The following is a 56,283-nucleotide window of genomic DNA, read 5'->3' as shown; positions in this document are numbered from 1 at the left end:
ACGAGATGGGGCCGCTTATCAGCAAGGAGCATCTGGCCAAGGTGCGCGGTTATGTGGATCAGGGGGTGGCCGAAGGGGCCGCGCTGCGAGTCGATGGTCGCACGCTGAGCCACGACGAGGGTTACTTTATCGGTGGCTGCCTGTTTGACGAGGTGACCCCCGAGATGCGCATCTATCGCGAGGAGATCTTCGGCCCCGTGCTCTCCATCGTGCGGGTGCCGGACTACGAGACGGCGCTGCGACTCATCAATGAACATGAGTACGGCAATGGCACCGCCATCTTTACCTGCGACGGCGACACCGCGCGGGACTTCACGGCGCGGGTACAGGTCGGTATGGTAGGGGTGAACGTTCCCATTCCGGTGCCGATGGCGTTTCACAGCTTTGGCGGCTGGAAGCGCTCCATCTTCGGGCCGCTCAACATGCACGGGCCGGATGGGGTTCGCTTTTATACCCGGATGAAGACGGTGACGGCGCGCTGGCCCCAGAGCCTGCGCAGTGGTGCCGAATTCTCCATGCCAACCATGAAGTGATGAGCCCAGGGCTCACCACCATGATTTGATTCTCTTGCCCCCGCAGATCGCTGGTCTGCGGGGGCACTTCTGTAAAGGAGCAACAGATGCGATTGGGAATTCTCGATTGTGACCGGCTGGATCCCGATCTGGCGGATCGTTTTGGCCCCGTCTACTCCGAGATGTTTATCAGGGGGTTTCAGCCGCTGGCACCCGAGCTGGAGTTTCGGGTCTGGTCAGCCATCGATGGGGAGCTGCCGGAGGATCTGCACGAGTGCGATGCCTGGCTCATCACCGGCTCGCGCCACGATGCCTATAGCGATATCCCTTGGATCCAGGCGTTGCGTGGCTGGATCCGTCGGGCCCATGATGCCGACGTCAAGCTGGCCGGGATTTGTTTTGGTCATCAGGTGATCGCCCAGGCGCTGGGGGGCGAGGTGGTGAAGTCTACCAAGGGGTGGGGGCTGGGAGTGTCGGTGCACCCCATGTTGGCTGATGAGCCCTGGATGGCGCCGTCTCGTGATCAGATCCGTATTCTGGCCAGTCATCAGGATCAGGTGGCCCTGCTGCCCCCCGGAGCGACCCGGCTGGCGGGCAACGATTTTTGTCCCAACTTCATGTTCCTGCAGGGGGACAACATAGTGGCCATTCAGGGGCACCCCGAGTTCTCGGTGGAGTACAACCGGGCGCTGATCGAGCGACGCCGTGGCCTGCTGCCCGACGAGCGTTACCAGAGCAGCCTCTCCTCGCTGGAGGGGGAGGTGGATTCGACCACCATGATGCAGTGGTTGCTGCAGTTTTTGGGGATCCTGCCGCTGCAGGCCGGCGCGGCCTGAGCCCGGTTTGTCAGCGACCCCCTTCGGGTGCTAGATTTTGTAGCAAAATGAAGGATCAAGCGCTGCGATGTCGGGATCGGATGATACACTGGCCGCCCTTTGTGGCGGCCTGTTTGTCTGGCGTGATCGCCGCACCAGCTTGAGAGGGTGAAGCCTTGAAACTACAGCAATTGAAGTACTTGATCGCGATCCGGGACCACAACCTCAACGTCTCGGTGGCGTCCGATGCGCTCTATACCAGCCAGCCCGGGGTCAGCAAGCAGATCGGCCTGCTGGAGAGCGAGCTGGGAGTGCGGATCTTCGAGCGCCGTGGCAAGCATCTGCATCGTATCACCCCGGTGGGCGAGGAGATCATCAAGTGTGCCGAGGCGATGCTCAACATCGAGAGCAAGATCAAGGCGATCTCCCGCGAGTATCTGGATCCGACCGTGGGCACCCTCAACATCCACACTACCCACACCATCGCCCGCTATCTGCTGCCCAAATCGGTTACCTACTTCACCAAGAAGTACCCCAAGATCTCGTTCCACCTCCATCCGGTGATGTCGGCGAGCAAGGAGCAGATCAGCAAGGGGTACTCCGATTTCTCCATCGTTGCCCACGAAATTGGCTTCGACAAGGAGCTGATCGCGCTGCCTGCCTACCTCTGGACCCTCTCGCTGGTGGTGCCGCAGGATCACCCGCTGGCCAAGGTGAAGAAGCCGACCCTAGAGCAGCTCTGCCACTACCCGATCCTCAGTTACGAGAGCGGTGCCACCGGTCGGCAGGTGCAGGACGAGGTGTTTCAGGCGGCGGGCCTGACCCCGAGCTACTACATGACGGTAATGGATGCCGGAGTGATCAAGCGCTACGTGGAGCTGGGCTTTGGCATAGGCATCATCTCCTCGCTGGTGGCCAACGACAATGACAGCCCCGGGCTGGTCTCCATCAATCTGGAGCACCTGTTCAAGCCCTGCCCGGCCCAGATCTGCTTCAGCAAGAGTATTCTGCTGCAGAACTACATGTATGACTTCATCAGCTCCTTCTCGCCCCACCTCACCAAGGAGGTGATCCAGAGCGTGATGCAGCAGCCGACCCAGGCGCGCATCGACGAGCTGCTGGCCGGGGTAGAGCTGCCCATCTATTGATCCCGATCGGATTCCCGATCGCTGCCGGTTGTCTCTTCTGTCAGGCTGGGCTCTACTCGGGGTTAGCCTGTCTCTTTTGGGCTATCTCCATCGTCCGAGGTCTCTATGTCCCGCATTCTGCTGCTTGCCAATCTCAACTGTGATCATGTGCTCTCCCTCTCCGAACCGCTGGTGGCGGGGGCCCGGCTGCAATATGTGGATCAGGGGCGCAGGCTCGGCGGTGGCGCCGCCAATACCGGCATCGGGCTGGTGTGGGCAGGTCACGAGGTGACCATTGCCTCCCGCATCGGGCTGGACGAGACCGGCGACTGGCTGCTGGAGCAGGCGGCCGGTTACGGGCTGGATTGCAGCCATGTGGAGCGCTTTGGCGGCGAGACCGGCGAGCTGCTGATCCTGGTGGACTCCACCGGCGAGCGCACCATACTGCGCCGCCCGCGGCGTCCCGACCTGCCCGGCGATCTGCCGCTGGATGGGGTGGATTGCCTCTATGTGAACTATCCCGGCACCGCCATCATCAGTTACATGCGCCAGATGCTCGGCAAGAGCTTTGTGTTGGCCCAGTATCCCAAGGGCGGCCAAGCGCGCCGCCCCTGTCATGTACTGGTGGCCTCCCGCTCCGATCTCGGCGAGGTGAGCGACCCTTGGCAACACGCCCGACAGCTGGCGGGGGAGCAGCTCGAATGGCTGGTGCTGACCGAAGGAAAGGCGGGGGCGGTGGCCATCCACGGCGATGAGCAGATCCGGGTTGCCGCCCGGCCAGTATCTGTGGTTGATACCACGGGGGCGGGGGATGCTTTCGCCGGTGGCCTGATCCATGGTCTGGCGCGGGGCATGGCGATCAAGGATGCGCTACAGTGCGCGGTGGACTGGGGCGCATTTGCTGTCGCCTCCGAGAGCTCCATCCCCTCGGTCGCACTGAAAAATTGGCTGAAACAACCCCACTGAACCACCTCTTTGACGGTCGATTGAGGGTCGGTTTGCGGGCCATATGGCTGCTGGTCGAAGGGGCTTGGCGAGGGGGACTATTCGGGAGATTTACCCGCCATAAAGCGGGCAAACGCCGGGCTAACCCAGCAAGTTTGCGATCAATCAAAGAAAGTGTCGATTTATGTGCATCTTCATCGACACCCGGTTGTGCTGCTCTTAACCTGTCACTCCGCAACTCAGATTAAGAGACAGGCCCCCTCTGGCGAACCAATTGGCAAACAGAGGCAAACCGGTTGTCTCCTGCCTCTTAGCTCAATGTTGTCGTCCTGATTCCTGGCTTGTAGTAAGAGGCAAGTGCGACCATGCAACTGACACGATTTACCGACTACGCCCTGCGTACCCTGACCTTCCTGGCGGTTCAGCCGGGGGATCGCCTGTCGACCATTACCGAAGTGGCCGATACCTTCGGCATCTCTCGCAACCACGTGGTCAAGATAGTGCACCAGCTCGGCATCAAGGGGTATATCGAGACGGTGCGTGGCAAGCATGGCGGTATCCGCCTCGGTCGCTCCGCGGTCTCCATCAACCTGCGCGATGTGGTGATGGACATGGAGCACGTGCTCTGTCCGGTCGACTGCAAGCGCGAGAACTGCCGTCTCTCCGGTGGCTGCCGCATTCAGGGCATTCTGCGCCGCGCCATGAACGCCTTCCTCGAAGTGCTGGGTGAGTACACCCTGGCCGATGCGGTGCGCGATCCGAACCGTCTCTGCCATCTGCTGGGCATTGAGCAGGAGTCCATTCTGGCAATGGCCTGATGGGCAGGAAGCAAGAACAGATAGGAAAGGGGCCTGATGGCCCCTTTTGTTTGTCAGCGATTGCCCGGCTGGCGGATCAGGGTAATGGCGCCGTGCAGACAGGCGAGGCCGCAGGCACCGCAGCCATTGCAGGCATCCATGTTGACGTTGATGCCATCGGCAGTGGCCTTGATTGCCTGCTGGGGGCAAGCATCTTCACAGAGCAGGCAGTAGAAGCCCTGACGGGCCTGACAACTCTCTTCAATCTGGACCCGGGTCTGCACCTGACGGCCCAGTTGCAAGTCGAGCGCACCGGTCGGACAGGCTCTGGCGCAGCTGCCGCAATAGCTGCACTGGCCGCAGGCGAGATCGAGCACCGGGGTGCCGGCAATCGGGCTCCCCTCGTACTCCTCCTGGGTGGCCGGTTTGAGCAGGCCGCGCGGGCAGGCCTTGAAACACTCGCCACAGCGGGTGCAGAGGGTGAGGTACTGGGACTCCTCGATCGCCCACGGCGGGCGCGCTTCATGGCAAACCACTGCGGGTTTGCGCGAAGCTTGCCAACCTTGTGTCAGCCAACGGAGGAAATAATGAGTCATGCTCGCCCCTGATACCTATTAGGGGTTAATTTTATCGAAGTTTGCGAGGGCAGGCCAGAGAATAGCAGCCGTCAGGATCGCAAGGGCTGTTGCCCTTGTGTAAGCTAGGCGGGTCTCTTTTCCGTGGTTGAATGAAAACATATGTGGTTATTTCTCTGGCGTTCGTCCCTGCTCTATGTCTTTCCCCTGCTGATGTGGGGCTACTGTCGCATCAAGGGCATCGAGTTCGTCGAGCTCGATACCGGGGTTAACAGCCACAAGTGGGTGGTGCTCGCCGCCTACCTCATCTACGTGCTGCTCTGGCTGCTGGCCAACCGCTATCTCGAACTCTTCCTGCGTCAGCGGAGCCGCAAATGATTGACCCCGGACTCTGGGGGATCTTGCTGCCCGCCGCCGTGCTGGCCCTCGGGCTTGGCTGGCTGATCGGGCGGCGGGCAGCCACGGCGCAGGCTCAGGAGCTGCTGCTGGCACAGGAGCGTTATCAGGCGCTGCAGGAGCGTTTTGACGAGTTGCAGGATGAGCGTCAACAGGGGCAGCAGAAGCTGGATCAGCAGCAGACCCTGCTGATCAAACTCACCGCCCGTCTCAAGGATGCGGAAGCAACTTTGCGCAGCGAACGGCTGGCTGCCGCCGAGAAGCTGCAACTGCAACAGGAGGCGGAGCAGCGCCTCAGCCAGCAGTTCGAGAACCTTGCCAACCGAATCTTCGAGCAAAACTCCGGCAACTTCCGCGAATTGAACCAGAACAGCCTCGATCTGCTGCTCACTCCGCTGAAAGAGCAGCTGGAGGGCTTCCGCCGTCAGGTAGGGGAGACTCATGCACAGGAGACGGCCCAGCGCCACAGTCTCAAGTTCGAGCTGGAGCGCCTCGCCGAGCTCAATGCCCGCATGACCGAAGAGGCCGCGGCCCTGACCCGTGCCCTTAAGGGGGACAGCAAGCAGCAAGGCAACTGGGGTGAAGTGGTGCTGGCGCGGATCCTCAGCGAGTGCGGTCTGCGCGAGGGTCACGAGTACCACACCCAGGTCAATATCGAGGTGGAGAAGGGCAAGCGCTACCAGCCCGACGTGATCGTCCACCTGCCACAAGAGAAAGACATCATCATCGACGCCAAGGTGTCGCTGACCGCCTACGAGCGCTGGTACAACGCTGATGAAGAGCTGGAGAAGGCGGTGGCGCTCAAGGAGCACGTCGCCTCGGTGCGCAACCATATCCGCGAGCTGGGTCGCAAGGATTACCAGCAGTTGCCCGGGGTGCGTACTCTCGACTATGTGCTGATGTTCGTGGCGGTGGAGCCCGCCTTCCTCACCGCGATGGAGGCCGATCCCTCGCTGGTGCGTTACGGTCTCGACAACAATATCCTGCTGGTGAGCCCCACCAATCTCATGGTGGCGCTGCGCACCATCGAGAATCTGTGGCGCTACGAACGGCAGCACCAGAATGCCCGCCAGATCGCCGAGCGGGCCGGTCGCCTCTACGAAAAGCTGCGGCTGTTCGTCGAGGAGATGCAGCAGATGGGTGGCAGCCTGCACAAGGCGCAGGAGAGCTACGACAAGGCGATGGGACGGCTGGTCAACGGCCGTGGCAACCTGATTGCGCAGGTCGAGCGTTTCCGCGAGCTGGGGGTTGAGGTGACCAAGAGCCTGCCCGAGCCGCTGGTTGAGCGGGCGCTGGAGCGTGACAAGGAGCGGGAGTAGTTTTTCCCCTTACAGCTATCAGCAAAAGGCCCAAACCCGGTTTGGGCCTTTTGCTGATTTGGGCTCTTTTTTTAAGAAGAGAACGATAAGTAGGACTATTTCTTTAACACCGCCAGATAATTCCCATCAGTTTCCATATCGATTATTTCAGTAGAAAAATCATATTTAGCCGCCTCCCTGCTCAGCTGATCCTGAGCGATATCCAGCCAACTGATGGGCGCCTCGGTTTCTCCTTTATAGGTAAAAGAGAGCTCTCGTATAACGGTCTGGTTAGTACTCCCGTTCGTTGAGTTCAAAATGATTTGACCTTTCGGCGAAATATATTGATGAGCAAGTTCGAAAAATTTCCCCAACATTTCAATGTTGCCCACGGCTCCGATACTGCGACCGAGTAGCAACCAGGTATCAAACGGGGCGTCAAAACTAGCCGAAAAGATATCGGCATTGATGACTCTGCTGACGCCTCTGGCTTGCATCACCTCACAGGCCAATGGCGAGATATCGAGGGCGGTCACATCAAAAAGCTGCTGTTGCAAAAAGAGCGAGTGTTCACCCGTTCCAGCTCCTATATCCAGCGTCTTTCCCCTGCACAAAGATAACGCCCGGCGATCAATCTGGTAGTAGTCGGCTGGTCGAAAAAAGATAGCGAGCGGGAGACAATATGGTTCTTGCCCGCTGATATTGATCTGCAAGGTTTCATCACCCCTGTTCTGATAGTGCTCTTTCAGCGCCTTGCCAAATAGATCCAGACTTTTCAACATGACCAGCTCCCCATAATGCTGTAATCGGCAGGAATATTTTCATGTATACGATATGACATCTGTTAATCGAACCGCGGGCTTGAAGTTGCGGGATCTCCGCCACAAATAAAAACGGCCCACCGAAGTGGGCCGTTTCTATTTGCAGTGCCGGTGTGGATCAGCGGCTGGCTGCGCGGGCGCTCAGTTCGGCTTTCTCGCTATCGCTCAGGAAGGCCAGGGTCAGGCCGTTCTGCTGGGCAGTGCGGATTTCGCTGGCGGTCATGCCAGCGGCCGGAGCGGCCACCTCATATTCGTGGGGCAGGTCGATGCCCTCTACTGCCGGGTCGTCGGTGTTGAGGCAGGCCAGTACACCGGCAGCCAGGAACTGGCGGATCGGGTGCTCGGTCAGGCTCGCTACCGTGGTGGTCTGGACGTTGGAGGTGAGGCAGGACTCGATGCCGATGCGGTGCTCGGCCAGATAGGCCATCAGGGCCGGGTCCTGAATCGCTTTGACGCCGTGGCCGATACGCTCGGCGCCCAGCTCGCGAATGGCCTGCCACATGCTCTCGGGGCCAGCGGCTTCACCGGCGTGTACGGTGACGCGCATGCCTGCATCGCGCACCTTGCGGAAGTGGTCGACAAAGAGTTCCCCCGGGAAACCCAGCTCGTCACCGGCCAGATCGATGGCGACCAGCTTGTCGCGGTGGGCCAAGCAGGCGGCCAGCTCCTGATTGCACTGCTCGGTACCGAAGGTGCGGCTCATGATGCCGATCAGGTTGGTCTTGATACCGAAATCGCGGCTGCCAGCGGCCACGCCGTCGATGATGGCTTCCACCACGCCCTGCGGGTGCAGCTTGTGGGCCATCGCCATATAGGCCGGGCTGAAGCGCAGTTCGGCATAGTCGATACCGGCGCGCAGCAGATCTTCCACGTTCTCGTAGGCGACCCGGCGGCAGGCGTCATAGTCAGCCAGCACGGCCACACCCCAGTCCAGTTTCTTCAGGAAGGTAACCAGACTCGGCTCGTTTTCGATGATCTGTACGTGGGGGCGCAGCGCTTCCAGCTCGAATGCGGGCAGCTGGATATTGTGTTGGCGACCCAGCTCGAGGATGGTTTGCGGGCGGATGTTGCCGTCCAGATGGCGGTGCAGGTCGGTCAGGGGGAGAGATCTGTCAATCATGGGGGCGCCCTCGTCGAGTCAGGTTTGAAAGCCTGCCATTCTAGGCGGGGCTTTCAAAAAAGATACCCCGTTTATGGTTAAACGGGGCTCTGGCAGGCGGTGATTTGTCAGGGCGTGATGGGAATCGTTTTTTCCCGGGACTCAGGAGAGATCGAGTTCCTTCAGCTTGCGGGTGAGGGTGTTGCGACCCCAGCCAAGCAGGCGCGCCGCCTCCTGCTTGTGGCCGTGGGTGTGTTCCAGTGCCGTCTCCAGCATGATCCGCTCGAACTGAGGCATGGCATCGGCCAGGATGTCTGTCTCTCCCAGCGCCAGCTTGCTGGCCACCCACTCTTGCAACTGTTGCTGCCAGCAACCGGGCAGCGCCGGTTGGCCCGGTTCGGCGTTGTGGGTGATGGGGGTGAGCAGCTCGGCAGGCAGGTCGCCGACCAGCACTTCTTGCCCCGAGGCCATCACGGTAAGCCAGCGGCAGACGTTCTCCAGCTGGCGCACGTTGCCCGGCCAGGGCAGGCGGCTGATATAGGCCTGGGTATCGGGGTGCAGGCTCTTGGCCTCGACGTTCAGCTCCTTGGCGGCGCGCAGCAGGAAGTGGCGGGCCAGCTGGGGGATATCCTCACGGCGCTCCTTGAGGGCGGGGATGTGGATGCGGATGACGTTGAGGCGGTGGAACAGATCCTCGCGAAACTCGCCATCGGCGACCCGCTTCTCCAGATTTTGGTGGGTGGCGGCGATGATCCGTACATCCACCTGCACCGGCTGGTGGCCACCGACCCGGTAGAACTGGCCGTCGGCCAATACCCGCAGCAGCCGGGTCTGCACATCCATCGGCATGTCGCCGATCTCGTCGAGAAACAGGGTGCCGCCGTCGGCCTGCTCAAAGCGGCCGTGGCGGATGTTGTTGGCGCCGGTAAAGGCCCCCTTCTCGTGACCGAACAGTTCCGATTCGATGAGGTCTTTCGGAATGGCAGCCATGTTGAGGGCGATGAAGTTCTTGTGGGCGCGCGGGCTGTGCTTGTGCAGCGCATGGGCGACCAGCTCCTTGCCGGTACCGCTTTGGCCGTTGATCAGCACCGAGATGCTGGAGCGAGACAGGCGGCCGATTGCGCGGAACACCTCCTGCATCGCCGGTGCCTCACCGATGATTTCGGGAGTGGCGGTGGCTTCTTGCTGGCGAGACTTGCGCTTGGTGCGCTGCTCCTTGAGATGATTCTCGGCGCGGCGCACCAGGGTCACGGCTTCGTCGATGTCGAACGGTTTGGGCAGGTACTCGAAGGCGCCGCGCTGGTAGGCGTTGACCGCGCTGTCGAGATCCGAGTGGGCGGTCATGATGATGATGGGCAGATCGGCCTGACGGCGGTGGATCTGCTCCAGCAGGCTCAAACCATCGATGCCGGGCATCCGGATATCGGAGAGGATGACATCGGGCGATCGCAGCTCAAGGGCGTGCAGCAGGGCTTCGCCATCGGCAAAGCTCTCGCAGTTGAAGCCTTCGCTGCCGAGAGTGCGCTCCAGCACCCAGCGGATAGAACTGTCGTCATCGACGATCCACACTTTGGCGGTCATGGGGTTCCCTTACTTGCGAAGCGGTAGAAAAATGGTGAATTCGGTGTGACCCGGCCAGCTGATGCAGTCAATCCGCCCCTTGTGCTGGTCGATCAGGTTCTGGGCGATGGAGAGGCCGAGCCCGGTTCCCCCCTCCTTGCCGGTGATCATGGGGTAGAACAGGGTGTCGCGAATGGCATCGGGAATGCCGGGGCCGTTGTCGATGATCTTGATCTCCGCCGCCAGCCGGTAGCGCTGGCCGTGGATGGTGATCTGGAACGCGGTGCGGGTCTTGATACGGATAAGCCCGGTCTGATCGCCCAGTGCTTCGGCGGCGTTGCGCACTATGTTGAGAAACGCCTGCTGCAGCTGATCCGGCTCCATCTCGAATTCGGGGATGCTGGGATCGTAATCCCGCTCGATGCGAACAGAGGGAGGGAGTTCGAGCTCCACCAGTCGGCGTACCTGTTCCAGTACCGAATGGACATTGTGCATCTGGTGACGGCCGGGGCGCTGGGGGCCGAGCAGGCGATCGACCAGTACCCGCAGCCGATCGGCCTGTTCGATGATGATGCCGGTATATTCGCGCAGCGCCGGGTCGGGCAGCTCTTTTTGCAGCAGCTGGGCCGCGCCACGCAGGCCGCCGAGGGGATTCTTGATTTCGTGTGCCAGGCCGCGCACCAGCTCCTTGGCCGCCAGCTGCTGGGCATGTTGCTGCTGCTCCTGACTGATCTTCTTCTGCTGGTCGATCTTGCGCAGCTCCACGACCAGCAGACGCTGTTCGTGGTCGGCCATGGGGGTAGCGCTCAGCTCCACCAGTCGCGGTTCTCCCTCTACCACCAGAGTCACTTCGCTATCGGTAAAGCCTTGCCCTGAAACGAGGCACTGCTTGAGCCGTTGCAAATCGAGGGAGATATGTTCCAGCAGATGAGGCAGTTCGATGCCGATCAGCCGGCGTTCACTGAGGGAGAGCAGCTGTTCAGCCGCCGGGTTGACGAATTGGATGCAGAGCCGTTCATCCATCAGGATCACGGCGGTCAGCAAATTATCCAAGAGTGTTTTGGCGTTGTCCGAGCGGGTTGGCACAGGTTTCTCCCTAAAACGGTGCTACACACCTATTATGCACCGATATGGTGCATAGAGTTTACCCGCATCGGTGCGCTATATCACCCTTGGTTGGCTTTGGGGGTGGGTTTGGGAGCCGGAGTCACGGTCGCTCTATGCAGGTAAAAGGTGACTGGTGTAGATTTAGCAAGGATCGTACCGTCTTTGGCGAGCAGCTCGAGCTGAGCTTCGTGGGCACCGCGATCGACATTTTCGACCCGGATAGAGAGGCTGTTGCTGACGATGGGGGCTGCCTTGCCATCCAGAGTCAGGCGCACATCATACTGGGTTGGCGGTTTGGGGCTGATTTGACCCTGAAAGACGATATTGCCTGTGTTGTCGCGCAGGGTGCTGCCCTGTTCAGGGGAGAGCAGCTCGATCACCAGTTTGGCCGCCTCCTGCTCCTTCTTGACATCGGCGCCAGTCAGGCTGTTGAAGTTGTCTACCTGTACCGAGCTGGGGGCGCTACCCAGCAGGGGAGCAGCCCGCAGATCCACCTCCTTTACGTTTTTGCCGGGAGGAGGGGCATCCGTGTAGTGGGTAATGCCATTGCCATCGACCCAGGAGTAGACCTTGGCCGCATGAGTACTGAATGAGGTCAGTAACAGGAGGGTAATTGCTCCTATGCCATGTATCTTGTTCATCCATCTCTCCTTGACGGTATCTTGCTTAATCCTATCAGAGAAAAAACCCGCCATCTGGCGGGTTTTGTCACGATTCGGCAAGCTGCCCCAATCTAAATGGGCTGTCTGCTGCGACTTAGACGGAGTAGTACAGTTCGAACTCCAGCGGGTGCGGGGTCATGCGCACACGGTCAACATCCTGCTGTTTCAGTTCCAGATAGGAGTTGATGAAGTCATCGCTGAACACGCCGCCACGGGTCAGGAACTCGCGGTCAGCATCCAGAGCTGCCAGGGCTTCGTCCAGAGAGCCAGCAACGGTCGGCACTTCTGCAGCCTCTTCCGGCGGCAGGTCGTACAAGTTCTTGTCCATGGCATCGCCCGGATGGATCTTGTTGATGATACCGTCCAGACCGGCCATCAGCTGGGCTGCGAAGGCCAGGTACGGGTTGGCAGCCGGATCCGGGAAGCGCACTTCGATACGACGAGCTTTCGGGCTCGGTACCACCGGGATACGGATGGAGGCAGAACGGTTGCGGGCAGAGTAGGCCAGCATGACCGGTGCTTCATAACCCGGAACCAGACGCTTGTAGGAGTTGGTGGTCGGGTTGGCGAAGGCGTTGATGGCCTTGGCGTGCTTGATGATACCGCCAATGTAGTGCAGCGCCATCTCGGACAGACCGCCATACAGGTCCCCGGCGAACAGGTTGACGCCGTTCTTGGCCAGAGACTGGTGGCAGTGCATGCCGGAGCCGTTGTCACCGAACATGGGTTTCGGCATGAAGGTGACGGTCTTGTTGTAGGCGTGGGCCACGTTGTGGATCACGTACTTCAGTACCTGTACTTCATCTGCTTTCAGCGTAAGAGTGTTGAAGCGGGTAGCGATCTCGTTCTGACCGGCAGTGGCCACTTCGTGGTGGTGAGCTTCAACGACCTGGCCCATCTCTTCCAGCACCAGACACATGGCGGCACGGATATCCTGGGAGGAGTCGACCGGTGCAACCGGGAAGTAACCGCCTTTCACGAACGGACGGTGACCCTTGTTGCCATGCTCATAGGCAGTGCCGGAGTTCCATGCGGCTTCTTCAGATTCGATTTTCACGAAGCTGTGGCCCATGGTGTTGGAGAAGGTGATGTTGTCGAACATGAAGAATTCCGGCTCCGGCCCGAACAGCACGGTGTCAGCGATGCCGCTGGACTTCAGGAAATCTTCTGCACGCTTGGCGATGGAGCGCGGATCGCGGTCGTAGCCCTGCATGGTGGCAGGCTCCAGTACGTCACAAACGATGTTCAGGGTGGTCTCTTCGGTGAACGGGTCCAGCTTGGCGGAGGCTGCGTCCGGCATCAGTACCATGTCGGATTCGTTGATGCCCTTCCAGCCGCCGATGGAGGAACCATCGAACATCTTGCCGTCTTCGAAGAAATCTTCATCAACCTGATGAGCAGGGATGGATACATGCTGCTCTTTACCCTTGGTGTCGGTAAAGCGCAGATCAACAAACTTGACTTCGTGTTCCTGGATCAGGGCCAAAACGTTCTGGGCTGACATGCTAAGTAACCTCCGGTGTTAAAACTCTCTGGGTGAATGCGTCGTCGTATTCACATAAGCCAGTATCGTGCCAAGTTTGTGACAGCTTGATTTCAGGGCAATCTCGCTGAAGAGGCTCCCCAAAATCAGGCGATCTCGACTCGCGTTGCATCAATTTAGTGCGATGGTGGATCGTTTTGGTGCACTGTAATGGTGCGCGAAATACGGTCACCGCCCATCTAAGCAGGGTTTGTCAGAGAGGTCTATGATCCAGATCTGTTGTTATGCGCGAATGTACTGCAATTCTGCTAGGCAGATCACAAAGGCAAGAGTACAATTAGCGCCCAATTTTACCCGGTGATTGAGGCGAGAATGTTAGAGAATTTACGCAATATTGCGATTATTGCGCACGTTGACCACGGCAAAACGACTCTGGTTGATAAGCTGCTGCAGCAGTCCGGCACCCTGGACCGCTCCACGGAAGGCCAGGAACGGATCATGGACTCCAATGATCTGGAACGGGAACGTGGCATCACCATTCTCGCCAAGAACACTGCGATCCGCTGGAATGACTACCGCATCAACATCGTTGATACCCCGGGTCACGCCGACTTCGGTGGTGAAGTAGAGCGCGTACTGTCCATGGTTGACTCCGTGCTGCTGCTGGTTGACGCCGTAGACGGCCCGATGCCGCAAACCCGTTTCGTGACCCAGAAAGCGTTCGCTCAGGGTCTGAAGCCGATCGTGGTCATCAACAAGGTTGACCGTCCGGGTGCTCGTCCTGACTGGGTAATGGATCAGGTATTCGACCTGTTCGACAACCTGGGCGCGACTGACGAACAGCTGGATTTCAAAGTTGTTTACGCCTCTGCACTGAACGGTTGGGCCACCATGGATCAGGACGTCGAGTCCGAGAACATGGAGCCGCTGTTCCAGGCCATCGTTGACAACGTTGAAGCGCCGAAGGCTGATGCCGAAGGTGGTTTCCAGATGCAGATCTCCCAGCTGGACTACAACTCCTACGTGGGCGTTATCGGTATCGGCCGCATCACTCGTGGTCGCGTCAAGACCAACCAGCAAGTCACCATCGTTGGTGCTGACGGCAAGACCCGTAACGGTAAAGTCGGTCAGGTGCTGGGTTACCTGGGTCTGTCCCGTACTGAAGTTGCCGACGCGCAAGCGGGTGACATCATCGCTATCACCGGTCTGGGCGAGCTGAAAATCTCCGACACCATCTGTGACAACGGTGCCGTTGAAGCCCTGCCGCCGCTCTCCGTTGACGAGCCGACCGTGAACATGACCTTCCAGGTCAACACTTCACCGTTCGCCGGTAAAGAGGGCAAGTTCGTGACCTCCCGCAACATTCTGGAGCGTCTGAACCAGGAGCTGGTCCACAACGTGGCCCTGCGCGTGGAAGAGACTGATGATCCGGACAAGTTCCGTGTATCCGGTCGTGGTGAACTGCACCTCTCCATCCTGATCGAAAACATGCGTCGCGAAGGTTACGAGCTGGCGGTATCCCGTCCGGAAGTAATCCTGCGTACCGTTGACGGCGAACTGCAAGAACCGTTCGAAACTGTAACTGTGGACGTTGAAGAAGCGCACCAAGGTTCCGTGATGGAGCAGCTGGGTCTGCGTAAAGGCGAAATGACCAACATGACCCCGGATGGCAAGGGTCGTGTCCGCCTGGACTTCATGATCCCGAGCCGTGGCCTGATCGGCTTCCAGACCGAGTTCATGACCATGACCTCAGGTACCGGTCTGCTGTACCACACCTTCGACCACTATGGTCCGCACAAGGGTGGCAGCATTGGTGAGCGTCAGAACGGCGTGCTGATCTCCAACGCTACCGGTAAGGCACTGACTTACGCCCTGTTCGGTCTGCAAGACCGCGGTCGTCTGTTCATCGGTCACGCGACCGAAGTGTACGAAGGTCAGGTGATCGGTATTCACTCCCGTTCCAACGACCTGACTGTTAACTGCCTGAAAGGCAAACAGCTGACCAACATGCGTGCCTCCGGTACCGACGAAGCTCAGGTTCTGACTCCGCCGATCCGCATGACTCTGGAACAGGCTCTCGAGTTCATCGATAACGATGAACTGGTAGAAGTGACTCCGAAGAACATCCGTATCCGCAAGAAATTGCTGACCGAGCTGGATCGTAAGCGCTCTGGCCGTGGTTAATGCCATGTGTTGAGTCTCGGCAGCCCTCGCGGCCGCTGACGGTTCACTGATAAACGGACCCAAACCTCTGGTTTGGGTCCGTTTTTTTATGCTTGTGATCCGCTCTGGCCATGCCGATGAGGTCGTTCAGGCCACCGGTAATGGGGCTGATGAGCGTTGAGGGAAAGTCGTGGGGATGGACGAGATAAAAAAGCCGCAGCGGGTGAACGCTGCGGCTTTTTGCTTGCTTACGGTGAGCGTTACTGGCGCCAGAAGGAGGGGAAGAAGAGCACGGCGACCGTCAGGATCTCCAGTCGTCCCAGCAGCATGCCGAATGACAGCAGCCATTTGGCCGATTCCGGCAGGCTGGCAAAGTTGGTGCTGGGGCCGACCACCGGGCCCATGCCCGGGCCGACGTTGGCAACGGCGGTGATGGAGCTGGATATGGCTGTCAGGGGGTCAAGCCCGATGGCGCCCAGCAGTGCGGCTATCATCAGAATGATGGCGAAGTAGGCCAGCACGAAGGAGATCATTGAGCGGATGATGGCGTCATTGACTGTCCGGCCGTTGTACTTCTGGGGAAATACGCCGGAAGGGTGCATCAGTTGGCGCATCTGCTTCTTGAACAGGGCAAAGGCCACCTGTACCCGGAAGATCTTGAGGCCGCCCGCAGTGGAGCCGGAGCAGGCCCCAAGAGCCAGCAGCACGATGAAGACGATGCTGGCGAGCGGCCCCCAGGTGCCGAAGTCACCAAGGCCGTAGCCGGTGGTGGTGAGCACCGAGACGATGTTGAAGCAGCTGATACGCAGGGCATCCCAGAAGCCGAACAGGTCTCTCTCCCACAGATAGAAGGTCATGATGACGGTGACCCAGACCACCAGCCAGAAGAAGCCTCGCACCTGGGCATCCTTGAACAGACTGTAATCCCTGTGGTTGAGGCTCTGCACATAGAGCAGGAAGGGCAGGCCGCCGAGGAACATGAACAGGGTGCCAATCCAGTGGGCCGAGTTGGAGAAGTGGGACATGGATTGATCGGAGGTGGAGTAGCCACCAGTACTGAGAGTGGTCATGGCGTGGTTGATCGCCTCGAACATGTTCATGCCGCTGGCCCAGTAGGCCATGAAGCAGAGCATGGAGAGCACCAGATAGACCACGACGATGTTGTTGGCGACTGTCTTGGCACGCGGGGCGCTTTTGTCCGACCAGTCCGAGCTCTCGGTCTGGAACAGCTTCATGCCGCCGACGTTGAGGTAGGGCAGCACGGCAACCGCCATCACGATAAAGCCAACCCCGCCCAGCCACTGCAGGATGGAACGCCACAACAGGATGCTGTGAGCCATGTTGTCGAGGCCGGAGAGCACGGTAGAGCCCGTGGTGGTCACCCCCGACATGGTCTCGAAGTAGGCGTCGGTGAAGTTGATGTGGGTGATGAAAACAAAAGGCAGGGCGCCGAAGGCGCAGGCTACCACCCAGACCGAGGTGGTGAGCAGGAACATCTCCCGCACCCCCAGATGAAACTCCGCCTTGCGACCATAGTGGAGGCAGAGCAGGGCGGCGCCGTGGGTGATCAGCACGGACTTGAGAAACTCGACAAATCCCTCTGACCCGGTGAGCAGTGCCAGCAAGGTGGGCAGCCACATGAAGAGCGCCAGCTTGGAGAGCACCAGCCCGAGGGTGAAGATAATGGGACGCAGCTTGATCATGTTCGATAACCTGGTCGTTGATTAACAAAAGACCCGGACCATCCCCTTGGGGGAGCTGAGCCGGGTCTGGTTTGACAGCCTGTGCGCATGAAGACGTTACAGGAAGAAGGGGCTTGGCTGGAATAGCCGCTCCACTTCCGGGATGTACTTCTTGTCCACCAGAAACATGACCACGTGGTCATCCTGCTGGATTTTGGTGCGATCGTGGGCGATCAGTACCTCATCCCCGCGCACTACGGCACCGATAGTGGTACCCGGCGGCAGCTTGAGCTCGCCCACCGTCTTGCCGACCACCTTGGAGGTGTTCTCGTCACCATGGGCAATCGCCTCGATCGCCTCGGCAGCGCCGCGGCGCAGGCTGTAGACGTTGGCGATATCGGCCCGACGCACGTGTGTCAGCAGGGCCGAGATGGTGGCCTGCTGGGGCGAGATGGCGATATCGATAGAGCCACCCTGCACCAGATCGACGTAGGCGCCGCGCTGGATCAGCACCATAGTCTTCTTGGCGCCCATCTTCTTGGCGAGCAGCGCTGACATGATGTTGGCCTCATCCTCATTGGTGACGGCGATGAAGACGTCGATCTGGTCGATGTGCTCCTCGGCCAGCAGCTCCTGATCCGCCGCATCGCCGCAGAAGACGATGGTGTTTTCCAGCAGTTCGGAGAGCTGCTCCGCCCGTTTCTGATTGCGCTCGATAAGCTTGACGCTGTAGCGCTTCTCCAGCTGGCGGGCGAGGCCGGCGCCGATGTTGCCACCACCGACGATCATGATGCGGCGGTAGGGGCTCTCGAGGCGCTGCAGCTCCGACATCACGGCACGGATATGGCCCGCGGCGGCGACGAAGAAGACCTCGTCATCCGCTTCGATGATGGTGGTGCCTTGCGGGCGGATCGGGCGGCCCTGACGGAAGATGGCCGCTACGCGAGTTTCGATATTGGGCATGTGCTCGCGCAGGGTGGAGAGGGCGTTGCCCACCAGCGGGCCACCGTAGTAGGCCTTGACTGCCACCAGACCGACGCGGCCACCGGCAAAATCAACCACTTGCAGGGCCCCCGGATATTCGATCAGGCGACGCACATAGTCGGTCACCAACTGCTCCGGCGCGATCAGGTGATCCACCGGCACCGATTCCGGCAGAAACAGGCGATCCCGCTCTGTCAGATAGGCGGGCGAACGGATCCGCGCCACCTTGTTCGGGGTGTTGAACAGGGAGTAGGCGACCTGACAGGCGATCATGTTGGTCTCGTCACTGTTGGTGACGGCGACCAGCATGTCGGCATCCTGAGCCCCCGCTTCGCGCAGCACCTTGGGGTGAGCGCCATGGCCGTTGACCACCCGCAGGTCAAACTTGTCCTGCAGTTCGCGCAGGCGCTCGCTGTCGGTATCGACGATGGTGATGTCGTTGTTCTCTCCGGCCAGGTTCTCGGCCAGAGTGCCGCCGACCTGGCCGGCTCCCAAAATGATGATTTTCATAGGGAACGTCTACTCACGTTGAGGCTGTAAAGGGGAGCGCCAGAACGGAGCTGGCGGCTCTCCCGAATGAGGTTTGTCATGCCCGGCTCAGAGCTTGACCAGTTTGGCGTAGTAGAAGCCATCCATCTCGGCTTCACCTGGCAGGAACTGGCGACCAGGGCAATCCGGAGTGTCCTGTTCGTGCAACGGTACCAATTTGGCATCTTTGGTCGCGGCAAGGAAGGCGCGGATCTGGTCGCGGTTCTCTTCCGGCAGGACGGAGCAGGTAGCGTAGAGCAGGGTGCCACCGCTCTTCAGCTTGCCCCAGAGGGCATTGAGAATGCGGCGCTGCAGCTCGGTCAGCTCGCGGATGTCCTGATCACGGCGCAACCACTTGATGTCGGGGTGGCGACGGATAACGCCGGTGGCGGAGCAGGGGGCATCCAGCAGGATGCGGTCGAACTGCCCCTCCGGCCACCACTGTTCCGGTGCCGCGGCATCGCCGTGGATCACTTTGGCGGTCAGGCCGATGCGATCCAGGTTCTCCTGCACCCGCTTGAGGCGGTTCTCGTCGGCATCAACGGCAACCACGCCAGCCAGCTTGGGCTGACGCTCGAGCAGGTGGGCAGTCTTGCCGCCAGGAGCGGCGCAGGCATCCAGCACCCACTCACCCGGTTGCGGGTCGATCAGGGCGGCCGCCTGTTGTGCTGCGCCATCCTGTACCGAGCAGTCACCGACTTCGAAGCCGGGCAGCTTGGTCACATCGCAGGGACGCTCCAGCAGGATGCAATCCTCGCCCTCTTCACCGGCCACGGCATTGATGCCGACTTCAGCCATGCGAGCCAGCATGGTATCACGGCTCTGGCGCTGGCTGTTGTTGCGGATCCACATGGGAGGGCGCTGGTTGTTCGCCTCCATGATGAATTCCCACTCATCGTGATAGGCCTGACGCAGGCGCTTGGTGAGCCACTCAGGATGACCCAGGCGCACGCTCGGCACGCGGTCGATACGCAGCAGAATGACTTCGGCGCTGCGCTGGAAGTTGCGCAACACGCCGTTGATGAGGCCACGCAGTGAGGTGCCCTTGAGCAGTTTAACGGCGTTGACGGTCTCGGCCACCGCGGCGTGAGCCGGAATGCGGGTGTAGATGAGCTGATAGAGACCGACCAGGATGAGGTAGTGGAAAATGCGGCTCTTGTTCTTGAGCGGCTTGTCCATCATCTCGTTGACTGCCGCATCGAGGCGGGGTAGCCAGCGCAGGGTGCCGTAGCAGAGTTCTTGCAGGAGAGCGCGATCGCGAGGTGCAACCTTCTCCTGGGCAGCAGGCAGAACAGCGGAAAGGGATTGACCCTGATCCAGCACCTGTTGAATAACGAGAGCGGCCTGTGCACGTGTTTTCATAGAGTTACCTTAGATGCGCAAGTCGGGGCCTGGGCCCCGCTTGTGTCAATTCAATCCAGTTCAATTCAATTGCGTGCCGGGTTCAAACCAGTCGCGGCGAGAGTTGAGCAGATCCGAAACGGACATCGCCTTCTTGCCGGGCGGTTGCAGGGTCAGCAGGCGCAGTACCCCTTTGCCGGTCGCGATATCGATCCCCTGCTTGTCGGCCTTGAGCAGGGTGCCGGCGGGTTGGCCGTGGTCGATGTCGATGACGGCGGCTTGCCATACCTTGATGGTCTGGTCAGCTACTTCAAACCAGCTGATGGGCCAGGGGTTGAACGAGCGGATGCAGCGTTCGATGGCAACAGCCTCCATCGACCAGTCGATGCGGGCCTCTTCCTTGGAGAGCTTTTCGGCGTAGTTGGCCAGCGCATCATCTTGCGCCTCGGCAGCGGTTTCACCGGCAGCCATGGCATCGATGGTGTCGACCAGCGCCTGCGGACCCAGCTCTGCCAGCTTGTCATAGAGGCTGGCAGAGGTCTCGTCGGCGGCGATGGGGCAGCTTACCTTGCGGATCATTGCGCCGGTATCCAGCCCCACATCCATCTGCATGATGGTGACGCCGGTTTCGCTATCGCCCGCCCAGATTGAGCGCTGGATCGGTGCCGCGCCACGCCAGCGGGGCAGCAGGGAGCCATGGACGTTGATGCAGCCCAGACGCGGGGTATCGAGTACCGCCTTGGGCAGGATCAGGCCATAGGCCACCACGACCATCAGGTCTGCGCCAAGGGCGGCCAGTTCGGCTTGCGACTCTTCCTTGCGCAGGGTAGCGGGCTGGTAAACCGGCAGGTTGTGGGCCAGTGCCAGCTCTTTGACCGGGCTGGCGGTGAGCTTCTGGCCACGGCCGGCGGGCTTGTCGGGCTGGGTATAAACGGCAACGACCTCGTGGTCGGAAGACAACAACGCCGCCAGGTGACGGGCGGCGAAGTCGGGAGTACCGGCAAAAATCAGTTTCAGCTTATTCAATGGGGCAGATCCTCAGAGGACTTTGCGATCTTCACGGGCCATCTTTTCCAGCTTCTGGCGAATGCGCTGGCGCTTGAGCGGGGACAGGTAATCCACGAACAACTTGCCCATCAGGTGGTCCATCTCGTGCTGGATACAGATGGCGAGCAGGTCGTCCGCTTCCAGCTCGAACGGTTTGCCGTGGCGATCCAGGGCGCGGATCTTGATCTGCTCAGCGCGAGGCACCAGAGCGCGGCTGCCAGGCACGGAGAGACAACCCTCTTCAATGCCGGTGCTGCCACACTGGGAGATCACTTCCGGATTGATCAATACCAGAGGATCTTCACGGTTTTCAGAGACATCGATCACTATGATGCGTTGATGAATATCCACCTGCGTTGCGGCTAGGCCAATGCCTTCCTCCGCATACATGGTTTCGAACATATCATCTACAATTTGTTGTAACTCGGGTGTAAAGGTCTCGACAGGGGCTGCGATAGTACGCAGACGCTCATCGGGAAAACGCAATACATCTAGAATGGCCATAGTTTTTTCTTTAGTTTCGTATAAATGCAGTCAATATTGGCGTAATTCTAGTCATTTACGCCGACAAAAAACAGCAACACTTTGCGCGCAGAGGTAACAGGGAGTGTTATGTATCTGAAGCAAACCATCCTCACCTGCCTGCTGGTGACCATGAGCCAAGCTGCTCTGGCCGATCAGCTGAGGTTGAAAGCGGGTTATCCCGAAAGCTATGTAGTGCAAAAAGGCGATACCCTGTGGGATATCTCCGGCAAATATCTCTCTGAGCCATGGCTGTGGCCCCGGCTCTGGAACATCAATCCACAGATTGCCAATCCGCACTGGATCTACCCAGGGGACGTGCTGCACCTGAGCTGGGTCAATGGTGAGCCCCGGCTGGGCAAAGCGATGCAGGGGGACAAACAGGTCATCCGTCTCGGCCCGAAAACCCGTTATGAGAGCAAGGCAAATCCTATCCCTACTCTGCCCTTCAGCGAGATAGGTCCCTTTTTGCAGACGGACCATATTTTGGCCGACAGTCAGCAGCAGAAAATGCTGCCCTATTTGCTGGGTTCAGACGAAAAGCACCTTGGAATGCTTGAGGGGGACACCCTCTATGTGCAGGGAGCTCTGATACCGGGCAAGATGTATGGCATCTATCATCCCGGGGTGGTCTACAAGGATCGCGAGACAGGTGAGCTTTTGGGTCAGGAGGCCATCTTTGCAGGCGTGGTGCGTGCGGTAGCGCTGCTGGATGGTGATCGGACCGAAGTTACTCTCACCCACAACCAGCGTGAAGTATTGCAGGGTGACAAGATTATGGAGCTGCCCCCTCAGGAGAACATGCCTGCGGTTTTCATGCCCAAGGCTGCCCCGGCGATTGCCCCTGGCTACATCATCGACTTGCCGAGCAAAGCCAGGGGAGGGGGCAAGTTTGATGTGGTCTTGATTAACAAAGGCGCTCGGGATCAACTCTCCGCGGGCGATGTGCTCGATGTTCGGCGTCCGGGGGCTGCTCTGGTCACCAAGAATGGTGCAGTGAAATACAAGGAGTTCTCCTCTGTCTACGACAAGGTGTTCTACAGTAGTGGCAACCAGAAGGCACCACTGCCCTCTGAAGCGATTGCCCGCGTCATGTTGTTCAAGGTGTATGACAAGCTGAGTTATGGCCTCATCATGCAGAGCAAGGACATGGTGAGCTCGGGTTATCAGGTCACTCACTTCTGACGTGAATTACCCCGATGAGCGCTTGGCGCTCTGGTTAACCCTCAATGCGGTTACCGGAATCGGCCCTGTAACCGCAGTTCGGCTGCTGGAGCAGATCGGCGGTTCGATTGATGCCCTGTTTCAGAGCGATGAAACACAGCTGCACGGTATGGGGCTGTCGTCAGAGCAGATCAAACAACTGCGCTGGCCCTCGCCGGTTGTTGAGCAGAGTCTGGCTTGGGCCGCGTTACCTGGCAATCTCCTTATTCCGCAAGATCACCCTGTTTATCCGCCCTTGTTGCGTGAAATTCCCGCGGCCCCCCTGTTGCTCTACTGCCGTGGCGATCTTGAAGCGCTGTCGCTACCCCAGCTGGCGATGGTGGGGACACGTCATCCCACCTATGCAGGCAAAGATAACGCGTCCCGTCTCTGTAGCGAACTGGTTAGATGCGGGTTCGCCATCACCTCGGGCCTTGCGCTCGGTATCGATGGTGTTTGCCATCAGCAGGCGCTGGCTTGTGGTGGTATCACCCTTGCCGTGTTGGGCTCCGGGCTGGATTGCCTCTACCCCAAACGCCATCAGGGACTGGCAGGTCAGATTCTGGAGAAAGGTGGTTTGCTTATCTCCGAGCTGGCGCCGGATAAAGGGCCGCTGGCTGAACATTTTCCTCGTCGCAACCGTATTATCAGTGGTCTGTCGTTGGGAACTCTGGTGGTGGAGGCGACCGAGCAGAGTGGTTCGCTGATCACCGCTCGCTATGCACTGGAGCAGGGGCGCGAAGTGTTTGCGGTACCCGGCGCCCCGCAAAACGCCCAGGCGATAGGGTGCAACAGATTAATTCAGCAGGGGGCCAAACTTGTGCTGAGTGCGGCCGATATAGTGGAAGAGTTGCCAGAGTGGTTCGCACGGCCAGATCCGTCGGCCATACCATCTGAGCAACAGCATAATAGCGAATTGCCTTATGCTGATTTGTTGGATAACGTAGATTACGAGACCACGAGCGTGGATACCGTTGCCGAGCGGACCCAGCTTCCTGTCGAAGTGGTATTGGGCAGGTTGGTAGAGCTGGAGTTGGTCGGTGCAGTGATGGCGGTAGCCGGTGGATACGTCAGAGCGAGGAGGGCGAATCATGTTTGATGTATTGATGTACCTTTTCGAGACCTACATCCACAGCGATGCAGATGTGATGGTCGAGCAGAATGAACTCACCGACGAGTTGAGCCGAGCCGGTTTTGACAAGGAAGAGATCGACAAGGCGCTCGACTGGTTGGAGCGACTGGCCAATCTGCATGATAGCGAGCGGGAGGTCTATGTGGCCGCCAGCGCGCAAGGCTCGATGCGTATCTATGCCCCGCAAGAGCTGGCACGCCTCAGCACCGAGTGCCGCGGCTTCCTGCTATTTCTGGAACAGGCCCAGGTACTGAATGCCGAAACCCGCGAGATCTGTATCGAGCGTCTGCTCGAGTTGGACAAACCGGATATCGAGCTGGATGACCTGAAGTGGGTCGTCATGATGGTGCTGTTCAACGTACCGGGCAGTGAAAATGCCTACCAGCAGATGGAAGAGCTGGTGTTTGATGAGTCAGACGGCGTCATTCACTGACAGTCCGGTGCCGCGCTGGTAGAATTCAGGCCATCTGGATTTCAAGGCGCGGCCCATGTCAAAAATCGATCATCACCTCTTTTCAGCCCACGAACATGCCTTCGAGCGCGAGCCGTGCCCGCAGTGCGGGGCCGAGCTGGTGATCCGCCAGGGCAAACATGGCCCATTTCTCGGCTGTTCTGCCTATCCTGCCTGTGATTACATTCGCTCCCTGACGCCATCCGGCCGCGACATCGAAAAGGTGCTCGAAGGCTCTGCCTGTCCCGATTGCGGACAGCCGCTGGCGATCAAGAAGGGGCGTTACGGTCTGTTTGTCGGCTGCACTCAGTATCCGGCCTGTCAGCACATCGAATCCCTGCAGGAGAGCGATGATACCCAGATCCTCTGCCCCGAGTGCGGCAAGGGTCATCTGGTGAGCCGGACCTCCCGCTATGGCAAGCAATTTTACTCCTGTGATGGCTATCCCCATTGCAAATATGTGGTGAACGACAAGCCGATCCCCATGCCTTGTCCCGCGTGTGGTTGGGGCATCATGGTCGAGAAAAAAGTGAGGGGAACGCTGCGTTGGGTCTGTCCGCAAAAGAAATGCGGCCACCAAAGTGAGCAGGTATAATCCCGCCGCCGCAACCGGATTGAAACGTTTTCGGTGAACTTCAACCCCCCACTTGGAGTAAGGAAATTCCCACCATGAATAAACCCTTTGTTGCCGTATTGATGGGCTCTGATTCTGATTTCCCCGTGATGCAGAGCACCCTCGAGGTGCTCAAGTCATTTGATATCGCAGTGGAAGTCAAAGTCACCTCCGCGCACCGCACGCCGGCTGCGACCCATCAGTATGTGACCGATGCCGAGGCCCGTGGCTGCAAGGTCTTTATCTGTGCTGCCGGTCTGGCTGCGCACCTAGCGGGTGCCGTAGCCGGCATCACGACTCGTCCTGTGATCGGGGTGCCCATCGATGGTGGCCCGCTCAAGGGGCTGGATGCGCTGCTCTCCACCGTGCAGATGCCGGGTGGTGTACCGGTGGCGACTGTGGCGATCGGCAAAGCCGGTGCCAAGAACGCAGGTTATCTGGCAGCCCAGATGCTGGCAGTAGCCGATGATGAACTGGCAGCCAAGGTTCGGGCCGAACGCCAGAAGAATGCCGAAGAGGTGATGGCCAAGGATGCCGCCCTGCAGGCTCAACTCAAGTAAGTGAACGGGTGGCGATCCGGATGTGTCGTATTTTTCCTGTGCTACAGCAAAACGTCACTTTGTTGTGGTCGCCGCCGTATGGATTCAACTTGCTACTAAGTGACGAGGCGGCAGCCTGGCTGCCGCATTTTTCCTATGCCAAATGAATTTGAACAGGCGGTTGCCGCCCTCCAGCAGGAAGGGGTGATTGCCTATGCGACCGAGGCTGTGTTTGGTCTGGGTTGTGATCCCGACTCCGAAGTGGCGGTGCAGCGACTGCTGGCCATCAAACAGCGTCCGGTAGAGAAAGGGTTGATCCTGATTGCTGCCGACGTGGCGCAATTGCAGGATTACATCGATCTGAGTCAGCTTAGCGGTGAGCAACTGGCTCTGGTTGAAGCCAGCTGGCCCGGTCCTTTTACCTGGATCATGCCTGCCCGTGCGACGACGCCAGCCTGGCTGACCGGGCAGTTCGAGACCCTCGCGGTACGCGTGACGGCTCATCCTCAGGTACAGGCGTTGTGCCGTGCCTTTGGCAAGCCGCTGGTCTCTACCAGCGCCAACCTGACCGGTGAGGAGCCGGCTCGCCGCGTGGCCGATATTGGTGAGCGGCTGGCAAGCAAGTTAGCCTATATCCTGCCCGGGGAAGTGGGTGGTCAAGCTAACCCATCCGAGATCAAGGACGCCCGAACCGGCGCCATTATTCGCCCCTCCTGAACAGGCGGATACGTCATGATTTGCTATCAATCCGCTGAGCGGTGAGCTCATCGGATTGATTTAACTATAAAAATGGACAGGGCGTTCACGATCCTGCCTGACTGGAGACAAGATGAGCAAACCGGATGTGGCCCAGGTCAAGGCCTTCCTGTTGCAGTTGCAGGACGAGATCTGCCGTGGTCTGGAAATGGCCGACGGTGCCGGACACTTTGTGGAAGATGCCTGGAGCCGTGAAGGCGGTGGCGGTGGTCGCACCCGTGTGCTGCGCCACGGCGCGGTGATCGAGCAGGGGGGCGTCAACTTCTCCCATGTCTATGGCGATGCCATGCCTGCCTCTGCTACAGCCCATCGGCCAGAGTTGGCCGGTCGCAAGTTCGAGGCTATGGGCGTGTCGCTGGTGATCCATCCGCACAACCCCTATGTGCCGACCAGCCACGCCAACGTCCGTTTCTTCATTGCCGAGAAAGAGGGTGAAGAGCCCATTTGGTGGTTTGGCGGTGGCTTCGATTTGACGCCTTTCTACCCGTTTGCCGAGGATGTGCAGCATTGGCATCAGGTCTCCCGTGATCTCTGCCAGCCATTTGGTGATGAGATCTACCCCGAGTTCAAATCCTGGTGCGATCGCTACTTCTTCCTCAAACACCGCAACGAGACGCGAGGGGTGGGCGGCCTCTTCTTCGACGATCTGAATCGCTGGCCCTTTGCCGACTGCTTTGCCTTTATGCAGGCGGTAGGTCGGGGATATCTCGATGCTTACCTGCCGATCATTGAACGACGCAAGGCGCTGCCCTATGGCGAGCGGGAGCGGGAGTTCCAGCTCTATCGTCGCGGCCGTTATGTGGAGTTCAATCTGGTGTATGACCGAGGCACCCTGTTCGGGTTGCAGACCGGCGGACGTACCGAGTCGATCCTGATGTCGATGCCACCGCTGGCACGTTGGGAGTATGACTGGCAGCCGGAGGCGGGCACTCCTGAAGCCTTGCTCTACACCGATTACCTCACGCCGCGAGAATGGCTGTGACCCGAGGGACCATGATGGTCCCTTTTTACTGGCCGTTATTCGGCTTGTTCCCGAGAGTGAAAACCCGTTAAATCGGAATATTGCCCTCTGATGGAACTCTTTGATGGATCGTTATCTGGTTTTTGGCCACCCGGTGCGCCACAGCAAGTCCCCCTTCATTCACACCCTGTTTGCCAGACAAACCCAGCAAGAGCTGGAGTATGGGCTGGCTGAACCCGCCGTCGACGAGTTTGCCCACGCCCTGCGCACCTTCTTTGACCAAGGGGGCAAGGGATGTAATGTCACCGTTCCCTTCAAGGAGCAGGCATTTACTCTGGTCGATCGCTTGAGCCCAAGGGCCAAGCTGGCGGGCGCGGTCAATACCATCAAGCTGACCGATGATGGCGTGTTGCTGGGGGATAATACCGATGGCGCCGGTCTGGTCGCCGATCTCAAGTCCCATGGTGTGACGCTGGCGGATAGCCGGATCCTGCTGCTGGGTGCCGGTGGCGCGGCTCGCGGTGCATTGGCGCCGCTGCTGGCCGAGTTGCCGAGCGAGCTGGTGATCGCCAACCGCACCCACGCAAAAGCGCAACAGTTGGCAGCCGAATTCTGCGATCTGGGGCCTGTGACTGCCCAGACCTATGAGCAGTTGGCAGGGTCATTCGATCTCGTCATCAACTCTACCTCCGCCAGCCTGCAAGGGGAGCTGCCGCCGTTGGCCCCCGCCCTGATCCACACTGATATTGCCATCTACGACATGATGTATGGCGCCTCGGATACGGCGTTTATCAGTTGGGCCAAACAGCATGGGGCCCGTCAAACCATGGATGGAATCGGCATGCTGGTGGAACAGGCCGCCGAAGCGTTTACCGTGTGGCGCGGAATTCGTCCCGGGACTAAACAGGTATTGAGAGAGTTGAAGCGTAACTTGGGGGTCATATGAACCAGGGTATTCTGTTTCCTGACCTGATGGAGTGGCAGGCTGACGAACAGCGGGTGCGTTTTCCTGCTCAGCAGATGGGGGCGCTGATAGATTGTTACATCAGTCAGCGGCGGCTGGAGAGAATGACAGGTCTGGCGCTGACGAGGGAGGATGACATCGTCAGAGCCTTCGAAAGTGTACGTTTTGATATTGAAGACATGGCTGAAAAACTCATTGAAGAACAAGAGCTTGCTGAAGATGGCGCTATCTATCTCTGATTTTTCAAAGTTTTTTTGTTTTGTAGCGGAACTACTTTGAAATGACGCTGACTAACTAGATAGTTGAGGAAGTGCTAGCTAGTCACCTTTATAACTCCCCGGTATTCGTACTGGGGATTTTTTTATCTGCATGAAAATAAAAGATTTTTTCTTAATCTATAAGCTGTGAAACTAAATTACATAAATTACTTTCACTTTCTGCTGCTTTGCTGTACAGTTGTCTGCGTAGGGTACAGAGGTAAGATGTTCTATCTTTCAGACCTTTTATTTCACGTAATTGAATGTGGCTGAATAGCTGCCCCGATGAGGTTCTCGTCGGGGTGTTTTTTTATGCGCGCCATTTAGAGTAAATGCTTTAAATTGGCGATGCATTTGATAGAATGAGGCTGCTTCTTGAGGAATACCTGTCGTCTGGTACTCAAGATTCAGCTTCTTCCCAATTTTTTGAACTTATTATTTCAGGCTGGATGGCATCACTGTCGTCCGGCCTCATTTTTATCCCTTTTGGTTAGATCTTGTAATTAAATTTCATTTTTGTCTATTTTTGTAATTATTGTTCGTTTTGAAAGAGCGAATTTGAAAACGCTCTCAACGTCTTTAGATGTTAATTTCTTGCGTGAATCAACTACCTATCTATATGAACTGTAAGCAGTAATGGATATAGCCGGGGAGGCGAATGCGGGGTGTTTGTCGTGAGGCAGGTGAAAGCGGCAATCTGAAACCCTTTCAATCAGCGGAGGAGTGCTCCGCCAATTGCAAGGAGAGCGAGGAGTAGATTACTCCTCGGCTGGTTGCTGTTCGTCAGCGTTCAGCAGGTCGGTATCGTCACCACTGACGTACCATTCGGTCAGGGTTTTCGCCAGCTTTTCCACACCGATATTGGTGAGGGAGGAGAACGCTTCGACCTGGATCTGGGAACCGAGGTTGGCAACGGCCTGGCGCACCTTGATCACTTGGTTGTTGCGTGGACCTGGGCTCAATTTGTCAGCCTTGGTCAGCAGCAGCATGACGGGCAACTGACGGTGCGAGCTCCACTCCAGCATGTTCATGTCGGTATCTTTGAGCGGGTGGCGGATGTCCATCAGGATCACCAGACCTTTCAATGACTCACGGCGCTGCAGATACTCTGCCAGTGACTTTTGCCACTTGAGCTTCATTTCCAGCGGAACTTGCGCATAACCATAACCCGGCAAGTCGACCAGACGCTTGCCCGGTTCCAGCTCAAACAGGTTGATCAGCTGGGTACGACCGGGTGTCTTACTGGTGCGCGCCAAGTTCTTGTGTTTGGTTAAGGTGTTCAATGCAGATGACTTACCGGCGTTGGAACGGCCGGCAAACGCGATCTCGACACCCCCATCATTTGGCAGGTGACGGATGTCGGGTGCGCTGGTCACAAAATGCACCTTATTGAAATTCAGAGTTTGTGTATCCAACGTAAATTCCCCATGGAGATAGAGGGTTATAGAGTTACTTTTTTGTAAAATGGTGTAAAATAGCGTCGCTTAAACGCGTTTATTTTAACATGCCTTCAGCGGCATGGGATCTGGAAGCCTAATAACGAAAAGTTGGAACGCCATGAAGAACCTAGTCATTACTCTTGCTCTGATGGTTGGCGTAACGGGGATGGCACAAGCCAAGGGCGATGCCGCTGCGGGACAGACCAAGGCTGCCGTTTGTGCGGCTTGTCATGGACCGGACGGAAACAGCCTGGTTGATATGTACCCCAAAATTGCTGGTCAGCACGCATCATATATCAAAAAACAGTTAGTTGAACTGAAGGCTGCCGCTTCTGGTCAAATTGGCCGGGTTGCGCCAGTGATGGGGCCGATGGCGTTACCTTTGTCGGAACAGGACATGGATGACCTGGCGGCTTATTTCTCCAGCCTGAAGGTTACCCCTATCGCTGTCCCTGACGACGTGGTCGAAGCGGGCAAGGCACTCTATATGGGTGGTGACATGAGTCGCGGTCTGGCAGCTTGTACGGCTTGCCATGGTCCCCGTGGCTCGGGTGTCGAACAGGCGAAGTATCCCAACCTGTCCGGCCAGCATCCTGCCTATATCAAGGCTCAGCTCACCGCATTCCGTGCCGGGACGCGTGACAACGATCCGAATGGCATGATGCGGGACGTTGCCAAGAAACTGACTGATCAGGATATCGAAGCCCTCTCCAAATATGTGGCGGGTCTGCACTGATATAGTCGATACGGTCGATTTGAGTTGAAACGGGGAGCCTGGGCTCCCCGTTGTTTTTATGGCTTTCAGATAATTCTCGGTTTAATCCCCCCGTTCTGTAAGAGATCTCCCATTCTCAAGGCAGGCCAAGGCTCATAAAATTGCATAAAATATTAAATAATTATTATTTATCAATGAATTATATAAATATTGATATTTTTCGACATGTTGAGAATGTTTTGAGTGGATTGAGCCGCTTTATAGAGTTGGTACAGTAGGCTTAATGGATTCACCCACGGATTGGGTGGCGGTTTCACGACAGGGTGTTGTGAGCAGAGGATGGCTGGCGTGGCGGGATGCCATGGGCTCGGATGAGCTGGCAAAGGATTGAAGGATCAGGATGGTGACCATCTCCGGAGCGGGATGGGGTTGCGGGATGCAGACTCCCCGGCACGATGGCAGGATGCGGTCGAGACGGGTCAAACAGGTACACGCACATTCAGGAACGACCAATATAAGGTCAGGATGACCACACAACGATATGATGCGGCGACAAGTTGTCATGGAGAGGACGAAACAGACTGTTTTGCCATTCAGGATGGCGCACGCATGAACATATCAAGGCAGCTTCGGCTGCCTTTTTTCTTTTGGGTCATTAACCCGATTAGCCATTCTGTGTCAAAATACCAGCAACATGCCCAGAGGATACCGATCCTGCGGTGTTCAGTGGCCTGATTGGGCCTGATTGGTGCGGGATCCTGCTCTTGTTCCAGCCTTACTGTTCCTCGCATCGTATCCCACCGGGTTAGATCATCCCGGGTACGGGTCAAACCAGTTATTTTCGGAGTTAGCCATTCATGTCTGCCAAACAACCCACTCGCAAGCCTACTGGCAAGCGCAAAGAATCTGATGTCAGTGCTCAGGAAGGCCGTGAGCGTAAACGGGCTGCCAAGCGCAAGGGCCTGAAGGCTGGTTCTCGTCAGCAAGTTGAACAGCCGAAGAGCAAGTCTGGCAACAGCCAGTCCACAGATCCGCGTATCGGTTCCCGCAAGCCGGTGGTACTGGTGGTGGATGACAAACAGAAGAAGCCGACAGCCCCCAAGGCGGTGAAAGAGAAGACGCTGGTGATGACGCCCGAGCAGGAGCTGGCGTCCATCGAAAACGATGACCGCTTGAATGATCTGCTGGATCGTCTTGATGCCGGTGAAACCCTGGAAGCGGCCGAGCAGGCCTGGGTTGATCAGCGTGTCGACCGTTATCAGGAGCTGATGGATGAGCTGGGCATCATCGACAACGACGATGATGAAGATGACGAGCTGCCGTTTGATGATGGCGATGACGCCGAGTTCGACGAGCAGAAACCAGCCTCCGAAGAGGAGTTGTGGGACCGTTTCAACCAGGTCGATTTCAAGCCGGAACCCAAGCCTGAGCCGAAGAAAAAGTGATGAGTGGATGGATGCTGGCCGCCCTGTTGGGCGGCCTGATTTTGTCAGGATTGGCCATCTATGCAGGCATGCTGCTGGCCAGGCTGAGACGACAGCAAGCGATGCAGTGGCAGGCGATTACCGCTCGCAATGAACGAATTTTGGAGAGCGTGCGGGTCATTGCTCATGCGGTGCAGGAGGGGCAGTGTGATTACTCCGAAGGCGCCATTCGGCTGACCAATCTGCTGGATGCGTTGCAGATCAAGGGGGGACGGGCGTTTGTTGCCGAGTTCCCGGGTCTGTACGGGCTGTATGAGAAGGTGAAAGATATGCCGACTCATGAGGCCAGACGTGCCCTCAAGCGCAATGAAGTGATGAAGATGGATCTCGAACGCAGCGGCTACGAGGCCGAGCTGGAGGCTCAGATCCTCAAGGATGTGGCCCAGCTGAAGGATTTTCAGTTAGGTCGGTGAGCCAACAATAACAACAAGAGAGGAAGCGAGCGTGCAAGCAGAACAGATTGTGTGGGATCAGGCCCTGATCGAAAAATATAACTACAGTGGCCCGCGATACACCTCTTATCCCACTGCGCTGGAGTTCAACGAGAGCTTCGGCTATCCGGATTTTGTCCACGCTGCTGGCCAGTATCCCGAGCGCAATCTGTCGCTCTACGTGCATATCCCTTTCTGTCACAAGCTCTGCTACTACTGCGGCTGCAACAAGGTCATTACCCGTCATCAGCACAAGGCTGACGAGTACCTCGACTACCTGGAGCAGGAGATCAAGGCGCAAGCCCCGTTCTTCAAGCATCGTCTGGTCACCCAGCTGCACTGGGGTGGCGGTACACCCACCTATCTGGATGAAGCGCAAACGCGCCGTCTGATGGCCATGCTGCGTGAGCACTTCCATTTCGCCGAAGAGGGGGAGTTCAGCATCGAGGTCGATCCGCGCGAGATTGCCATTACCATGCTGGATGTGCTGCGAGATGTCGGCTTCAACCGCATCAGCCTTGGGGTGCAGGACTTCAACAAGGATGTACAGGTCGCAGTCAACCGCGAGCAGGACAACGACTTTATTAAAGCCATGTTGGAACGGGCCCGTGAACTAGGCTTCCGCTCGACCAACCTCGACCTTATCTATGGCCTGCCGCATCAGGATCGTGTCAGCTTCCACCATACGCTGGAAGAAGTGCTCAAGACGGATCCGGCGCGCCTCTCCATCTTCAACTATGCCCATCTGCCGAGTCGCTTTGCTGCCCAGCGCAAGTTGAAAGAGGTTGATATGCCTGCGCCGCAGGAGAAGCTGGCCATGCTGCAGGACACCATTGCCTTCCTCACTGGCCAGGGTTACCAGTTCATCGGCATGGACCATTTTGCCAAACCCGATGACGAGCTGGCAGTGGCGCAGCGCGAGGGCAAGCTGCACCGCAACTTCCAGGGTTATACCACTCAAGGTGATTGCGATCTGCTGGGGTTGGGTGTCTCCTCCATCAGCATGATCGGTGATGCCTATTCCCAGAACCAGAAAGAGCTCAAGGCGTATTACGCACAGGTTGCAGAGCTGGGTCATGCCCAGTGGAAAGGCTGCTCGCTCAATCAGGATGACCTGATCCGCCGTGAGGTGATCAAGCGGCTTATCTGTGATTTCCGTCTGAACTTTGCGTCTGTCGAGCAGGCGCACGGTCTCAATTTCAGAGAGTATTTTGCCGACGATCTCAAGCTGCTGCAGACCTTCATCAACGATGGATTGGTGCGTATGACGGAGGATGGTCTGGAGGTCTCCTCCACGGGGCAGCTGCTGATCCGCAATATCTGCATGTGTTTCGACGTGTACTTGCGCAACAAGGCGCGCCAGCAACAGTTCTCTCGCGTGATATAAGCTTGTTTGCCGATTAGAAAACAGAAAAGGGCGCCATCGTGGCGCCCTTTTCATATGTATTTTTGCTTAAGCAGCGGGTCGGAAAGGTTCTGGTAAGAAGTCTCTGCGCTGAGGCAAGCAATTGAGAGCCAAGCAAGGGGACGGTGAAATGCAGATAAAAAGATGGGGGCGACTTGCGTCGCCCCCGGTAGTCGTATCGCTCAGATCCTTGAACGAAGTTGCTCCCTGCAATCCCTGACTGTTTACCTCTTCCTTTAGGTTTCCCCTTCCCAATCCTTTGGGGTGTCCTTTAGCCATCTTGGCCTGACGAGTCATCCTGTCCCGTCGCACTTTCTCCGTCCCGGGAGGTGTCCTTTACCACATCCTGTGGCGAGTCCATTTGCCCAACCCTGGCAGCCAGTCTTCCTGACCGACTTCATTGCGTCCGTGCATGAGTAACTATAAGGATTTTCTAACCGGCTACAACGTCAGAATGGAAAACGTTTTTTCTATTAGCTGTTTCGAAAGTGGTGTGCTTCGATTTATTCATTTATAAACAGCTGCTTAAGTTAATCGCCTTCACGTTTTAAGATCCTATTTTCCGATTATCTCGAGGATCTTTTAGGCTGTTTACTTACATGTGCAATGGCAGATCTCTTACACGGGATTTTGGTTACTTTGGAAACAGATTCTGTGCTCTGATGGTGATCACCCAATGTGGGTGTGACGGCAGGAAAAGAGCAGTGAATGGGGTATTTATAGGTGCTGGTTGAGGCGCTCATAGATGGTTTGGCGCTCTTCAGGGGTGAGCGAAGAGAAGTAGTGGGTAAAGAGGCGCAGTAGCAGGGACTTGTTCATGCCGTCTTGTTGGGTCAGATTACCCAGCTCATCGATGGCCACTGTACTCATGGAGAAGGTCGCTTTTTTAAAGCTGGGCTTCAGATGCTCACCACTCTCGATAAAGGCCAGTGCCGACAAGGCTTCATCCCTATGCAGACTCAACTCAAGGCTGACAACCTTGGGTTTACCCTTGGCGTAGAACTCAGCATCTTCGATAAATTCATCGACAGTGAACTTCTTCTGGTGATGCAGCTGATGCTTTTTCTTCAGGTCCGCCAAGCCCATCTCATACCCCCACTTTCAGGAACTCTTTGGCGATGGCCCGGATCTCTTCGGCAGATTTGCCATCCGGTTCTATCTCCATCACCGATAATCCCTTTTCCTCACTATCGTCGTAGACGTTGCGGCCATAGGTGATGGAATTCAGTACGTCGACTCCGAACGAGGCACATACCTCTTTGGCCTCGAGAATCCGCTTTACCTGATTGGGCAAAGATGGACATTGGGTCAATACAACGGCTGCATTGAGGGTCGGATTGACCATCTTGCAGGTGGTTATGAGATCTTCCATGTGGGGTAGGGTCTTGAGGTCGCGGCGTTTCGGGCGCAAGGGGATCAGGGCGTGGGTGGCGACAGCCATGGTGGAGCGCAGTGCCCGGTTGTCTTGCCCGCCGCAATCGACGATGACGTAGTCATAGCGATTTTTCAGGCTAAGCAGATCGTTGCGAATATTGCCATAGAGCTGAACGCAGTTGATTTGTGGCAGATCCGGGTTGTCATTGCGTTCCTGAATCCAGTCCGAGGTAGTGCGTTGCGGGTCGCAGTCGACCAGTAACACCTCTCCCTGAAATTGGGATCTGAGGTAGACCGCCAGATTTTGCGCCAGGCAGCTCTTGCCACTGCCACCCTTCTCCCCACCGACCAACAAGATCATGACGTTCCCCTATCCATGAGAAAACCGTTGATTTCAGTATAGGAGGGGGTTGGCTCATCACAAGGCGAGAGGAGTGATGCTCCTCTCGTTCTGCAGGTTAATAGTGAACACTGCCGCCATGCCAGCGGCAGACATAGTCGGGCACCAGCATCTGGGGGGTCTTGTCGACATGGCATACCACCATGGGTATGGCAGGGGCTCCTTCAGCCTGACTGAGGGTGGGGAGCGCAGAGAGCAGCAAAGTCGCGAGCAACAGCATGGGTTTCATCTTCATAACAACTCCTTGGTAGTGCCATTCCTGTGTGATCCGGATCACTTTCTGAGTTAAGTCGAGGTTGGCGCCAGCGCAAGGTGAGGTGAATAAATTCAATTAATGAAAAAAGTATCAAAAGGCGTTGTGGTGACCGACGAGGATGGCTGCCCACCTTGATGCGGACTTTGTGCATATTAAGTTGAACCGCAAAAAGAGGTGGTGACTTATGAGGCTGGGCCTGATGGGGTTGGCATCAATGCCATGATCTGGAACAAGAAAAGATTTATGCAGTGAATGTGGTCGATGTGAGTATTTATTTCTCCCGCGTTCCTCTCGTTACGGCGATGTATTCAATACACAGGTAGTAATATTCAGATATTATTTTAGTTGTCGCCCATTTCATTGTTTTTTAATGTTTTTTTGTTTTTTCTTTTAATCTTTCCAGTGAGTTGGCATGAATAAAAGTTGAATCAACCTGAAATATATCGGGGTGGTTTTGCATGAAGATTCAGGGTTTGCTGGGAGGAAAATGCGTAAATTGCTACTGGAGTCATAGATTGAAAGGTGAATATATTCAGTTCAAAGTGAATGTGATCAATGTCTAAGTTTGTCGTGATTCGCAGGGCTAACCTCGGTCTCGAAAGGCAAGGGCAGGATAGAACACAAGCCGATTACCCTACATAAAGAATATCCCGCCTTAGCCACGAGCATGAATAGAAGGAATCTATTCAATCACTCGCAGGGACCATTGCTAGACGGAATATAATCATGAGCAAATTTTATGTAGGTTCTGAAGTTGGCCAATTGCGCCGTGTCATGTTGCACCGCCCCAACCTCAGTCTGAAGCGTCTGACTCCTTCCAACTGCCAGGATCTGCTGTTCGATGACGTCCTGTCTGTTGAACGCGCCGGTCAGGAGCACGACAAATTCGCTCAGGTACTGCGCGATCAGAATGTCGAAGTTTTCCTGCTGACCAATCTGCTGGCCGAAACCCTGGATGTGCCGGAAGCCAAAACCTGGCTGTTGCAACATCAGGTCTCCGACTACCGCCTCGGCTCTTCTTTTGCCAACGACGTGCGCTGCTTCCTGGCTGACATGCCGCACCGCGAACTGGCCCGCATTCTCTCCGGCGGCCTGACTTACTCCGAGATGCCCTACAGCGGTGTCAACATGGTAGTGGGCATGCACGCTCCGACCGATTTCATCATCGAGCCGCTGCCCAACCACCTCTTCACTCGTGACACCTCCTGCTGGGTTTACGGTGGCGTCTCCATCAACCCGATGGCCAAGCCGGCCCGTCGCCGCGAGACCAACCACGTGAAGGCTATCTACCGCTGGCACCCGATGTTTGCCGGCCAGGACTTCATCAAGTACTTCGGTGACGAGGAGCGTGACTACGACAACTCCACTATCGAGGGTGGCGACGTACTGGTTATCGGCCGCGGTGCCGTGCTGATCGGCATGTCCGAGCGAACCACCCCGCAAGGTGTCGAGCATCTGGCTCGCAGCCTGTTCAAACACGGTCAGGCCAAGCAGGTCATCGCCATGGAGCTGCCGAAACACCGCAGCTGCATGCACCTGGATACCGTGATGACCCACATGGACATCGACACCTTCTCCGTCTATCCGGAAGTGATCCGCAAGGATGTGCAGTGCTGGAGCCTGACTCCGGGCGGCGCCACCGGCATGAACATCAAGGAAGAGGGTTACTTCGTCACCGCCATCGAGAAAGCGCTGGGCGTGGATCAGCTGAAGATCATCACCACTGGTGGTGACAGCTTCGAAGCCGAGCGCGAGCAGTGGAACGACGCCAACAACGTACTGACAGTACGTCCCGGCGTGGTGGTGGGTTACGAGCGCAATACCTACACCAATGAGAAATATGACAAAGCCGGTATCACAGTCCTCTCCATCCCGGGTGATGAACTGGGCCGTGGCCGCGGCGGCGCCCGCTGCATGAGCTGCCCGATGGAACGCGACAGCATCTGATGAGACGGCGTGGCGCTGGCAGAAGCTGGCGCCACACAGAACCAAACTCGAGATTAACCACTATGAAAAAACCAACTGTCGTCGTCGCTCTGGGTGGCAATGCACTGCTCCGTCGTGGTGAGCCACTGGAAGCGGATATCCAGCGCAAGAACATCGCCACAGCCGCCAAGACTATCGCCCTGATTGCTCAGGAGTACAACGTGGTGCTGGTGCATGGCAACGGTCCGCAAGTCGGTCTGCTGGCCCTGCAAAACAGCGCCTACACCAAGGTATCCCCCTATCCGCTGGATGTGCTGGGTGCCGAGTCCCAGGGCATGATCGGCTACATGCTGATCCAAGAGCTGAAAAACCTGATGCCGAGCCGCAACGTCACCGCGCTGCTGACTCAGGTGCAGGTCGATCCCAAGGATCCGGCATTCGCCAACCCGACCAAATTTATCGGCCCCGTCTACGAAGAGGCTGAAGCGCGCACCCTGGCAGAAGAGAAGCACTGGGTGGTCAAGGCTGACGGCAAGTTCTTCCGCCGCGTAGTGCCATCCCCGCTGCCCCAGCGCATCGTCGAAGGCGACGCCATCGAAACCCTGATTGCCCAGGGCCACCTCATCATCTGTACCGGTGGTGGCGGCATCCCTGTGACCTGGGATGGCCAGAGCCTGACCGGTATCGAAGCCGTCATCGACAAGGACATGTCTGCCGCCTATCTGGCCAAGCAGATCAAGGCCGACGCCCTGCTGATCCTGACCGACGCCGATGCCGTCTATCTGGATTGGGGCAAACCGACCCAGCGTCCGCTGCGAGTCACCAGCCCGGACGAGCTGGCCGGGGTCAAGTTCGATGCAGGTTCCATGGGGCCGAAAGTCGAAGCCTCCTGTGAATTTGTCAAAGCGACCGGCGGCATGGTCGGCATCGGCTCGCTGGAAGATGGCCTCGCCATCCTCAAGGGTGAAGCCGGCACCAATATCGTCGCCACCCGCACCGTACATGCGTAATTACCGATATCTGTACTGAGAATGCGTAGTCAACACTACTGCCCGAACTGGTCTGAAACATATATAGAGAGAACTCATCATGGCTTTTAATCTGCGTAACCGTAACTTCCTGAAACTGCTGGACTTCACCCCGCGCGAAATCCAATACATGATCGACCTGGCCATCGACCTGAAGAAAGCCAAATACGGTGGCTACGAGCGCAAGCATCTGGTCGGCAAGAACATCGCCCTGATTTTCGAGAAGACCTCCACCCGCACCCGCTGTGCGTTTGAAGTAGCGGCCTTCGACCAGGGCGCGCAGGTCTCCTACCTTGGCCCAAGCGGTTCCCAAATCGGTCACAAGGAGTCCATGAAGGACACCGCCCGTGTACTGGGTCGCATGTATGACGGTATCGAATACCGCGGCTACGGTCAGGAGATCGTGGAAGAGCTGGGCGCCTACGCCGGTGTCCCGGTCTGGAACGGCCTGACCAACGAATTCCACCCGACCCAGATCCTGGCCGACTTCATGACCATGCTGGAGCACGGCAAGGGCAAGCGTCTGGATCAAATCAAGTTCGCCTACCTGGGTGATGCCCGCAACAACATGGGTAACTCCCTGATGGTCGGCGCCGCCAAAATGGGCATGGACATCCGTCTGGTCGCGCCGAAAGCCTTCTGGCCGGAAGAGGAGTTGGTTGCCAAGTGCCGCCAGATCGCCGAAGAGACCGGCGCACGCATCACCCTGACCGAAGATGTGAAAGAGGGCGTGCTGGGTGCTGACTTCCTCTACACCGACGTCTGGGTATCCATGGGGGAAGCGAAAGAAGCCTGGGATCAGCGCGTCAAACTGATGACCCCGTATCAGGTCAACATGGATGTCATCAATGCCACCAAGAACCCGGATGTGAAGTTCATGCACTGCCTGCCCGCGTTCCACAACGACGAGACCACCATGGGCAAGGAAGTGGCTGACAAATATGGCATGAAAGGCCTGGAAGTGACCGAGGACGTGTTCGAATCCGAGCACAGCATCGTGTTCGACGAGGCCGAAAACCGGATGCACACCATCAAGGCAGTGATGGTTGCTACGCTGGGCGACTAAGGTCGCAGTAGTGGTGCCGGGGGGCGACCCCCGGCTTTTCGACCATGTGACAGCGGCATAATACCTCTAACCCTACAACCCGCAGCCTGCATGGATACCACACCCACAGAAGGAAGCTGGACCATGACCAAATTCAAGTTCCCGTCAGCCTACACGATACTGTTTGTGCTGATCGCCCTGGTGGCCGCCCTGAGCTGGATAGTGCCGGCCGGCAAATATGAAATGACCATGAACGAAGCCCTCGGCAAAGAAGTGCCGGTGGCGGGTACCTACAAACTGGTGGAGGGGAATCCCCAGGGGATCGTCGACGTGCTGCTGGCACCTATCGATGGCCTCTACAACCACGACACCTATGAGGCTGGCGCCATCGACGTCTCCCTCTTTATCCTGATCATCGGTGGTTTTCTTGGCATTGTGACCAAGACAGGTGCCATCGATGCCGGTATTGAACGTGTTACCGACCGCCTGCGCGGCCGGGAAGAGTGGATGATCCCGATCCTGATGGCGCTGTTCGCCGCAGGCGGGACCATCTACGGCATGGCCGAAGAGTCGCTGCCGTTCTACACCCTGCTGGTACCGGTGATGATGGCCGCACGCTTCGACCCTGTGGTGGCTGCAGCAACCGTATTGCTGGGTGCCGGTATCGGTACTCTGGGTTCCACCATCAACCCGTTTGCCACCGTGATTGCCGCCAACGCCGCCGGGATCTCCTTCACTGATGGTATCTGGCTGCGCGTCGCCATGTTGGTCGCCGGTTGGCTGCTCTGCGTTGCCTACGTCATGCGTTACGCCAAGATGGTGCGCAGCGATCCGAGTAAATCTCTGGTGGCTGACAAGTGGGAAGAGAACCGTGCCCACTTCCTTGGCAACAAGAGTGACCAGATGCTGGAGTTCACCCTGACCCGTAAAATCGTGCTGGGTATCTTCGTCGCTGCCTTCGCCGTGATGATCTACGGGGTGGCCGTGCTGGGCTGGTGGATGGCGCAGATCTCCGGTGTGTTCCTGGCTGCCGCCATCATCGTTGGTCTCATCTCCCGCATGAGCGAAGAGGAGCTGACCTCCAACTTTATCGACGGTGCCCGCGACCTGCTGGGTGTGGCGCTGATCATCGGTATCGCCCGCGGTATCGTGGTAGTGATGGATAACGGCATGATCACTCACACCATTTTGCACAGTGCAGAAGGGATCGTGACCGGCCTCTCCACCATCGTCTTTATCAACGTGATGTTCGTGCTGGAAGTGGTGCTCTCCTTCCTGGTGCCGTCCTCCTCCGGTCTGGCCGTACTGACCATGCCGATCATGGCGCCGCTGGCCGACTTCGCCAACGTGGGCCGCGATCTGGTGGTGACTGCTTACCAGTCTGCCTCCGGTCTGGTGAACCTGGTGACCCCGACCTCCGCCGTGGTCATGGGCGGTCTGGCCATCGCCAAGGTGCCTTATGTGCGCTGGCTGAAGTGGGTGGCTCCGTTGCTCGGTATCCTGACCGTGCTGATCGTGGTCTGCCTGAGCCTGGGCGCCGTGCTCTCCTGAGGGATGACAAGCAAGATGAAGCGGGAGCCTGCGGGCTCCCGTTTTTTATAGGCGCAAGAAGTGATGGACACAAAGTAGCAAGCAACAAAAAGGCGACCCGCGGGTCGCCTCAGTGCATTTGGGGGAGAGAGCTTAGCGGGCCTGCGCCAGCGTGCGCACCACGGCGGCATGGGCCTGACGGGTGCGGCTGATATGGCGCGGCGCGACCAGCACCACGTCATTGCCCGCGACGGCGCCCATGATCTCGGGATTGGCGTTGCGATCCAGCAGGCGGGCCACCACGGTGGCGGCCCCCGGAGTGGTGTGGATCAGCACCATCTGCTGGTTGTGTACCACTTCGCGCACCATGTCGTGGATCGAGCGGGTGCTGCCGGCGGGCTCCAGCTGCTCATCGACCAGGGTGTAGACCTTCTTGCCGTTGGCATTCTGTGCCTTGGCAACGCCGAGACGGCGCAGCAGGCGGGAGATGGTGGACTGGCTGATGTCGGCAAAGCCGCGCTCCGACAGCTCGCGGCGGATCTCTTCCTGGGTGCTGTAACAGTGCTGACCGATGATCTGGCGACAGGCATCCAGCTGGGCCAGATCGGGCTCTTGGGCAACGGGACGACTGAGGGTTTTGACCACGACGAATTCCTTTGATGATGACCGGAGGTAAACGCGCGATATCTGCCATAGCAGTCAGTTATCAGGCAAAAACACTGATAATCCATCTATATGCAGGGAATGAGCGGGCATTACCATCTTGCGATGGCAAATTATAGCTGACTGGAAATTCGGTGATGTGACAGGGTTCAAAAATGGGCCCCGCGGGGCCCAATCAGATATCAGTAACGCTCGCTGACGATGTCCTGAGTGAAGGACTTCTCGCAATATTTGCACTTCATCCGCACCACGCCTTTCACTTCGCGCACCCGGAAGTAGCTGTCAACCGGCTCGTTATGGGAGATGCAGTTGGAGTTGGGGCAGTGGAACACCCCGGCGATGAACTCCGGCAGCTCCAGCTGGTGCTTCTTCACCACATTGAAGTCTTCGATGATGTTGACGGTCGCTTTCGGGGCGAACAGCGCCAGCTGGTTGGCTTGTTGTTCGGTCAGACGAGTGTTCTCAATCTTGATGAGATCCTTCTTGCCCAGCGCACCGGATTTCAGGTTGAAGCCGACGGTGATCCGCTCCTGGGTTTCGACCAGCTGGAACAGCTTGAGGATCTTGATGCCCTGGCCAGCGGGGATGTGATCGATGACGGAGCCGTGACGGATGGCTTCGACTTGCAGTTGGTTCTTGTCAGACATGATATTCCCCTAAGCTCAGACAGTTTCGTTCAGTACCAGTGCCAGCAGCGCCTGGCGTGCATAGACCCCGTTCTCCGCCTGCTGGAAGTAGCAAGCGTGGGGAGTCTTGTCGACCGCTACATCGATCTCGTCGACGCGGGGCAGGGGATGCAGGATCTTCATGGTGGGCTTGGCCCCTTCCAGAGTCGCCAGCTCCAGAATGAACTTGGCAGCCATGTGCTTATATTCAGTCTCGTCGAAGCGCTCTTTCTGGACGCGGGTCATGTAGAGGATGTCCAGCTCCGGCATCACCTCTTCCATGGTCTGGTGGACGCTGAACTGGATGCCCTTCTCTTCCAGCTCTTCGCAGATGTAGTCCGGCATCGCCAGCGCTTCCGGGGAGATGAAGAAGAAGCGGCAGTTGAACAGGCTGAGGGCCTGGGCCAGCGAGTGCACGGTGCGGCCATATTTCAGGTCACCGACGAAGGCGACGTTGAGGTTGTCCAGACGGCCCTGGGTCTCATGGATGGTGAACAGGTCGAGCAGGGTCTGGCTCGGATGCTGGTTGGAGCCGTCGCCGCCGTTGATGACCGGCACGCGGGAGAACTCGGAGGCCAGACGGGCCGCGCCCTCTTTCGGGTGGCGCATCACCACCGCATCCGAGTAGGAGCCGATGATCTTGATGGAGTCAGCCAGCGTCTCGCCCTTCTTGGCGCTGGTGTTGCCACCGTCGGCGAAGCCGATGATGTTGCCGCCAAGGCGCTGTACCGCGGTCTCGAACGAGAGGCGGGTGCGGGTGGAGGCTTCGAAGAAGCAGCTGGCAACCAGCTTGTCTTTCAACAGGCTGGTGTCAGGTTCAGCCTTCAACCGTTGTGCGGTTGAGACTACCAGTTCCATTTCTGACCGGGTCAGGTCCGAAATGGAGATGACATGTTTCTTATAGAGTGGATTGGTCATCGTCTGCATTCCCTTTGACATCATTGGAGGTTTTTCGGGCACAAAAAAAAGCCCCTGAAGCAGGGGCTTTTTTTAAAAATAACTGGGGATCTTTGGGGTGGGAACCGGAAACAACGGGGCCGCTCTGGTGCGCACCACCCGTCTGCAAGGCTGTTTTCTGAATCAAAAACTGCATCGTTTCGTCCCGACCTTTTTCAAAACCGGACAGATTATAGGGCCGCTTTTTTAATTGTCAAAATTTTATTTCCGATGCCAATTTCAGTATGAAAAACGTTTAAGTGGCGGAAACATGACGACAAATCCACACTCTGTGCGTCTCTTGCAGCGATTCCCCATCGCGGGCCATGGCGCGCAAATAACCGAGTCTGTGGTGCCCTTCCAGCAGGCAGTAGGGGCGGGGCAGGGGATGACCGTTCGGGTAGCTGGCCCCCTCCTCCGGCACCAGCACGATGACAGGTTCGGGCCAAGTGCCGTCGCTCAGCATCTTCTCGCCGAGCCAGGAGCGGCGGACATAACGGTTGCTGCGCAGCATCTCGCCCCAGCGCTCGATCACCTCCATATGGCGGGAGTCCACCTGCTCTACCAGTTGCGCGGTGGGCCAGCTTTCACAGGTGAACTGATGGCTGGCGAGATCGATAAAGCTCCAGTTGGACTCAAAACCGCGCCAATGGCGGTAAATCCACTGTGAGAGCACATTTTCAGGAATAAAGGGCACCAGCGGCGCGACCCGTTCAAGATAGGCGGGCAGGGGCTCTGTTTTGCGTTCATCCCTGAAGTTGAGGGGCGCCAGTTGTTGGAGCAGTCGGTAATTGAGCATAAGTGGCCTCCCGGTACCTGATTTCACCCTACCCCCATTTATGTCCTATTCCTACCCCGGCAGGGCTGCAAATACAGCAAGTTATCCCGCTTTGCTGCACAAACAAGCGCGACTTGTTCGGGATTTGTGCAATCGCATTAAAAGTGTGAAAAAAGCCTTTACCTTTGAAACCCGCTTTGTATACTACGCCTCGTTTGTTGCAGGGGCGTAGTTCCAATTGGTAGAACAGCGGTCTCCAAAACCGATGGTTGCGGGTTCGAGTCCTGCCGCCCCTGCCATTTTCAGAAAGGCCAGCTCATTGAGCTGGCCTTTCGCATTTCCGGCGTTCGCCAATTTATCCCTCTCTCCTTTCTCTTCTCCTTCTTGCCGCTAGCTCTCGGTGACTGTGGCCACATTGATCTCTATGTCTGCCGCAAGAGCGTTCAGTGTGCTGCAACCCGCTGTTTCAGGACGGTGACCAGCCGCTGGTGGCGGGCGGGGAGTGGCCACTCGGCGCGGTAGATCAGCCAGAGGGTGTCGATCACTTCAATGCTGCTTTGGATCACCCGGATCTTCTCCTGTTGGGCAAAGGCGGTGACGGCGAAGCGGGGCAGCACGGTAAAACCGAGGCCGCGGGCGACCGGCTCCAGGATCAGGCCGATCTGGTTGGTAAAGCCGCGCTGCGGGAGCTCGTCAACGCGCTGGCCGGGGTAGCGTCGTCCCAACAGGCGTTGTGCCATGCTGCGGCCATCCGGGTGGTCGATAAAGCCGAGCTGACAGAGGTGCTGCCAGCTCTGCTCCTCGCCATCGTTGGGCACCACCAGGCAGAGGGGTTCGCGGGCGAAGGGCTCGGCGGCGATGCTGGGGTGTTCAGGCGGCTGATCCACCAGTCCCAGATCGCTGCGCCCCGCCAGTACCGCCTGCACTATGTCGGGGGTGGGGGCAAAGCGGTGCTGGATGGTGAGTCCGGGGTGCTCTTGTTGCTGGTCGAGCAGCAGGGGATAGAGCAGCAGACCAATGCTGCCCGGGGTGGACAGGGTGATGGCGCCGCGGTGAGGGTCATCGTCCGAGAGGCGCGCTCGCAGCTGTTCGGCTGCCTGCGCCTGCTGGCGGGCAAAGTCGAGCAGCACCAGCCCGCGTGGAGTGAGCTCCAGCTGACGGGGCTTGCGCAGCAGCAGGGGGCCAAATTCGGCCTCGAGGCGCGAGATATGCTGACTGACGGCGGCCTGGGTGAGATCCAGCCGTTCGGCGGCGCGGGTAAAACTGCCGGTTTCATGCACCACCACCAGGGTGTGGAGCCAGAGTGGATTAACCATAAATTTAATTTATGCCTTCCATTAGTTTGACCTTATTTTTCATTATGGCGCCTCTTCCTATCATGTCACCTGTTTCCCACACACAATTTCAAGGTGACTTATGACTTACCCGCGCAACTTCTCCCACATCGGCATCACGGTGACTGACCTCGACAAGGCAGTCGAGTTCTATACCAAGGTGATGGGCTGGTATCTCATCATGCCGGCGACCACCATCACCGAGGATGACTCCGCCATCGGCGTGATGTGCAACGACGTGTTCGGTCCGGGCTGGGGCTCCTTCCGCATCGCCCACCTCTCTACCGGCGACAAGATTGGCATCGAGCTGTTCGAGTTCCCCAACAGCGAGCGCCGTGAGAACAACTTCGAATTCTGGAAGACCGGGGTGTTCCACTTCAGCGTGCAGGATCCGGATGTCGAGGGGCTGGCGGCGCGCATCGTCGCGGCGGGCGGCAAGCAGCGGATGCCGGTGCGCGAGTACTACCCGGGTGAGAAGCCCTACCGCATGGTCTACATGGAAGATCCCTTCGGCAATATTGTCGAGATCTACAGCCACAGCTATGAGCTGACCTACTCCGCCGGTGCATATCAGGGGTAAGTGACAGGCCGCCTTCGGGCGGCCTGCTGCTTTGTTGTTACAAGAGTCAGCAGCATGGAATAGCGATCTGCTTCACAAGAATAGCGCGTTCTGTTGTTGATAGATGGGAAAATATACAGATTCACTAAAGTCTGTTCATATTGCGGCCGATAGCCTTTGATACATCAGGGTTTTCCCTGCCTGACACAACAACAAGGATTCGTCGTCATGACCCTCTCTCTGCGCGGCAAGCTGCTGGCCACCAGTCTTGGCGTAGTGCTGCTGATGGCATCACTGCTCGGCATCGTTGCCTTTCACACCCTAAAATCCCGCACCATGAGCGCCATCCAGAGCGAGGCGGTCAACTATGGCCACGCCTACTCGGTCGCCATCGGCGACTGGATGACGGATCGCAAGAACACCGTCCATGCGCTGGTCAACCTGATCAGCGATAACCCCCAAGCCGAGCTGGTGCCGCACCTGAAGCAGGCCTACACCTCCGGTGGGTTCGGTCTCACCTATTTTGGCTCCGCGCAGGGGGTGATGACCCGGCAGGATCCCTCCCTCAACACCGGTAACTATGACCCGCGGGAGCGCCCCTGGTATCAGGATGCGGTGAAAGCGGGTCAGCTCATCGTCACCGCCCCCTATGTCAGCGTCACCATGCAGAAGCTGGTGGTCACCCTCTCCGAGCCGGTACGCCATCAGGGCGAGCTGGTCGGTGCCGTGGGGGCCAACCTGGCGCTCGACAAGCTGATCGACGAAGTACTGGCGATGAAGGTGCAGGGTGAAGGCTATGCCATGCTGCTCGACAGCAGCGGCCTCATCGTCGGCCATCCGCAGAAGGATTTGGCGCTCAAGCCCATCGCCGAGCTGGCGCCGGGGCTCTCTGCCGCCACCTTCCAGCAGTGGGGCCGCGAAAACAGCGAGCTGCACGCCGCCACCCTCGACGGGCGGGATGTACTGCTGGCGGTACAACCGGTGCCGGGCACCGACTGGCTGCTGGCCATGGTGATGTATCGCGATGTGCTGGAGGCGCCGCTCAGCAGTCTGCTGTGGGAGCTGGTGGGGTTGACCCTGGTGCTGATGCTGGTGTTCAGCGCCCTGCTCACCGCCACCTTCAAATACCTGTTCGCCGATCTCGGTCGGGTCGCGCACGCCCTGCACGACATCGCCCACGGTGAGGGGGATCTCACCGTTCACATCAACACCCACAGCAAGGATGAGGTGGGTCAGCTGGCCCAGAACTTCAACCAGTTCGTGGCGCGGCTGCACGGCATCGTCAGCCGGTTGCGCGATGTGACCGTCGAGCTGGCGGCCCAGTCCCGTGCCCAGGCGGCCGGGGCGCAGGCTCGCAGTCAGCGGGTGCGCCAGCAGCAGGACGAGATCGTGATGGTGGCGACCGCGGTGACCGAGATGGCCTCCGCTACCCAAGAGATCGCCGGTAACGCCGAGTTTGCCGCCACTACCGCCACCGATGCGGTTGCACTGGCGGTCGCCGGTCAATCCCAGGTTGGCCAGAGTCAGCGCAGCATTACCGGTCTGGCGGACGAAGTGGCCGATGCCAGCCAGATCATCAATGAGCTCGACAGCCATGCCCAGAAGATCAGCGGCATTCTGGCGACCATCAGCGGCATCGCCGAGCAGACCAACCTGCTGGCGCTCAACGCCGCCATTGAGGCGGCCCGGGCCGGTGAGCAGGGCCGAGGCTTCGCGGTAGTGGCGGACGAGGTGCGGGTGCTGTCGCGCCGTACCCACGACTCCACCGACGAGATCCAGCAGATGATCGAGACCCTGCAGCAGACCACCGGTCGCGCCGTGGGTGGCATGGAGACCAGCCGTCAGCTGGCGGGTACCAGCGTCGAGGATGCGGAAGCGGCCAACCAGAGCCTTGCCCGGATCAACGAGGCGATCGGCTCCATCAGCGACATGGCGACCCAGATCGCCGCGGCGGCCGAGGAGCAGACTTCAGTGACCGGCGAGATCAGCCGCAATACCGAGAATATCCGCCACGTCTCGCAAGAGCTGGCCGAGCAGGCGGGCAACGAGGCGGCGCAGGCGGCCGAACTCAAGTCGCTGACCGAGCGGCTGGAGCAGGAGATCGGCCGCTTCCGGCTCTGATCCTCAGGCCATCTTCCATGAAAAAGGGCAGCCCGCGGGCTGCCCTTTGTTATTGTCGCTGACCGTCAGGCGGCGCTCTCCAGTTGCGCCAGATGGAAAGCGCGCCAGTTGCCGTCGGGCAGGTAGTGCTTGCCCTGTTGCCACCTGGGATCGTGCTGCACTACGTAGCGGTAGTGGTAGGCCTGCTGTTGGCCGACATAACGCCCCTGCGCCGGGTCGAAGATCTCCACCTCGATGAGCTGGCGCAGATATTCGCTCTGGGGATCATCCTCGCCGTGGAAGTTCTCCATCTCGTCGAGCGCCGCGATGGCGGCAGGGAAGTCGTCCAGCACAAACAGCTCGCCATAGACCCAGTCATCCCCCTGCAGCAGGGCGGGGTAGCCCTTGTGCTGCAGGTGATAGAGAGCGCCGCGCACCCGAGCGCGCCGGGGCGTCTGGCTCACGTGGTGAGCCAGATAGCGGCGGTAGTTGAACAGCCCGTCCATCAGGCTGCCGTAGACGAACAGCGGGCGTGGCTGGCAAAGGCTCATGAGATCTCGCCGCCCACGACCTTGATATCGCCATCCTGCTGCAGCACCACCGCCTCGATGGCCAGCGCCAGCGCGCGGGTAATCTCGCTCATGGCGAGGCAGGGCTGGTTCACCTTGTCCGCTACCTGCTCGGTGATGTAGGGAACGTGGATAAAGCCACCGCGCACCGCCGGGAACTCTTTCTCAATCAGGTAGTGCAGCTGGTACATGATGTGGTTGCAGACGAAGGTGCCGGCGGTGTTGGAAACCGCCGCCGGAATGCCGTTCTCCTTGATGCGCTGCACCATCCCCTTGAGGGGCAGACGGGAGAAGTAGGCCGGTGCGCCATCGGCCTGAATCACTTCGTCGATGGGCTGCTGCTGCTCGTTGTCGGGGATACGGGCATCGTCGATGTTGATGGCGATGCGCTCCGGGGTAATGGCGAAGCGACCGCCCGCCTGTCCGACGTTGATCACCACGTCGGGCTGGTGCTGACGCATCAGCTCCGCCAGCAGGGTGGCTGACTTGCCAAAGACGGTGGGGATCTGCGCCTTGATCACGGTGGCGTCCAGAATGGTCTCTGGCAGGCGTTTGACCGCCTCCCATGCCGGGTTGATGGGTTCGCCGCCGAAGGGGTCAAAACCGGTAATCAGTACTTTCATCATCTTCTCCCGAATGGTCAGAATGCCCAGAAATACATGAGGGCGATATGGATCAGCACCAGCGTCAGCGCCATCGGTACCTGCACCTTGATCACCTTGTTGAGATCCTTCATCTCCAGCAGGGCGGCGGGCAGGGCGTTGAAGTTGGCGGCCATGGGGGTCATCAGGGTGCCGCAGAAGCCGGCGGTCATCGCCAGCGCCCCGGCCACCACCGGGTCACCGCCCTGGGCGATGACGAAGGGGATGCCGATGCCGGCGGTGATGACCGTGAAGGCGGCATAGGCGTTGCCCATGATCATGGTGAAGACCATCATGCCGAGGCAGTAGGCCACCACCCCGACGAAGGGGCTGCCGACCGGCACTACGGTTGAGATCCCGTGGGAGATGACATCGCCGACGCCGGATGTGTTGAAGATCACCCCGAGCGCAGCCAGCAGTTGCGGCAGAATGCCGGTGATGCCGACCTGCTGGATCATCCGGTCGGAGTCACCCACTACGGTGGAGGGGGTGGCCCGGGTCAGCAGTACCGTGATGACGAAGGCGATGACCGCCGCCAGACCGATACCGACCTGACCGCCAAGGGGGGTGAACTGGGCGATCACCACCGCCAGCACGGCCAGCAGGATGCAGGGGAGGAAGATCCGGTTGCCGATGCGGTTGGCGTGGCGCTGGGACTCCTCCTCGCTCGCCTGCTCCAGCTTGCCGATCTTCACCTGCTTGAGCAGGGTGATGGCCCCCATGGCGAGGATCAGCACGCCATTGATGACATTGGGGATATAGCTGCCGAAGGCGAACAGCACACCCAGGATGGTCCAGAACAGGGCGGTGCCGATCTTGGCCGGGTGGCTGGGGTCACGCAGGACGCGCCAGGCGCTGCTGAACAGGATGACGCCGATCAGCACATAAAAGAATTCGAGCATGTTGGGGATGAGAGTCGCCATTATTGTTGCCCCTCCTTGTCGCTGCTCACGGTATATGTCTTGGCCATCTGGCGGTCAAACCACATATTGGAAATAGCCACCATCAGCAGGGCAATAATGGCTATTGGCATGGATGCCTTGGCAATATCGACGGCAGAGACGCTATATCCAAGAGATTCAAATGTACCGACGATCAGCAATACCCCGGCTGAGGCGACGAAGGTATTCTGGGCAAAGAAGTTGCCGTAGTTTTCGGTGGCGGAAACCCGCGCCTTGACATATTCCTCATCCTCTTCGCTTAATTTGCCGTGCACCTTGGTAGCTGCAGCCTGAGTCATAGGGTTGACCAGCGGACGAATAAACTGGGTGTGACCCTGAACCCGCACCGAGAAGAGGCCGGCCAGTTCGCGGATAAACATATAGAGGGTCATGAACTTGCCCGGGGTGAGTTTCTTGATCCGCTCGATCAGGGTGACTGCCTGCTGTTTGAGGCCGTAGCGTTCACAGATGCCGATCATCGGCAGGGTCAGCAGAAACAGCGTCACCATGCGGTTGGAGACGAAGGCTTCACCCAGCAGGGAGAGGCAATCGGTCATGGATAGGCCGGAGACCAGCGCCGTGGTGACGGCGGCCACCAGTACGACGGCCAGAGTGTCGAGTTTGAAATAAAATCCCAATAAAATAATAAGAATTCCGCTTAATTTAATAAATTCCAATTAATCACCTCGTTAAAGTGAATATTTATATGCATTTTGGGGTGGCCGAGCTGTTTATCATCTGGTTACTGCGATGGCAACAAAAAATCCCCAAAAAGGGATTCGATTGGTTTCTTGTTGGGGCTTTTTGTCGGTTTATCGTTCGTTGGTAAATGGTGAGTCCTGCACCGTCCAGGCTATTTTGTTGCCCCCTAATCATTCATTCAGATTATTTTGGGGAGCCTGGCGACAATAAATATTGGGCTGACAATATGATCGCTATTCTCTTCCATTGATGGGTGATGGGTGATGGGTGATGGGTGATGGGGATTGTTGCGCAATGTCTATCTGGCAACCGTCAGCGAATGGCTGGGTATGACTGTGGTTGTGCGGAGCTGGGGTGAGGAAAGTGAAAGGGAGAGGCGGAGAGAACCGGTGGCGAAGGCGTTTCGCCACCGGTAGCGGGGGTCAATGAGTCTGTTTGACCCAGATAAGCTGGTCGGTGGCAAAGCCCAGCGATTTTGCCTTGGCGACCAGCGCATCCACCTTCGCCTTGGGCGGGTTGGGTGAGCGGGAGAGGATCCAGAGGTAGTCGTGGTTGTAGCTGGTCACCAGCGAGAGCTGGTAATCGGGGTCGAGGTCGATGACGTTGTAGCCGCCGTAGAAGGGGCCGAAGAAACTCACCTTGAGCCGCGCCTCGTCCGGGTTGCCGACGAAGTAGGCCTTGCCCTCGGCTTCGCGCCAGCTGCCATCGCTCTGCTTGCCGCGGTTGAGCACCTTGACGCCGCCATCGTCCCGCAGGCTGTAGGTGGCGCTCACCTGCTCCAGCCCCCGCTCGAAGCTGTGGTCGAGGCGGGCGATTTCGTACCAGGTACCGAGATAACGATCGAGCTGGAAGCCGGTAACGGGGCGGATGCCATCGGCAATCCCGGTACAGGCTGTCAGCAGCAAAGCGGTGAACAGGCAAAGCAGTGAACGCATAAGTAATCCCTCTCTTGTTATCCCTCGATAATGCGCAGCTGGCCATCCCGGAAGCGGGAGGCCTGATCCGTCGGCGTGCTGCCGAAGAAGCGCTTGTACTCCCGGCTGAACTGGGAGTTGCTCTCGTAACCGACTCTGGCCGCCGCGGTGCCCGCCTTGATGCCATCGTGCAACATCATCATCCGCGCCTTGTGCAGGCGAAACGACTTGATGTACTGCAGCGGCGAGGTAGCGGTGACCGCCTTGAAGTGGTGGTGAAAGGCGGAGACGCTCATGTTCACCTCCCGCGCCAGCTCCTCCATGGTAAGGTTGTCGGCATAACGTGACTCTATCATACGCAGCACCCGGGCGATCTGGCCCACATGGTTGTGGCGATTGGCGAGCGCTTGCAGCGCCGGGCCGCCCACCTCGGTGAGGGCGTGGAACAGCATCTCGCGTACCGTCTGCGGTCCCAGCACCCTGGCGTGCAACGGGTTATCCATCAGCTCGATCAGTCGCTCGGCGGCGCAGAACATGGTTTCCGACAGGGGGACCGAGTGGACACCGCTCTTTTGTGGCGCGGGGGCGGGCAAGGCATCGCCCAGCTCCAGCAGCAGCTCTTGCAGGGTGACCAGATCGATCTCGATGGTAAAACCGATAAGCGGCTGCTCGGGGGAGGCGAAGCACTCGCACTCGCAGGGCAGCGGCAGGGTCATTAGCAGATAGTGGTTGGGGTCGTAGCGAAACACCTGATCCGCCAGATAACCCACCTTGTGCCCCTGCAGGATAACGATCATCCGCGGTTGGTAGAGCACCGGGGTGCGGCCATGGTGCTCGGTGGTATAGATGAGGTTGACCTGTTTCACCGGTGATGGGGTGATGCCGGGGGCGGTGACGTGGCGGGTCAATCTGGTTGCGAGGTCGCTGTAACGGTTTTGCATGGGCACTCTTTGATTCGACAGTTCCGGTTTTCGCTGCTTTGTAGAAATAGGCAAGAATCAAGCAGGATGTTGTCTTGATGGTAGGGTGGTTCTGGAGAAAAATGCAATCACGATTTCGCGGCCAGGCCGCCCTGACTATCAGAAGAAGGCAATGTCGATGAACAACTTTACTCTCCATACCCCGACCAAAATCCTGTTCGGCCAAGGGCAGATCGCCCAGCTGCGCGAGCAGCTTCCGAGCGACGCCCGCGTCATGATCACCTACGGTGGTGGCAGCGTGGTACGCAGCGGCTTGTTGGAGCAGATCCGCAACGAGCTGGCTGGCATGACTCTGTTTGAATTTGGCGGCATCGAGCCGAACCCGGCCTACGAGACCCTGATGGGCGCCGTGGAGCTGGCCCGTGCCGAGCGGGTCGACTTCCTGCTCGCCGTTGGCGGTGGCTCAGTGCTCGATGGCACCAAGTTTATCGCCGCTGCCGCGCACTACGATCTGGCCAAGGATCCCTGGCACATTCTCGAGACCGTCGGCAGCGAAGTGCGCTCCGCCATCCCGCTCGGTTCCGTGCTGACCCTGCCGGCGACCGGTTCCGAAATGAACATGGGTGCCGTCATCACCCGTCGCAGCAGTGGCGACAAGGTGCACTTCTTCTCGCCGTTCGTGATGCCGCGCTTCGCCGTGCTCGATCCGGTGCTCACCTACACCCTGCCCGAGCGTCAGGTAGCGAACGGGGTAGTGGATGCCTTTGTTCACATCGTGGAGCAGTACCTCACCTATCCGGTCAATGCCAAGGTGCAGGATCGCTTCGCTGAAGGCTTGCTGCTGACCCTGATCGAAGAGGGCCCCAAGGCGCTGGCCGAGCCGCACAACTACGAGGTGCGCGCCAACATCATGTGGAGTGCCACCATGGCGTTGAACGGCCTGATCGGTGCCGGTGTACCACAGGATTGGGCCACCCACATGCTGGGTCACGAGCTGACTGCCCTGCACGGCCTCGACCACGCCCAGACTCTGGCGGTGGTGCTGCCCGCCCTGCTGCAGGCCAAGCGCAAACAGAAACATGCCAAGCTGCTGCAATACGCAGAGCGGGTGTGGGGTCTGAACAGCGGCAGCGAAGCGGAGCGCATCGACGATGCCATCGCCGCGACCCGCGACTTCTTCGAGCGGATGGGGGTCAAGACCCGACTGCGCGACTACGGTCTCAAAGATCTGGGTATCGACACCCTGATCGGCAAGCTGGGTGAGCACGGCATGACCCGTCTGGGCGAGCACAGCGACATCGATCTGGTGCAGAGCCAGCATATTTATGAAGCGGCCTGGTAAGGTCCGCCAATCGGTGCCAAACGGGCGAAACGATTGAATTGCCGGGGCCCTCTCCCGCCATCTGGCGGCTGAGCGGCCCCGCTTTTGTTGGGAAAATGTTACTTTTCGGCGTTTCGCTGCGAGAAGTGAGACGAAAGCGGATTTCGTAAGAACAAAAAACGCTAAGATAGAGGGCCGGTAAAACATTTTTTTTGACTGGTTGGATCACTTTTTTCAGCCGTTTTTACTGGTATAAGCCTCTAATTTGGTTTGTTTTTTTTAATCGTAGCCAGGGATGGGCTGAATTCTGTACGAGTGCCGTCGGGACTGCGGTTGTAATAAAACTCCAAAATTTGATACTAATCACCTTCGCGCCTGAAAAGCGGGGGCCTGACCATGACAGGAGGTTGAGGTAAAGCCTACTGATTTTCATAACAAAGAGCCCTGGACCTGCACTTTGGTCATGTCTTGTTTCGTCAGAAGTGAGACACTGGGCAGCGATTGTTTATTAACCATCAGGGAATAGTCATGCAGATTGGAATACCGAGAGAGAGTCTCGCCGGTGAGACCCGGGTCGCAGCGACCCCGGCTACCGTCGAGCAGCTGAAAAAGCTCGGCTTCGAGGTCGCCATCGAGACCGGCGCAGGCCTGTCGGCCAGCTTCGATGATGCCGCCTTCGAGGCTGCCGGTGCCAGCGTGGTGCCGAATGTCTGGCAAGCCGACCTTATCTTCAAGGTCAATGCGCCGACCGATGCCGAGATCGCACAAATTAAAGATGGCGCCACTCTGGTGAGCTTCATCTGGCCTGCCCAGAACCCCGAGCTGGTCAAGAAGCTGTCCGAGCGCAACATCAATGTGATGGCGATGGATATGGTGCCGCGGATCTCCCGTGCCCAGTCCCTCGATGCCCTCTCCTCCATGGCCAACATCGGTGGCTATCGCGCCGTGGTTGAAGCTGCGCACCAGTTCGGTCGCTTCTTCACCGGTCAAATCACCGCAGCCGGTAAAGTGCCGCCTGCCAAGGTACTGGTGATCGGTGCCGGTGTGGCCGGTCTGGCTGCCATCGGTACTGCCGGTTCCCTCGGTGCCATCGTGCGTGCCTTCGATACCCGTCTGGAAGTGGCCGAGCAGATCGAATCCATGGGTGGGGAATTCCTCAAGCTCGACTTCGGTGGCGAAGATGGCGCATCCAGCGATGGTTACGCCAAAGTCATGTCCGATGAGTTCATCAAGGCCGAGATGGAGCTGTTCGCCCAGCAGGCCAAAGAGGTGGACATCATCATCACCACCGCTCTGATCCCGGGCAAGCCTGCTCCCAAGCTGATCACCAAAGAGATGGTCGACAGCATGAAGCCGGGCTCCGTCATCGTGGACATGGCCGCTCAGGCTGGCGGCAACTGTGAATACACAGTGCCTGGTGAACTGCATGTCACCGCCAACGGTGTCAAGGTGATCGGTTACACCGATCTGCCGGGCCGTCTGCCTGCCCAATCCTCCCAGCTCTACGGTACCAACCTGGTCAACCTGATGAAGCTGATGTGCAAGGAGAAGGACGGCAACGTTGCCATCGACTTCGAAGACGTGGTTCAGCGCAACATGACGGTGATCCAGGCAGGTGAAGTGACCTTCCCGCCGCCCGCCATCTCCGTCTCTGCCGCCCCGCAGAAACCGGCCGCCGCCAAACCGGCCGCCAAGAAGGAAGAGGCCAAGCCTTCCAACAAGAAGTTCGTGTTCGGTGCCCTCGGCATCGCCGCCTTCGGCTGGATCGCCTCCGTTGCCCCGGCAGCCTTCCTCTCCCACTTCACCGTATTCATCCTGGCCTGTGTGGTCGGTTACTACGTGGTGTGGAACGTCTCTCACGCCCTGC

Annotated in this window: 57 protein-coding genes and 1 tRNA gene (2 of these 58 running past the window's edge); 30 read left to right on the top strand and 28 right to left on the bottom strand. The window is 58.2% G+C overall.

Translation table 11 applies throughout. The features are described from left to right. The 5 genes from G5287_RS07840 to G5287_RS07820 all read left to right on the top strand — a co-directional run. On the top strand, nt 1–533 hold the 3' portion of the coding sequence (locus G5287_RS07840; RefSeq protein WP_421206309.1) for a CoA-acylating methylmalonate-semialdehyde dehydrogenase. Its footprint begins 964 nt before the window's first position; the window shows 533 of its 1,497 coding nt (coding positions 965–1,497); its start codon lies beyond the left edge, outside the window; it ends in the stop codon at nt 531–533. A gap of 86 nt (nt 534–619) precedes the next feature. After that, a complete protein-coding gene (locus G5287_RS07835) occupies nt 620–1,348 on the top strand; it encodes a glutamine amidotransferase-related protein (protein ID WP_227341756.1) in 729 nt (242 codons plus the stop codon). A gap of 155 nt (nt 1,349–1,503) precedes the next feature. After that, the gene (locus G5287_RS07830) at nt 1,504–2,475 is read left to right on the top strand and encodes a LysR substrate-binding domain-containing protein (RefSeq protein ID WP_421231121.1); all 972 of its coding nucleotides are present in this window, start codon (nt 1,504–1,506) and stop codon (nt 2,473–2,475) included. A 105-nt stretch (nt 2,476–2,580) separates the two neighbouring features. After that, nucleotides 2,581–3,420 (top strand): PfkB family carbohydrate kinase, encoded by an 840-nt coding sequence (locus tag G5287_RS07825; protein WP_421206312.1) that lies wholly within the window; start codon nt 2,581–2,583, stop codon nt 3,418–3,420. 344 nt (nt 3,421–3,764) lie between these two features. After that, complete coding sequence (locus tag G5287_RS07820) at nt 3,765–4,217, top strand: Rrf2 family transcriptional regulator (protein WP_033114760.1); 453 nt, start codon at nt 3,765–3,767, stop codon at nt 4,215–4,217. Between the two features lie 53 nt (nt 4,218–4,270). Here G5287_RS07820 and G5287_RS07815 read toward each other — a convergent pair whose 3' ends face one another. Further along, complete coding sequence (locus G5287_RS07815) at nt 4,271–4,792, bottom strand: ferredoxin-type protein NapF (protein ID WP_033114761.1); 522 nt, start codon at nt 4,790–4,792, stop codon at nt 4,271–4,273. Between the two features lie 141 nt (nt 4,793–4,933). Between G5287_RS07815 and G5287_RS07810 the strand changes: the two genes are divergently transcribed. Together G5287_RS07810 and rmuC are read left to right on the top strand one after the other, a co-directional pair. Next, on the top strand, nt 4,934–5,149 hold the full coding sequence (locus G5287_RS07810) for a hypothetical protein (protein WP_071913737.1): 216 nt from the start codon (nt 4,934–4,936) through the stop codon (nt 5,147–5,149). Further along, on the top strand, nt 5,146–6,486 hold the full coding sequence (gene rmuC / locus G5287_RS07805) for a DNA recombination protein RmuC (protein ID WP_421231120.1): 1,341 nt from the start codon (nt 5,146–5,148) through the stop codon (nt 6,484–6,486). Before G5287_RS07810 ends, rmuC begins: the two co-directional genes overlap by 4 nt. A 95-nt stretch (nt 6,487–6,581) precedes the next feature. Here rmuC and G5287_RS07800 read toward each other — a convergent pair whose 3' ends face one another. From G5287_RS07800 to glnA, 6 genes are all read right to left on the bottom strand, one after another. Continuing rightward, complete coding sequence (locus G5287_RS07800) at nt 6,582–7,247, bottom strand: class I SAM-dependent methyltransferase (RefSeq protein ID WP_421231119.1); 666 nt, start codon at nt 7,245–7,247, stop codon at nt 6,582–6,584. Nucleotides 7,248–7,404: 157 nt separating this feature from the next. Continuing rightward, nucleotides 7,405–8,406, bottom strand: coding sequence for an adenosine deaminase (gene add / locus G5287_RS07795; protein ID WP_421231118.1), 1,002 nt, complete (start codon nt 8,404–8,406; stop codon nt 7,405–7,407). 141 nt (nt 8,407–8,547) lie between these two features. Then, entirely contained in the window at nt 8,548–9,966 is a 1,419-nt protein-coding gene (glnG, locus tag G5287_RS07790; RefSeq protein ID WP_227341761.1) for a nitrogen regulation protein NR(I), read from the bottom strand. Between the two features lie 9 nt (nt 9,967–9,975). Continuing rightward, nucleotides 9,976–11,031, bottom strand: coding sequence for a nitrogen regulation protein NR(II) (gene glnL, locus G5287_RS07785; RefSeq protein WP_005356202.1), 1,056 nt, complete (start codon nt 11,029–11,031; stop codon nt 9,976–9,978). Between the two features lie 80 nt (nt 11,032–11,111). After that, the gene (locus G5287_RS07780) at nt 11,112–11,693 is read right to left on the bottom strand and encodes a DUF4124 domain-containing protein (RefSeq protein WP_421212419.1); all 582 of its coding nucleotides are present in this window, start codon (nt 11,691–11,693) and stop codon (nt 11,112–11,114) included. 115 nt (nt 11,694–11,808) lie between these two features. After that, nucleotides 11,809–13,218 carry a glutamate--ammonia ligase gene (gene glnA / locus G5287_RS07775; RefSeq protein ID WP_005339672.1) on the bottom strand — a complete coding sequence of 470 codons (1,410 nt, stop codon included), beginning with the start codon at nt 13,216–13,218 and terminating at the stop codon, nt 11,809–11,811. Nucleotides 13,219–13,569: 351 nt separating this feature from the next. Between glnA and typA the strand changes: the two genes are divergently transcribed. Beyond that, entirely contained in the window at nt 13,570–15,381 is a 1,812-nt protein-coding gene (gene typA / locus G5287_RS07770) for a translational GTPase TypA (RefSeq protein WP_106844305.1), read from the top strand. Between the two features lie 239 nt (nt 15,382–15,620). Here the strand turns inward: typA and G5287_RS07765 are convergent, their stop codons facing one another. The 5 genes from G5287_RS07765 to def form a co-directional block, all read right to left on the bottom strand. Continuing rightward, nucleotides 15,621–17,063, bottom strand: coding sequence for a TrkH family potassium uptake protein (locus G5287_RS07765; RefSeq protein WP_421172639.1), 1,443 nt, complete (start codon nt 17,061–17,063; stop codon nt 15,621–15,623). 96 nt (nt 17,064–17,159) lie between these two features. After that, the gene (gene trkA / locus G5287_RS07760) at nt 17,160–18,536 is read right to left on the bottom strand and encodes a Trk system potassium transporter TrkA (protein ID WP_005339689.1); all 1,377 of its coding nucleotides are present in this window, start codon (nt 18,534–18,536) and stop codon (nt 17,160–17,162) included. An 87-nt stretch (nt 18,537–18,623) separates the two neighbouring features. Next, nucleotides 18,624–19,916 (bottom strand): 16S rRNA (cytosine(967)-C(5))-methyltransferase RsmB, encoded by a 1,293-nt coding sequence (gene rsmB / locus G5287_RS07755; RefSeq protein ID WP_421172638.1) that lies wholly within the window; start codon nt 19,914–19,916, stop codon nt 18,624–18,626. Nucleotides 19,917–19,976: 60 nt separating this feature from the next. After that, a complete protein-coding gene (gene fmt, locus G5287_RS07750) occupies nt 19,977–20,921 on the bottom strand; it encodes a methionyl-tRNA formyltransferase (protein WP_421231117.1) in 945 nt (314 codons plus the stop codon). Between the two features lie 12 nt (nt 20,922–20,933). After that, entirely contained in the window at nt 20,934–21,446 is a 513-nt protein-coding gene (gene def / locus G5287_RS07745; protein WP_216952294.1) for a peptide deformylase, read from the bottom strand. Nucleotides 21,447–21,554: 108 nt separating this feature from the next. Here def and G5287_RS07740 point away from each other — a divergent pair, with 108 nt between their 5' ends. The 9 genes from G5287_RS07740 to G5287_RS07700 all read left to right on the top strand — a co-directional run bounded on the left by G5287_RS07740 (nt 21,555) and on the right by G5287_RS07700 (nt 28,322). After that, nucleotides 21,555–22,649, top strand: coding sequence for a LysM peptidoglycan-binding domain-containing protein (locus tag G5287_RS07740; RefSeq protein WP_227341763.1), 1,095 nt, complete (start codon nt 21,555–21,557; stop codon nt 22,647–22,649). Between the two features lies 1 nt (nt 22,650). After that, on the top strand, nt 22,651–23,766 hold the full coding sequence (dprA, locus tag G5287_RS07735; RefSeq protein ID WP_227341764.1) for a DNA-processing protein DprA: 1,116 nt from the start codon (nt 22,651–22,653) through the stop codon (nt 23,764–23,766). Next, a complete protein-coding gene (locus tag G5287_RS07730) occupies nt 23,759–24,232 on the top strand; it encodes a DUF494 family protein (protein WP_227341765.1) in 474 nt (157 codons plus the stop codon). The genes dprA and G5287_RS07730 overlap by 8 nt, the downstream gene beginning before the upstream one ends. Nucleotides 24,233–24,287: 55 nt before the next feature. Then, a complete protein-coding gene (locus tag G5287_RS07725) occupies nt 24,288–24,845 on the top strand; it encodes a type I DNA topoisomerase (RefSeq protein WP_042054851.1) in 558 nt (185 codons plus the stop codon). A 74-nt stretch (nt 24,846–24,919) separates the two neighbouring features. Next, nucleotides 24,920–25,423 carry a 5-(carboxyamino)imidazole ribonucleotide mutase gene (gene purE, locus G5287_RS07720; RefSeq protein WP_005341951.1) on the top strand — a complete coding sequence of 168 codons (504 nt, stop codon included), beginning with the start codon at nt 24,920–24,922 and terminating at the stop codon, nt 25,421–25,423. 135 nt (nt 25,424–25,558) lie between these two features. Further along, on the top strand, nt 25,559–26,119 hold the full coding sequence (locus tag G5287_RS07715) for an L-threonylcarbamoyladenylate synthase (protein WP_227341766.1): 561 nt from the start codon (nt 25,559–25,561) through the stop codon (nt 26,117–26,119). Between the two features lie 112 nt (nt 26,120–26,231). Next, a complete protein-coding gene (hemF, locus tag G5287_RS07710) occupies nt 26,232–27,140 on the top strand; it encodes an oxygen-dependent coproporphyrinogen oxidase (RefSeq protein WP_043823181.1) in 909 nt (302 codons plus the stop codon). Between the two features lie 103 nt (nt 27,141–27,243). Then, the gene (aroE, locus tag G5287_RS07705) at nt 27,244–28,065 is read left to right on the top strand and encodes a shikimate dehydrogenase (protein WP_227341767.1); all 822 of its coding nucleotides are present in this window, start codon (nt 27,244–27,246) and stop codon (nt 28,063–28,065) included. Then, a complete protein-coding gene (locus G5287_RS07700) occupies nt 28,062–28,322 on the top strand; it encodes a DUF1488 domain-containing protein (RefSeq protein ID WP_064337554.1) in 261 nt (86 codons plus the stop codon). The genes aroE and G5287_RS07700 overlap by 4 nt, the downstream gene beginning before the upstream one ends. Nucleotides 28,323–29,098: 776 nt before the next feature. Here G5287_RS07700 and yihA read toward each other — a convergent pair. Continuing rightward, entirely contained in the window at nt 29,099–29,755 is a 657-nt protein-coding gene (yihA, locus tag G5287_RS07695) for a ribosome biogenesis GTP-binding protein YihA/YsxC (protein WP_064337553.1), read from the bottom strand. 142 nt (nt 29,756–29,897) lie between these two features. Here yihA and G5287_RS07690 point away from each other — a divergent pair, with 142 nt between their 5' ends. From G5287_RS07690 to hemN, 4 genes are all read left to right on the top strand, one after another. Beyond that, nucleotides 29,898–30,515 carry a c-type cytochrome gene (locus G5287_RS07690; RefSeq protein ID WP_005339710.1) on the top strand — a complete coding sequence of 206 codons (618 nt, stop codon included), beginning with the start codon at nt 29,898–29,900 and terminating at the stop codon, nt 30,513–30,515. A gap of 836 nt (nt 30,516–31,351) precedes the next feature. Next, nucleotides 31,352–31,939 (top strand): Der GTPase-activating protein YihI, encoded by a 588-nt coding sequence (gene yihI, locus G5287_RS07685; RefSeq protein ID WP_421231116.1) that lies wholly within the window; start codon nt 31,352–31,354, stop codon nt 31,937–31,939. Between the two features lie 11 nt (nt 31,940–31,950). Beyond that, nucleotides 31,951–32,391 carry a DUF2489 domain-containing protein gene (locus G5287_RS07680; protein ID WP_005339712.1) on the top strand — a complete coding sequence of 147 codons (441 nt, stop codon included), beginning with the start codon at nt 31,951–31,953 and terminating at the stop codon, nt 32,389–32,391. A 31-nt stretch (nt 32,392–32,422) separates the two neighbouring features. Next, nucleotides 32,423–33,796 (top strand): oxygen-independent coproporphyrinogen III oxidase, encoded by a 1,374-nt coding sequence (gene hemN / locus G5287_RS07675; protein WP_216979906.1) that lies wholly within the window; start codon nt 32,423–32,425, stop codon nt 33,794–33,796. A gap of 735 nt (nt 33,797–34,531) precedes the next feature. Here hemN and G5287_RS07670 read toward each other — a convergent pair. From G5287_RS07670 to G5287_RS07660, 3 genes are all read right to left on the bottom strand, one after another. Continuing rightward, nucleotides 34,532–34,900 carry a CopG family transcriptional regulator gene (locus G5287_RS07670; protein WP_216952276.1) on the bottom strand — a complete coding sequence of 123 codons (369 nt, stop codon included), beginning with the start codon at nt 34,898–34,900 and terminating at the stop codon, nt 34,532–34,534. 1 nt (nt 34,901) lies between these two features. Beyond that, nucleotides 34,902–35,549, bottom strand: a complete 648-nt coding sequence (locus tag G5287_RS07665; protein ID WP_216952274.1) for an AAA family ATPase — start codon at nt 35,547–35,549, stop codon at nt 34,902–34,904. A 97-nt stretch (nt 35,550–35,646) separates the two neighbouring features. Next, a complete protein-coding gene (locus tag G5287_RS07660; RefSeq protein ID WP_216952272.1) occupies nt 35,647–35,823 on the bottom strand; it encodes a hypothetical protein in 177 nt (58 codons plus the stop codon). A 747-nt stretch (nt 35,824–36,570) separates the two neighbouring features. On the opposite strand from G5287_RS07660, the gene arcA reads away from it, so the two are divergent. The 4 genes from arcA to G5287_RS07640 all read left to right on the top strand — a co-directional run bounded on the left by arcA (nt 36,571) and on the right by G5287_RS07640 (nt 41,394). After that, nucleotides 36,571–37,791, top strand: a complete 1,221-nt coding sequence (gene arcA, locus G5287_RS07655) for an arginine deiminase (RefSeq protein ID WP_005339718.1) — start codon at nt 36,571–36,573, stop codon at nt 37,789–37,791. A gap of 62 nt (nt 37,792–37,853) precedes the next feature. Next, nucleotides 37,854–38,780, top strand: a complete 927-nt coding sequence (gene arcC, locus G5287_RS07650) for a carbamate kinase (protein ID WP_005339719.1) — start codon at nt 37,854–37,856, stop codon at nt 38,778–38,780. Between the two features lie 79 nt (nt 38,781–38,859). Next, a complete protein-coding gene (gene argF / locus G5287_RS07645) occupies nt 38,860–39,864 on the top strand; it encodes an ornithine carbamoyltransferase (protein ID WP_021231476.1) in 1,005 nt (334 codons plus the stop codon). Between the two features lie 123 nt (nt 39,865–39,987). Further along, nucleotides 39,988–41,394: a YfcC family protein gene (locus G5287_RS07640; RefSeq protein WP_005339725.1), complete on the top strand. Its 1,407-nt coding sequence runs from the start codon at nt 39,988–39,990 to the stop codon at nt 41,392–41,394. Nucleotides 41,395–41,526: 132 nt separating this feature from the next. Here the strand turns inward: G5287_RS07640 and G5287_RS07635 are convergent, their stop codons facing one another. The 5 genes from G5287_RS07635 to G5287_RS07615 form a co-directional block, all read right to left on the bottom strand. Then, the gene (locus tag G5287_RS07635; RefSeq protein WP_005339728.1) at nt 41,527–42,018 is read right to left on the bottom strand and encodes an arginine repressor; all 492 of its coding nucleotides are present in this window, start codon (nt 42,016–42,018) and stop codon (nt 41,527–41,529) included. A 200-nt stretch (nt 42,019–42,218) separates the two neighbouring features. Then, a complete protein-coding gene (pyrI, locus tag G5287_RS07630; protein WP_005339730.1) occupies nt 42,219–42,683 on the bottom strand; it encodes an aspartate carbamoyltransferase regulatory subunit in 465 nt (154 codons plus the stop codon). Between the two features lie 15 nt (nt 42,684–42,698). Further along, entirely contained in the window at nt 42,699–43,619 is a 921-nt protein-coding gene (gene pyrB / locus G5287_RS07625) for an aspartate carbamoyltransferase (protein ID WP_005339735.1), read from the bottom strand. Continuing rightward, a complete protein-coding gene (locus G5287_RS07620) occupies nt 43,600–43,794 on the bottom strand; it encodes a hypothetical protein (RefSeq protein ID WP_421231115.1) in 195 nt (64 codons plus the stop codon). The genes pyrB and G5287_RS07620 overlap by 20 nt, the downstream gene beginning before the upstream one ends. A gap of 99 nt (nt 43,795–43,893) precedes the next feature. Then, entirely contained in the window at nt 43,894–44,436 is a 543-nt protein-coding gene (locus G5287_RS07615) for a hypothetical protein (RefSeq protein WP_368171129.1), read from the bottom strand. A gap of 201 nt (nt 44,437–44,637) precedes the next feature. Here G5287_RS07615 and G5287_RS07610 point away from each other — a divergent pair. Then, nucleotides 44,638–44,714 (top strand) — tRNA-Trp (locus G5287_RS07610). Nucleotides 44,715–44,858: 144 nt separating this feature from the next. Here G5287_RS07610 and G5287_RS07605 read toward each other — a convergent pair. Beyond that, nucleotides 44,859–45,731 carry a LysR family transcriptional regulator gene (locus tag G5287_RS07605; RefSeq protein WP_421231114.1) on the bottom strand — a complete coding sequence of 291 codons (873 nt, stop codon included), beginning with the start codon at nt 45,729–45,731 and terminating at the stop codon, nt 44,859–44,861. 100 nt (nt 45,732–45,831) lie between these two features. On the opposite strand from G5287_RS07605, the gene G5287_RS07600 reads away from it, so the two are divergent. Then, a complete protein-coding gene (locus G5287_RS07600) occupies nt 45,832–46,329 on the top strand; it encodes a lactoylglutathione lyase family protein (protein WP_005339743.1) in 498 nt (165 codons plus the stop codon). A 207-nt stretch (nt 46,330–46,536) separates the two neighbouring features. Beyond that, nucleotides 46,537–48,429: a methyl-accepting chemotaxis protein gene (locus G5287_RS07595; RefSeq protein ID WP_421231113.1), complete on the top strand. Its 1,893-nt coding sequence runs from the start codon at nt 46,537–46,539 to the stop codon at nt 48,427–48,429. Nucleotides 48,430–48,494: 65 nt separating this feature from the next. Here the strand turns inward: G5287_RS07595 and G5287_RS07590 are convergent, their stop codons facing one another. From G5287_RS07590 to G5287_RS07565, 6 genes are all read right to left on the bottom strand, one after another. Then, nucleotides 48,495–48,959, bottom strand: coding sequence for a gamma-glutamylcyclotransferase family protein (locus G5287_RS07590; protein WP_042657314.1), 465 nt, complete (start codon nt 48,957–48,959; stop codon nt 48,495–48,497). Further along, complete coding sequence (gene pcp / locus G5287_RS07585) at nt 48,956–49,603, bottom strand: pyroglutamyl-peptidase I (protein WP_254204228.1); 648 nt, start codon at nt 49,601–49,603, stop codon at nt 48,956–48,958. The genes G5287_RS07590 and pcp overlap by 4 nt, the downstream gene beginning before the upstream one ends. Nucleotides 49,604–49,617: 14 nt before the next feature. After that, entirely contained in the window at nt 49,618–50,541 is a 924-nt protein-coding gene (locus G5287_RS07580) for a DUF979 domain-containing protein (protein WP_421212409.1), read from the bottom strand. Further along, entirely contained in the window at nt 50,541–51,236 is a 696-nt protein-coding gene (locus G5287_RS07575) for a DUF969 domain-containing protein (protein WP_227341773.1), read from the bottom strand. The genes G5287_RS07580 and G5287_RS07575 overlap by 1 nt, the downstream gene beginning before the upstream one ends. A 447-nt stretch (nt 51,237–51,683) precedes the next feature. Further along, nucleotides 51,684–52,196: a lipocalin family protein gene (locus tag G5287_RS07570; RefSeq protein WP_421231112.1), complete on the bottom strand. Its 513-nt coding sequence runs from the start codon at nt 52,194–52,196 to the stop codon at nt 51,684–51,686. Between the two features lie 17 nt (nt 52,197–52,213). After that, nucleotides 52,214–53,116, bottom strand: coding sequence for an AraC family transcriptional regulator (locus G5287_RS07565; protein ID WP_421231111.1), 903 nt, complete (start codon nt 53,114–53,116; stop codon nt 52,214–52,216). Nucleotides 53,117–53,273: 157 nt separating this feature from the next. On the opposite strand from G5287_RS07565, the gene yqhD reads away from it, so the two are divergent. Further along, nucleotides 53,274–54,437: an alcohol dehydrogenase gene (gene yqhD / locus G5287_RS07560; RefSeq protein ID WP_005356302.1), complete on the top strand. Its 1,164-nt coding sequence runs from the start codon at nt 53,274–53,276 to the stop codon at nt 54,435–54,437. Between the two features lie 507 nt (nt 54,438–54,944). Continuing rightward, a protein-coding gene (gene pntA / locus G5287_RS07555) for a Re/Si-specific NAD(P)(+) transhydrogenase subunit alpha (protein ID WP_040070064.1) crosses the window boundary here: on the top strand, nt 54,945–56,283 show its 5' portion. 188 nt of this gene lie beyond the right edge of the window; 1,339 of the gene's 1,527 nt are visible here — the first part of the coding sequence; it begins with the start codon at nt 54,945–54,947; its stop codon lies off the right edge, out of view.

Source organism: Aeromonas sp. 603079 (assembly GCF_049172135.1).
Lineage (GTDB): Bacteria > Pseudomonadota > Gammaproteobacteria > Enterobacterales > Aeromonadaceae > Aeromonas > Aeromonas veronii.
This window is presented reverse-complemented; position numbering and strand designations above follow the sequence as displayed.

Bases quoted from the DNA above. Each gene is read 5' to 3' on its own strand.
- G5287_RS07835 (WP_227341756.1), top strand. From the start codon at position 620: ATGCGATTGGGAATTCTCGATTGTGACCGGCTGGATCCCGATCTGGCG.
- G5287_RS07825 (WP_421206312.1), top strand. From the start codon at position 2,581: ATGTCCCGCATTCTGCTGCTTGCCAATCTCAACTGTGATCATGTGCTC.
- G5287_RS07820 (WP_033114760.1), top strand. From the start codon at position 3,765: ATGCAACTGACACGATTTACCGACTACGCCCTGCGTACCCTGACCTTC.
- G5287_RS07815 (WP_033114761.1), bottom strand. From the start codon at position 4,792: ATGACTCATTATTTCCTCCGTTGGCTGACACAAGGTTGGCAAGCTTCG.
- G5287_RS07810 (WP_071913737.1), top strand. From the start codon at position 4,934: ATGTGGTTATTTCTCTGGCGTTCGTCCCTGCTCTATGTCTTTCCCCTG.
- rmuC (WP_421231120.1), top strand. From the start codon at position 5,146: ATGATTGACCCCGGACTCTGGGGGATCTTGCTGCCCGCCGCCGTGCTG.
- G5287_RS07800 (WP_421231119.1), bottom strand. From the start codon at position 7,247: ATGTTGAAAAGTCTGGATCTATTTGGCAAGGCGCTGAAAGAGCACTAT.
- add (WP_421231118.1), bottom strand. From the start codon at position 8,406: ATGATTGACAGATCTCTCCCCCTGACCGACCTGCACCGCCATCTGGAC.
- glnG (WP_227341761.1), bottom strand. From the start codon at position 9,966: ATGACCGCCAAAGTGTGGATCGTCGATGACGACAGTTCTATCCGCTGG.
- G5287_RS07780 (WP_421212419.1), bottom strand. From the start codon at position 11,693: ATGAACAAGATACATGGCATAGGAGCAATTACCCTCCTGTTACTGACC.
- glnA (WP_005339672.1), bottom strand. From the start codon at position 13,218: ATGTCAGCCCAGAACGTTTTGGCCCTGATCCAGGAACACGAAGTCAAG.
- typA (WP_106844305.1), top strand. From the start codon at position 13,570: ATGTTAGAGAATTTACGCAATATTGCGATTATTGCGCACGTTGACCAC.
- G5287_RS07765 (WP_421172639.1), bottom strand. From the start codon at position 17,063: ATGATCAAGCTGCGTCCCATTATCTTCACCCTCGGGCTGGTGCTCTCC.
- trkA (WP_005339689.1), bottom strand. From the start codon at position 18,536: ATGAAAATCATCATTTTGGGAGCCGGCCAGGTCGGCGGCACTCTGGCC.
- rsmB (WP_421172638.1), bottom strand. From the start codon at position 19,916: ATGAAAACACGTGCACAGGCCGCTCTCGTTATTCAACAGGTGCTGGAT.
- def (WP_216952294.1), bottom strand. From the start codon at position 21,446: ATGGCCATTCTAGATGTATTGCGTTTTCCCGATGAGCGTCTGCGTACT.
- G5287_RS07740 (WP_227341763.1), top strand. From the start codon at position 21,555: ATGTATCTGAAGCAAACCATCCTCACCTGCCTGCTGGTGACCATGAGC.
- G5287_RS07730 (WP_227341765.1), top strand. From the start codon at position 23,759: ATGTTTGATGTATTGATGTACCTTTTCGAGACCTACATCCACAGCGAT.
- G5287_RS07725 (WP_042054851.1), top strand. From the start codon at position 24,288: ATGTCAAAAATCGATCATCACCTCTTTTCAGCCCACGAACATGCCTTC.
- purE (WP_005341951.1), top strand. From the start codon at position 24,920: ATGAATAAACCCTTTGTTGCCGTATTGATGGGCTCTGATTCTGATTTC.
- G5287_RS07715 (WP_227341766.1), top strand. From the start codon at position 25,559: ATGCCAAATGAATTTGAACAGGCGGTTGCCGCCCTCCAGCAGGAAGGG.
- hemF (WP_043823181.1), top strand. From the start codon at position 26,232: ATGAGCAAACCGGATGTGGCCCAGGTCAAGGCCTTCCTGTTGCAGTTG.
- aroE (WP_227341767.1), top strand. From the start codon at position 27,244: ATGGATCGTTATCTGGTTTTTGGCCACCCGGTGCGCCACAGCAAGTCC.
- G5287_RS07700 (WP_064337554.1), top strand. From the start codon at position 28,062: ATGAACCAGGGTATTCTGTTTCCTGACCTGATGGAGTGGCAGGCTGAC.
- G5287_RS07690 (WP_005339710.1), top strand. From the start codon at position 29,898: ATGAAGAACCTAGTCATTACTCTTGCTCTGATGGTTGGCGTAACGGGG.
- yihI (WP_421231116.1), top strand. From the start codon at position 31,352: ATGTCTGCCAAACAACCCACTCGCAAGCCTACTGGCAAGCGCAAAGAA.
- G5287_RS07680 (WP_005339712.1), top strand. From the start codon at position 31,951: ATGCTGGCCGCCCTGTTGGGCGGCCTGATTTTGTCAGGATTGGCCATC.
- G5287_RS07670 (WP_216952276.1), bottom strand. From the start codon at position 34,900: ATGGGCTTGGCGGACCTGAAGAAAAAGCATCAGCTGCATCACCAGAAG.
- G5287_RS07665 (WP_216952274.1), bottom strand. From the start codon at position 35,549: ATGATCTTGTTGGTCGGTGGGGAGAAGGGTGGCAGTGGCAAGAGCTGC.
- G5287_RS07660 (WP_216952272.1), bottom strand. From the start codon at position 35,823: ATGAAGATGAAACCCATGCTGTTGCTCGCGACTTTGCTGCTCTCTGCG.
- arcA (WP_005339718.1), top strand. From the start codon at position 36,571: ATGAGCAAATTTTATGTAGGTTCTGAAGTTGGCCAATTGCGCCGTGTC.
- arcC (WP_005339719.1), top strand. From the start codon at position 37,854: ATGAAAAAACCAACTGTCGTCGTCGCTCTGGGTGGCAATGCACTGCTC.
- argF (WP_021231476.1), top strand. From the start codon at position 38,860: ATGGCTTTTAATCTGCGTAACCGTAACTTCCTGAAACTGCTGGACTTC.
- G5287_RS07640 (WP_005339725.1), top strand. From the start codon at position 39,988: ATGACCAAATTCAAGTTCCCGTCAGCCTACACGATACTGTTTGTGCTG.
- pyrI (WP_005339730.1), bottom strand. From the start codon at position 42,683: ATGTCTGACAAGAACCAACTGCAAGTCGAAGCCATCCGTCACGGCTCC.
- pyrB (WP_005339735.1), bottom strand. From the start codon at position 43,619: ATGACCAATCCACTCTATAAGAAACATGTCATCTCCATTTCGGACCTG.
- G5287_RS07620 (WP_421231115.1), bottom strand. From the start codon at position 43,794: ATGCAGTTTTTGATTCAGAAAACAGCCTTGCAGACGGGTGGTGCGCAC.
- G5287_RS07615 (WP_368171129.1), bottom strand. From the start codon at position 44,436: ATGCTCAATTACCGACTGCTCCAACAACTGGCGCCCCTCAACTTCAGG.
- G5287_RS07605 (WP_421231114.1), bottom strand. From the start codon at position 45,731: ATGGTTAATCCACTCTGGCTCCACACCCTGGTGGTGGTGCATGAAACC.
- G5287_RS07600 (WP_005339743.1), top strand. From the start codon at position 45,832: ATGACTTACCCGCGCAACTTCTCCCACATCGGCATCACGGTGACTGAC.
- G5287_RS07595 (WP_421231113.1), top strand. From the start codon at position 46,537: ATGACCCTCTCTCTGCGCGGCAAGCTGCTGGCCACCAGTCTTGGCGTA.
- G5287_RS07590 (WP_042657314.1), bottom strand. From the start codon at position 48,959: ATGAGCCTTTGCCAGCCACGCCCGCTGTTCGTCTACGGCAGCCTGATG.
- pcp (WP_254204228.1), bottom strand. From the start codon at position 49,603: ATGATGAAAGTACTGATTACCGGTTTTGACCCCTTCGGCGGCGAACCC.
- G5287_RS07580 (WP_421212409.1), bottom strand. From the start codon at position 50,541: ATGGCGACTCTCATCCCCAACATGCTCGAATTCTTTTATGTGCTGATC.
- G5287_RS07570 (WP_421231112.1), bottom strand. From the start codon at position 52,196: ATGCGTTCACTGCTTTGCCTGTTCACCGCTTTGCTGCTGACAGCCTGT.
- G5287_RS07565 (WP_421231111.1), bottom strand. From the start codon at position 53,116: ATGCAAAACCGTTACAGCGACCTCGCAACCAGATTGACCCGCCACGTC.
- yqhD (WP_005356302.1), top strand. From the start codon at position 53,274: ATGAACAACTTTACTCTCCATACCCCGACCAAAATCCTGTTCGGCCAA.